Annotated in this window: 47 protein-coding genes (1 of these 47 only partly in view); 32 read left to right on the forward strand and 15 right to left on the reverse strand. The window is 70.4% G+C overall.

Annotated elements, in window-relative coordinates:
- The 7 genes from TMZ1T_RS00220 to TMZ1T_RS00250 all read left to right on the forward strand — a co-directional run.
- Positions 1–1,217: the 3' portion of a DUF3322 domain-containing protein gene (locus tag TMZ1T_RS00220; RefSeq protein ID WP_012584208.1), read on the forward strand. Its footprint begins 109 nt before the window's first position; 1,217 of the gene's 1,326 nt are visible here — the last part of the coding sequence; the start codon falls outside the window, past its left edge; its stop codon occupies positions 1,215–1,217.
- A gap of 369 nt (positions 1,218–1,586) precedes the next feature.
- Positions 1,587–2,780, forward strand: coding sequence for an AAA family ATPase (locus TMZ1T_RS00225; protein WP_012584209.1), 1,194 nt, complete (start codon positions 1,587–1,589; stop codon positions 2,778–2,780).
- The gene (locus TMZ1T_RS20370; RefSeq protein ID WP_012584210.1) at positions 2,777–3,358 is read left to right on the forward strand and encodes a DUF4276 family protein; all 582 of its coding nucleotides are present in this window, start codon (positions 2,777–2,779) and stop codon (positions 3,356–3,358) included. Before TMZ1T_RS00225 ends, TMZ1T_RS20370 begins: the two co-directional genes overlap by 4 nt.
- Before the next feature lie 329 nt (positions 3,359–3,687).
- Positions 3,688–5,034: an NYN domain-containing protein gene (locus TMZ1T_RS00235; RefSeq protein ID WP_012584211.1), complete on the forward strand. Its 1,347-nt coding sequence runs from the start codon at positions 3,688–3,690 to the stop codon at positions 5,032–5,034.
- A gap of 91 nt (positions 5,035–5,125) precedes the next feature.
- Entirely contained in the window at positions 5,126–5,680 is a 555-nt protein-coding gene (locus tag TMZ1T_RS00240) for a DUF2760 domain-containing protein (RefSeq protein WP_012584212.1), read from the forward strand.
- Entirely contained in the window at positions 5,677–7,524 is a 1,848-nt protein-coding gene (locus TMZ1T_RS00245) for an Hsp70 family protein (protein ID WP_012584213.1), read from the forward strand. The genes TMZ1T_RS00240 and TMZ1T_RS00245 overlap by 4 nt, the downstream gene beginning before the upstream one ends.
- A gap of 10 nt (positions 7,525–7,534) precedes the next feature.
- On the forward strand, positions 7,535–10,363 hold the full coding sequence (locus tag TMZ1T_RS00250; protein ID WP_012584214.1) for an Hsp70 family protein: 2,829 nt from the start codon (positions 7,535–7,537) through the stop codon (positions 10,361–10,363).
- A 63-nt stretch (positions 10,364–10,426) separates the two neighbouring features.
- Here TMZ1T_RS00250 and TMZ1T_RS00255 read toward each other — a convergent pair whose 3' ends face one another.
- Positions 10,427–10,741 (reverse strand): monooxygenase, encoded by a 315-nt coding sequence (locus TMZ1T_RS00255; RefSeq protein WP_012584215.1) that lies wholly within the window; start codon positions 10,739–10,741, stop codon positions 10,427–10,429.
- A 309-nt stretch (positions 10,742–11,050) separates the two neighbouring features.
- Between TMZ1T_RS00255 and TMZ1T_RS00260 the strand changes: the two genes are divergently transcribed.
- Complete coding sequence (locus TMZ1T_RS00260) at positions 11,051–11,929, forward strand: methylated-DNA--[protein]-cysteine S-methyltransferase (RefSeq protein ID WP_012584216.1); 879 nt, start codon at positions 11,051–11,053, stop codon at positions 11,927–11,929.
- Positions 11,926–12,447, forward strand: a complete 522-nt coding sequence (locus TMZ1T_RS00265; protein WP_012584217.1) for a M48 metallopeptidase family protein — start codon at positions 11,926–11,928, stop codon at positions 12,445–12,447. Before TMZ1T_RS00260 ends, TMZ1T_RS00265 begins: the two co-directional genes overlap by 4 nt.
- Positions 12,448–12,777: 330 nt before the next feature.
- Here the strand turns inward: TMZ1T_RS00265 and katG are convergent, their stop codons facing one another.
- Entirely contained in the window at positions 12,778–14,952 is a 2,175-nt protein-coding gene (katG, locus tag TMZ1T_RS00270; RefSeq protein ID WP_012584218.1) for a catalase/peroxidase HPI, read from the reverse strand.
- Between the two features lie 527 nt (positions 14,953–15,479).
- On the opposite strand from katG, the gene TMZ1T_RS00275 reads away from it, so the two are divergent.
- On the forward strand, positions 15,480–16,736 hold the full coding sequence (locus TMZ1T_RS00275; protein WP_012584219.1) for an OprD family porin: 1,257 nt from the start codon (positions 15,480–15,482) through the stop codon (positions 16,734–16,736).
- A gap of 106 nt (positions 16,737–16,842) precedes the next feature.
- Here the strand turns inward: TMZ1T_RS00275 and TMZ1T_RS00280 are convergent, their stop codons facing one another.
- Positions 16,843–17,640: a PEP-CTERM sorting domain-containing protein gene (locus TMZ1T_RS00280; protein WP_012584220.1), complete on the reverse strand. Its 798-nt coding sequence runs from the start codon at positions 17,638–17,640 to the stop codon at positions 16,843–16,845.
- Between the two features lie 226 nt (positions 17,641–17,866).
- Here TMZ1T_RS00280 and TMZ1T_RS00285 point away from each other — a divergent pair, with 226 nt between their 5' ends.
- From TMZ1T_RS00285 to TMZ1T_RS00295, 3 genes are all read left to right on the forward strand, one after another.
- Positions 17,867–18,520 carry an RluA family pseudouridine synthase gene (locus TMZ1T_RS00285; protein ID WP_004312771.1) on the forward strand — a complete coding sequence of 218 codons (654 nt, stop codon included), beginning with the start codon at positions 17,867–17,869 and terminating at the stop codon, positions 18,518–18,520.
- A gap of 62 nt (positions 18,521–18,582) precedes the next feature.
- Positions 18,583–19,677: an FUSC family protein gene (locus tag TMZ1T_RS00290; protein ID WP_012584221.1), complete on the forward strand. Its 1,095-nt coding sequence runs from the start codon at positions 18,583–18,585 to the stop codon at positions 19,675–19,677.
- Between the two features lie 34 nt (positions 19,678–19,711).
- Complete coding sequence (locus tag TMZ1T_RS00295; RefSeq protein ID WP_012584222.1) at positions 19,712–20,668, forward strand: LysR family transcriptional regulator; 957 nt, start codon at positions 19,712–19,714, stop codon at positions 20,666–20,668.
- Positions 20,669–20,790: 122 nt separating this feature from the next.
- On the opposite strand, the gene TMZ1T_RS00300 is transcribed toward TMZ1T_RS00295, so the two are convergent.
- A complete protein-coding gene (locus tag TMZ1T_RS00300; RefSeq protein ID WP_004312777.1) occupies positions 20,791–21,060 on the reverse strand; it encodes a hypothetical protein in 270 nt (89 codons plus the stop codon).
- A 242-nt stretch (positions 21,061–21,302) separates the two neighbouring features.
- Here TMZ1T_RS00300 and TMZ1T_RS00305 point away from each other — a divergent pair, with 242 nt between their 5' ends.
- The 4 genes from TMZ1T_RS00305 to TMZ1T_RS00320 all read left to right on the forward strand — a co-directional run bounded on the left by TMZ1T_RS00305 (position 21,303) and on the right by TMZ1T_RS00320 (position 25,029).
- Positions 21,303–22,319: a class I SAM-dependent rRNA methyltransferase gene (locus TMZ1T_RS00305; RefSeq protein WP_012584223.1), complete on the forward strand. Its 1,017-nt coding sequence runs from the start codon at positions 21,303–21,305 to the stop codon at positions 22,317–22,319.
- A 56-nt stretch (positions 22,320–22,375) separates the two neighbouring features.
- The gene (locus tag TMZ1T_RS00310; RefSeq protein WP_004312780.1) at positions 22,376–22,720 is read left to right on the forward strand and encodes a hypothetical protein; all 345 of its coding nucleotides are present in this window, start codon (positions 22,376–22,378) and stop codon (positions 22,718–22,720) included.
- Positions 22,721–22,901: 181 nt separating this feature from the next.
- Complete coding sequence (gpmI, locus tag TMZ1T_RS00315) at positions 22,902–24,554, forward strand: 2,3-bisphosphoglycerate-independent phosphoglycerate mutase (protein ID WP_012584224.1); 1,653 nt, start codon at positions 22,902–22,904, stop codon at positions 24,552–24,554.
- Positions 24,555–24,633: 79 nt separating this feature from the next.
- On the forward strand, positions 24,634–25,029 hold the full coding sequence (locus tag TMZ1T_RS00320; protein WP_004312784.1) for a hypothetical protein: 396 nt from the start codon (positions 24,634–24,636) through the stop codon (positions 25,027–25,029).
- A 381-nt stretch (positions 25,030–25,410) separates the two neighbouring features.
- Here TMZ1T_RS00320 and TMZ1T_RS00325 read toward each other — a convergent pair whose 3' ends face one another.
- On the reverse strand, positions 25,411–26,187 hold the full coding sequence (locus tag TMZ1T_RS00325; RefSeq protein ID WP_004312786.1) for a polyprenyl synthetase family protein: 777 nt from the start codon (positions 26,185–26,187) through the stop codon (positions 25,411–25,413).
- 202 nt (positions 26,188–26,389) lie between these two features.
- Between TMZ1T_RS00325 and TMZ1T_RS00330 the strand changes: the two genes are divergently transcribed.
- From TMZ1T_RS00330 to TMZ1T_RS00340, 3 genes are all read left to right on the forward strand, one after another.
- A complete protein-coding gene (locus tag TMZ1T_RS00330) occupies positions 26,390–27,730 on the forward strand; it encodes a ferredoxin reductase family protein (RefSeq protein WP_012584226.1) in 1,341 nt (446 codons plus the stop codon).
- Positions 27,731–27,937: 207 nt separating this feature from the next.
- Positions 27,938–28,771, forward strand: coding sequence for a DUF3025 domain-containing protein (locus TMZ1T_RS00335; RefSeq protein WP_012584227.1), 834 nt, complete (start codon positions 27,938–27,940; stop codon positions 28,769–28,771).
- A gap of 199 nt (positions 28,772–28,970) precedes the next feature.
- Positions 28,971–29,867 (forward strand): DNA ligase, encoded by an 897-nt coding sequence (locus tag TMZ1T_RS00340; protein WP_012584228.1) that lies wholly within the window; start codon positions 28,971–28,973, stop codon positions 29,865–29,867.
- A gap of 260 nt (positions 29,868–30,127) precedes the next feature.
- Here the strand turns inward: TMZ1T_RS00340 and TMZ1T_RS00345 are convergent, their stop codons facing one another.
- The gene (locus TMZ1T_RS00345) at positions 30,128–32,059 is read right to left on the reverse strand and encodes an ABC transporter transmembrane domain-containing protein (RefSeq protein ID WP_012584229.1); all 1,932 of its coding nucleotides are present in this window, start codon (positions 32,057–32,059) and stop codon (positions 30,128–30,130) included.
- A 207-nt stretch (positions 32,060–32,266) separates the two neighbouring features.
- On the opposite strand from TMZ1T_RS00345, the gene TMZ1T_RS00350 reads away from it, so the two are divergent.
- Positions 32,267–32,875, forward strand: a complete 609-nt coding sequence (locus TMZ1T_RS00350; RefSeq protein ID WP_004302857.1) for a DUF924 family protein — start codon at positions 32,267–32,269, stop codon at positions 32,873–32,875.
- Positions 32,876–32,913: 38 nt separating this feature from the next.
- Positions 32,914–33,618: a type 1 glutamine amidotransferase gene (locus TMZ1T_RS00355; protein WP_004302859.1), complete on the forward strand. Its 705-nt coding sequence runs from the start codon at positions 32,914–32,916 to the stop codon at positions 33,616–33,618.
- 7 nt (positions 33,619–33,625) lie between these two features.
- On the opposite strand, the gene TMZ1T_RS00360 is transcribed toward TMZ1T_RS00355, so the two are convergent.
- The 5 genes from TMZ1T_RS00360 to TMZ1T_RS00380 are packed head-to-tail and all read right to left on the reverse strand — an operon-like array spanning position 33,626 to position 39,634.
- Positions 33,626–34,588 carry a DUF4332 domain-containing protein gene (locus TMZ1T_RS00360; RefSeq protein ID WP_012584230.1) on the reverse strand — a complete coding sequence of 321 codons (963 nt, stop codon included), beginning with the start codon at positions 34,586–34,588 and terminating at the stop codon, positions 33,626–33,628.
- Positions 34,589–34,626: 38 nt separating this feature from the next.
- Positions 34,627–35,019: a hypothetical protein gene (locus TMZ1T_RS00365; RefSeq protein ID WP_012584231.1), complete on the reverse strand. Its 393-nt coding sequence runs from the start codon at positions 35,017–35,019 to the stop codon at positions 34,627–34,629.
- A gap of 52 nt (positions 35,020–35,071) precedes the next feature.
- Positions 35,072–35,965 carry a hypothetical protein gene (locus tag TMZ1T_RS00370; RefSeq protein ID WP_012584232.1) on the reverse strand — a complete coding sequence of 298 codons (894 nt, stop codon included), beginning with the start codon at positions 35,963–35,965 and terminating at the stop codon, positions 35,072–35,074.
- Between the two features lie 27 nt (positions 35,966–35,992).
- On the reverse strand, positions 35,993–37,012 hold the full coding sequence (locus tag TMZ1T_RS00375) for a hypothetical protein (protein WP_012584233.1): 1,020 nt from the start codon (positions 37,010–37,012) through the stop codon (positions 35,993–35,995).
- A 21-nt stretch (positions 37,013–37,033) separates the two neighbouring features.
- A complete protein-coding gene (locus TMZ1T_RS00380; protein ID WP_012584234.1) occupies positions 37,034–39,634 on the reverse strand; it encodes a S8 family serine peptidase in 2,601 nt (866 codons plus the stop codon).
- A gap of 246 nt (positions 39,635–39,880) precedes the next feature.
- Between TMZ1T_RS00380 and TMZ1T_RS00385 the strand changes: the two genes are divergently transcribed.
- From TMZ1T_RS00385 to TMZ1T_RS00405, 5 genes are all read left to right on the forward strand, one after another.
- Entirely contained in the window at positions 39,881–40,381 is a 501-nt protein-coding gene (locus TMZ1T_RS00385; protein WP_004302870.1) for an LEA type 2 family protein, read from the forward strand.
- Between the two features lie 86 nt (positions 40,382–40,467).
- Positions 40,468–41,259: an enoyl-CoA hydratase-related protein gene (locus TMZ1T_RS00390; protein ID WP_004302873.1), complete on the forward strand. Its 792-nt coding sequence runs from the start codon at positions 40,468–40,470 to the stop codon at positions 41,257–41,259.
- Positions 41,260–41,279: 20 nt separating this feature from the next.
- Positions 41,280–42,779, forward strand: coding sequence for an AMP nucleosidase (locus TMZ1T_RS00395; protein ID WP_012584235.1), 1,500 nt, complete (start codon positions 41,280–41,282; stop codon positions 42,777–42,779).
- A 41-nt stretch (positions 42,780–42,820) separates the two neighbouring features.
- On the forward strand, positions 42,821–44,752 hold the full coding sequence (locus TMZ1T_RS00400; RefSeq protein ID WP_012584236.1) for a B12-binding domain-containing radical SAM protein: 1,932 nt from the start codon (positions 42,821–42,823) through the stop codon (positions 44,750–44,752).
- A gap of 126 nt (positions 44,753–44,878) precedes the next feature.
- On the forward strand, positions 44,879–46,576 hold the full coding sequence (locus TMZ1T_RS00405) for a DUF342 domain-containing protein (RefSeq protein WP_004302878.1): 1,698 nt from the start codon (positions 44,879–44,881) through the stop codon (positions 46,574–46,576).
- Positions 46,577–46,619: 43 nt separating this feature from the next.
- On the opposite strand, the gene tpx is transcribed toward TMZ1T_RS00405, so the two are convergent.
- A complete protein-coding gene (gene tpx / locus TMZ1T_RS00410) occupies positions 46,620–47,120 on the reverse strand; it encodes a thiol peroxidase (protein ID WP_012584237.1) in 501 nt (166 codons plus the stop codon).
- A 242-nt stretch (positions 47,121–47,362) separates the two neighbouring features.
- Between tpx and TMZ1T_RS00415 the strand changes: the two genes are divergently transcribed.
- The gene (locus TMZ1T_RS00415) at positions 47,363–48,514 is read left to right on the forward strand and encodes a TIR domain-containing protein (protein ID WP_004302882.1); all 1,152 of its coding nucleotides are present in this window, start codon (positions 47,363–47,365) and stop codon (positions 48,512–48,514) included.
- A gap of 14 nt (positions 48,515–48,528) precedes the next feature.
- On the opposite strand, the gene htpX is transcribed toward TMZ1T_RS00415, so the two are convergent.
- From htpX to def, 3 genes are all read right to left on the reverse strand, one after another.
- Positions 48,529–49,368 carry a zinc metalloprotease HtpX gene (gene htpX, locus TMZ1T_RS00420; RefSeq protein WP_004302884.1) on the reverse strand — a complete coding sequence of 280 codons (840 nt, stop codon included), beginning with the start codon at positions 49,366–49,368 and terminating at the stop codon, positions 48,529–48,531.
- Positions 49,369–49,458: 90 nt separating this feature from the next.
- Entirely contained in the window at positions 49,459–50,421 is a 963-nt protein-coding gene (gene fmt, locus TMZ1T_RS00425; protein WP_012584238.1) for a methionyl-tRNA formyltransferase, read from the reverse strand.
- Entirely contained in the window at positions 50,421–50,924 is a 504-nt protein-coding gene (gene def, locus TMZ1T_RS00430) for a peptide deformylase (RefSeq protein WP_004302887.1), read from the reverse strand. Before def ends, fmt begins: the two co-directional genes overlap by 1 nt.
- 192 nt (positions 50,925–51,116) lie before the next feature.
- Here def and TMZ1T_RS00435 point away from each other — a divergent pair, with 192 nt between their 5' ends.
- From TMZ1T_RS00435 to TMZ1T_RS00450, 4 genes are all read left to right on the forward strand, one after another.
- Positions 51,117–52,157: a LysM peptidoglycan-binding domain-containing protein gene (locus tag TMZ1T_RS00435; RefSeq protein ID WP_041589585.1), complete on the forward strand. Its 1,041-nt coding sequence runs from the start codon at positions 51,117–51,119 to the stop codon at positions 52,155–52,157.
- Positions 52,158–52,188: 31 nt separating this feature from the next.
- A complete protein-coding gene (dprA, locus tag TMZ1T_RS00440) occupies positions 52,189–53,352 on the forward strand; it encodes a DNA-processing protein DprA (protein ID WP_004302891.1) in 1,164 nt (387 codons plus the stop codon).
- Positions 53,353–53,435: 83 nt separating this feature from the next.
- The gene (locus TMZ1T_RS00445; protein WP_012584240.1) at positions 53,436–53,906 is read left to right on the forward strand and encodes a DUF494 domain-containing protein; all 471 of its coding nucleotides are present in this window, start codon (positions 53,436–53,438) and stop codon (positions 53,904–53,906) included.
- A 103-nt stretch (positions 53,907–54,009) separates the two neighbouring features.
- A complete protein-coding gene (locus TMZ1T_RS00450) occupies positions 54,010–56,574 on the forward strand; it encodes a DNA topoisomerase III (RefSeq protein ID WP_012584241.1) in 2,565 nt (854 codons plus the stop codon).
- Positions 56,575–56,825 lie beyond the last annotated feature (251 nt).

Raw genomic sequence — 56,825 nt, forward strand, 5'->3', positions numbered from 1 at the left:
CGTGCTTGCCGGAGGAGGAGAGCGAGGGCTCTGGCGCTCAGCCTTGCGAGCTACCGGCCGATGCCGCGGCGTACACGGCCGTGGGACCACCTGCAGGCCACAGCCGCTTCCCGCTGCGACTCACCCTGAAGACCCCAACCTCGGACGACATCACCCGCCACTTCGATGCCGTGCGCGCCTGGGTTGCGGCGATCTCGGCCACGCCCCATGTGCGCCTCGAATGGCAGGAGACCCGCCACCGCGTGCAGGGCAGCCAGCGCCTGCCCGCGAGCGCCTGGGTCGACCGCCTCGACGACGCCCTGGCCTGGATCGGCAAGCGCGCCGAGGACGCGCGCTTTCGTGCGCTGCACGCCGAGACTGCCGCACGCCAGCCCCTGCTGCTGCCCTGGCTGCACAAGCGCCCGCTGCGCGCGCTCGAACTCGCCGCCGAGTGGTCGCGCCTGCTCGACGTGGTGGCCTGGCTGCAGGCCCACCCGCGCCCGGGCATGTATCTGCGCCAGGTCGACCTGCCCGGCATCCACACCAAGTTCATCGAATCCCAGCGCGGCGTGCTCGCCGAGCTGCTCGACCTCGCCCTGCCCGCGGCGGCGATCGACCCGAGCCGCACCGGCGCGCAGCAGTTCGCCGCCCGCTACGGCTTCCTGGACAAGCCCGTGCTGCTGCGCTTGCGCATCCTCGACCCGGCGCTCGGCCTGCTGCCTGGCGCGCCCTGCCCCGACCTCGCCCTCGACGCCGACAGCTTCGCCCGCCTGCGACTCGACGTGGCGCGCGTCTTCATCACCGAGAACGAGACCAACTTCCTCGCCTTCCCCCGCGTCGACAAGGCCATCGTGATCTTCGGCGCCGGCTACGGCTGGGAGGCCCTCGCGCGCGCCGAGTGGCTGCAGCGCTGCCCGATCCACTACTGGGGCGACATCGACACCAACGGCTTCGCCATCCTCGCCCAGCTGCGCGCCCGCTTCGCCCATGTCGAGTCCCTGCTGATGGACCGCGCCACCCTGCTCGCACATGAGGCGCTGTGGGGCCGGGAAGACAGCCCGCGCCCGGCCGACGTCTCGCGCCTCAGCGCCGAGGAACGCGGCCTGTACGAAGACCTGCGCAACCACCACATCCGCCCGTCCCTGCGCCTGGAGCAGGAACACATCGGCTTCGGCTGGCTGGAGAAGGCGCTGAGAATCGTCCACGCGGTGGATGATTTTCAGCCATCTGATGGTTGATTTTCATCCAAGGCGTCCCGGGAAACGGCTGGTCAGAACGACCATCGCCCTTCCTGCCCATCTTGGGCCTGCGCCATCTCCAAGACACCGAACCCGAACGCATCCAGCACGGCAGCGCCTGGGTACCGGACGGCTTCGTGTCAGCAGTGGGGAAAGCGCAGGCGTTCGCGTTAAAGTCCGATCTGTCTGTCCTTCTACCCCACCGCTTATGACGCCCGAAGGCCACGCCCGGAGCTGCATCGACGCCCGTCTGCAACAGGCAGGCGAACCGGCCAGCGTGCTGCCCAAACGCATCCGAAACCAAGCTGCAGCCACGAGTTCTGCCAGAAAGGCTGACGATAACCGTCACTGCCCGTCCAAGGTCCGTTCATGAAAATCGAATCCATCCGTCTCAAGAACTTCAAGGCCTTCCGCAATGTGCACCTGAAGGACATACCTTCCTTTCTGGTGGTCGTCGGCGCAAACGGGTCGGGGAAATCGACGTTGTTCGATGTCTTCGGCTTCCTGCACGACTGCCTGAAAGGCAATGTCCGGCAAGCGCTCGACAAGCGCGGCCGCTTCGGCGAAGTGCTGAGCCGGGGTTGCGATCCGAAGAAGGACACGATCCTCATCGAGTTGCAGTACCGCATGGAGATCACTGACGTCGAGCGGCTGGTGACGTACTCGTTGGAAATCGGTGAGCGGCAAGGGCTGCCGGTGGTCTGCAAGGAGCTGCTGCGATACAAGCGCGGCCGCTACGGAAGTCCCTACCACTTCCTCAGCTTTGCCGAGGGCGAAGGCTACGCGATCACCAACGAGGAAGACTTCAACAAGACCGACGAGGAACTCGACCGCGAAACCCAGCGGGTCGCGCCGGACACCCTTGCGATCAAAGGTCTTGGGCAATTCGAGCGTTTCAAAGCCGCCAATGCCTTCCGCAGCCTGATCGAGAACTGGCACGTGTCCGATTTCCACATCAGCGCCGCGCGAGGGCGCAAGGACGCATCGGGCGAAATGGAGCACCTGTCGGAGACCGGCGAGAATCTACCCTTGGTCGCTCGTTACCTGCATGAGCAGCATGCCGAGATCTTCAGCAGAATCCTTGCGACGATGACCAAACGGGTACCCGGCGTGACTTCGGTCGAACCCAAGCTGATGGATGATGGCTACCTCACGCTGCGTTTTCAGGATGGCTCGTTCAAGACGCCTTTCCTCGACCGCTACGTGTCCGACGGCACCATCAAGATGTTCGCCTATCTGGTGCTGCTGCACGATCCGAAGCCGCACCCCTTGCTGTGCGTGGAAGAGCCGGAGAACCAGCTTTATCCGCAGTTGATGCCTGAACTCGCGGAGGAATTCCGTAGCTACGCCAATCGTGGCGGACAGGTTTTCGTATCCACGCATTCACCGGATTTCCTGAACGCCATCGAACTCGACGAGGTGTATTGGCTGGTCAAGCAACAGGGCTACTCCGAGATTCATCGCGCGCGCGACCATGCACAAATTGCCGCTTACGTCGCTGAAGGTGATCAACTCGGCTACCTGTGGAAGCAGGGCTTCTTCGACGGGGTCGATCCGCGATGAGGGAACTCGTGTTTCTACTGGAAGAGCCGTCGGCCAAAGCCATGCTGGAATCCCTGCTCCCCCGGATGCTGAAGGAAGACACCCGTTTCCGCTGCATCCCGTTCGAAGGCAAGCAGGATCTGGAAAAACAACTGACTCGCCGGATTCGTGCGTACCAGAACGAACGCGCTCGCTTCATCGTACTGCGCGATCAGGACAGTCACCCCGACTGCACCGCGGTGAAGCAAGGTTTGCTCGATCTGTGCGATAAGTCCGGCAAGTTTGCGCGATGCCTGGTTCGCATTGCGTGCCGAGAGCTCGAGGCTTTCTATCTGGCCGATCTGCAGGCTGTCGAACGAGCCCTCGAGATCGACGGATTGACTCGGCATCAGAACAGCAGGAAGTTCCGGTCCCCGGACGGACTCGGCAGCCCCAGCCGAGAGTTGAAAACCTTGACACGCAATCGCTACGAAAAGGTCGCGGGGTCTCGGGCAATCGGCAAACACCTGCAACTCGACAATGCCCGCTCCGCGAGCTTTCGTAATCTCATCGCAGCCATCCGGCGTTGCGAAGACGAACTCCTGCGGGAAGCAGTGTGAGTCCGCTTCTTGGTGCGTTTTAACCGATATTCATAATCCGCGGCCATCGCCAAGACGGAAACCCTTGTGAGCTCGCTGCTCGTCAGAATCACCCCGCCAAGGGGAAGGCGGCGGGCAGAGAGTTTCGCATGAGTCCCAAGTGCGGACCGTACTTCCTGTGGCCGGAGAATCTCCTCCCGTGACTGAGCGCTTCCCGTCCGCAGGTTCGACAGTTCAGCACGCAAGTGCTTGTTTCAACTGAATCACACTTCCAGAAATGCCACCACACCACGCCCGCCCCCACGGCCCGGCCACGAGCCCTACCTGACCCCCCATCCCCGCGAGACATCTTGAAAAGCGCCCTCTTCGTCGACTTCGATAACGTCTATTCCGGCCTGCGCAAGCTCGACCCGGCCATCGCCGACCGCTTCGCCCGCCAGCCCCTGGAGTGGGTGAACTGGGTGATCGGCGAGCTCGAGCTGCCCGACCACGCCCCCGCCGGCGCGCGCCGCCGGCTGCTGGTGCGACGCTGCTATCTCAACCCGCAGGCCTATCAGCGCTTCCGGCCGTCCTTCAACCTCGCCGGCTTCGAGATCATCGACTGCCCCGCGCTGACGAGCGAGGGCAAGACCAGCACCGACATCCACATGGTGCTCGACATCATCGACCTGCTGCAGCACGAGGCCCGTTACGACGAGTTCATCGTGTTCTCGGCCGACGCCGACTTCACCCCGGTGCTGCGCAAGCTGCGGCGCTGGGATCGGCGCACCACGGTGCTGGCGATCGGCTTTCCGTCCGCGGCCTATCGCGCCTCGGCCGACCTGCTGATCGACCCCGACGAGTTCGTCCGCAACGCCCTCGGCTTCAAGGACGAGGACGATGCGCCCGGCGCCGGCGCGCCCCCTGCCGACGTCGCCCCGGAAAGCCTGTCGCTCGCAGCGAGCGCACGTTTCGCGCAGGCGTCGCCGGAAGCGGCCCGGAGCGTTCCCCCGGCCTCGTTCTCCAGCGGCGCCGACGCCCTCGACCACGACCTCGCCGAGATCGTCGAGACCATGCGCGCCGAGGTTGCGCGCTCGGCCGCGCCCGTCCCCTGCAGCCGCCTGGCGAGCCTGATCACCACGCGCCACCCCGCCCTCGCCGCCGACTGGAACGGCAAGGGCAGCTTCCGCAGGTTCGTCGACAGCCTCGAGCTCGCGCCGCTGCGTTTCGACTGGAGCAACAGCGGCGGCTTCGTCTTCGATCCCGCCCGCTCCGGCGCCGGCATGCAGGACGGCAGCGTCACGCCCGACTGGGGCGAGGATCAGGACATCCTGCCGCTCGCCATGCAGATCCACGAGGTCTCCGGCGTCCCCCTGCTCGGCCCGGCCGAATACCGCGCGCTGTTCTCGATCATCGCGGACGACGTCGGCCGCCATCCCTTCGACCTCAAGGAAACCGGCAAGCGCGTGCGCGACCGCCTGCGCGAAGCCGGTCTCGGCGGCAGCCGGCTCGACGTCAACTGGATCCTGCGCGGACTGCTGATGCGCGGCCACGCCTTCGGCGAGGGGCAGGACCGCGCCGCGACGCTCGCCACCAAGACGGCGAACAACGTGCGCTCGCTCTGCCTGCGCGAGCAGATGATCCTCGACCGCGCGGCCGAGACGGCGATCGCGCGCTGGTTCGGCACCCATCCGGCTCCCACCCGCAGCGGGCAGTGAGCCGATGCGGGTGCCGCGGCCCTCGACTCCGCCTCCCACACGCTTCTGAGCTATATTGCGTCGCAACAGATCCAGCACGAGGACCACCCCCATGGCCAGTCGCAACCCCTCCTTCTTCCGCCGCATCGGCCTCGCCTTCTCCGTCCTCTTCGGCGCCGAGCTCGCCGGCCGCCTCGTCCGCCTGCGCGAGGAAGGCGCAGACACCGAGGCCGCTGCCGGCACCGAGGACGCCGCCGCAGCCGCCCAGCCCGCCATCGTGCGCGAGACCACCCCCGAGGCCGCGCTGCAGCTGCTCGGCCTGCTCCAGCGCGACGCACGCTTCATCGATTTCGTCCAGGAAAACATCGCCGCCTATTCGGATGCCGACATCGGCGCCGCCGCGCGCGTAGTGCACGAGGGCTGCCGCAAGGTGCTCGACGAGCACTTCGCCATCACGCCGGTGCGCGACGAGGCCGAAGGCAGCCGCCTCACCCTGCCCGAAGGCTTCGACGCCGCGGCCGTACGCCTCACGGGCAAGGTGGTGGGCAAGCCGCCCTTCACCGGCACCCTCGGCCATCGCGGCTGGCGCGTGACCGACACCCGCCTGCCGGCGCTGGCCGAAGGCCACGACGCCAGCGTGATCGCCCAGGCGGAGGTGGAGCTGTGAGCGCCCCCGCCCGCTACACCCTCGGCATCGACCTCGGCACCACCCACTGCGCGCTCTCCTATGTCGACCTCGAAGCCAGCGACGGCGACCAGGCCGCGCAGCAGGTGCTGGAGATTCCCCAGCTCACCGGCCCGGGCAGCATCGAGGCGCGCCCGCTGCTGCCCTCCTTCCTCTATCTGCCGCACGCCGACGAGCTCGCCCCCGGCGACCTGAGCCTGCCCTGGGGGGCGACGCAGGATCACGCGGTGGGCGAGTTCGCCCGCAGCCGCGGGGCGGCCACGCCGATCCGCCTGGTGGCCAGCGCCAAGAGCTGGCTGTGCCACCCCGGCGTCGACCGCCGCGCCGACATCCTGCCCGCCGAGGCGCCGCCCGAGGTGGCGCGCATCTCGCCGCTGACCGCCTCGGTGCGCTACCTGTCGCACCTGCGCGCGGCCTGGAACGCCGCCCATCCCGAGGCGCCCTTCGACGCCCAGGACGTCACCGTCACCATCCCGGCCTCCTTCGACCCCGCGGCGCGCGAGCTCACCGCCGAGGCCGCGCAGGCCGCCGGCTACCCGCCGATCACCCTGCTCGAGGAGCCGCAGGCGGCGCTCTACAGCTGGATCCAGCGCAGCGCCGGGCAGTGGCGCAAGGAAGTGAAGACCGGCGACCTGATCCTGGTGGTCGACGTCGGCGGCGGCACCACCGACCTGTCGCTGATCGCGGTGCTCGAGCGCGAGGGCAACCTCGAGCTGCACCGCGTGGCGGTGGGCGAGCACATCCTGCTCGGCGGCGACAACATGGACCTGGCGCTGGCCTACACGGTCACGCGCAAGCTCGCCGAGCAGGGCACCCGGCTCGACCCCTGGCAGACGCGCGCGCTCGCCCATGCCTGCCGCGGCGCCAAGGAGGCGCTGCTGAGCGACTCCGACCTCGACAGCGTGCCGGTGGTGGTGCCGAGTCGCGGCTCGAAGCTGATCGGCGGCTCGATCCGCACCGAGGTGCGGCGCGAGGAGCTGGTCGCCACCCTGGTCGAGGGCTTCTTCCCCCGCGTCGCGGTCACCGAGATGCCCATCACGCGGGCGCGCGCCGCGCTCACCCAGCTCGGCCTGCCCTATGCGCAGGACGCGGCGGTCACCCGCCACCTCGCCGCCTTCCTCACCCGCCAGCTCGGCGCCACCGCCGATCTCGAAGGCTTCGCCGCGCAGCCCGAGGAGAGCGTCTTCCTGCACCCCACCGCGGTGCTGTTCAACGGCGGCGTGCTCAAGTCCGGGCTGATCGCCGGGCGCGTGCTCGACACCCTGAACGACTGGCTCGCCGCCGACGGCGCCGCGCCGGCGCGGCTCCTCGGCGGCGCCGACCTCGACCTCGCGGTGGCGCGCGGCGCGGCCTACTACGGCTACGTGCGCCGCGGACGCGGGGTGCGCATCCGCGGCGGCACCGCGCGCGCCTACTACGTCGGCATCGAGTCCTCGATGCCCGCCATCCCGGGCATGGAGCCGCCGCTCGAAGCCCTCTGCGTCGCCCCCTTCGGCATGGAGGAGGGCAGCGAGGCCGCCCTGCCCGCGCAGGAGTTCGGCCTGGTGGTCGGCGAGCCGGTGCGCTTCCGCTTCTTCGGCTCCTCGGTGCGCCGCCAGGACGAGGTCGGCACCCTGCTCGACTTCTGGCAGCCCGACGAGCTGCAGGAGCTCGAGGAGATCGAGGCCACCCTCCCGGCCGAAGGCCGCCGCCCCGGCGAGGTCGTGCGCGTGAAGCTGCACGCCCGCGTCACCGAGACCGGCACGCTCGAGCTCGAGGCCCTGCCGGTGGACGGCAGCGCACGCTGGAAGGTGCAGTTCGACGTGCGCGGCACCGCCGAGGCCTGAGGTCGCTCGCGTGGCGACGCGCTACACCGTTGGCATCGACCTCGGCACCAGCAACACCGTGGTCGCCTTCGCCGCAGAAGGCGAGGACCGCATTCAGGTGCTGGAGATCGAGCAGCTCGTCGGCCGCGGCGAGCTCGCCGCGCGCACGCTGCTGCCCTCGGTGCGCTACCACCCCGCCGCGGGCGAGCTCGACCCCGCCACGCTGCGCCTGGTCGCGAGCGCCGGCGAGGGGCAGGGCGCACCGCCGGCGGTGCTCGGCGAGGCGGTGGTCGGTCAATACGCCCGCGAGCTCGGCGCCCAGGTGCCCGGGCGCGCGGTGGCCAGCGCCAAGAGCTGGCTCTCGCACGCCGGCGTCGACCGCAACGCCGCGATCCTGCCCTGGGGCGCGGCCGAGGACGTGCCGCGGGTGTCGCCGGTGGTGGCGAGCGCGAGCTACCTCGCCCACGTGCGCGCGGCGTGGAACCGTCAGCATCCCGGGGCCGCGCTCGAAAATCAGGACATCGTGCTCACGGTGCCCGCCTCCTTCGACGAGGGTGCGCGCGCCCTCACTCTGGAGGCGGCGCGGCTAGCCGGCCTGCCGCGCCTGCGCCTGCTCGAGGAGCCCCAGGCCGCCTTCCACGACTGGCTGTTCCGCCACCGCGAACAACTCGCCGCGGAGCTCGCGCAGTCCCGCCTGCTGCTGGTGTGCGACGTCGGCGGCGGCACCACCGACCTCACCCTGATCCAGGTCGAGCCCGCCGCGGACGGTCTCTCGCCGCCGCGCCTGACCCGCATCGGCGTCGGCGACCACCTGATGCTGGGCGGCGACAACATGGACCTGGCGCTCGCCCACCTGGTGGAGAAGCGCCTGCTCGCCGGCGGCGAGCGCCTGTCCGCCGCACAGCTCGCACAACTTGTGCAGCGCTGCCGCGCGGCGAAGGAGCAGCTGCTCGCCGCGGACGCGCCGGAAGAACTCAAGGTCACCCTGCTCGGCGCCGGCTCGCGCCTGATCGGTGCGGCGCGCTCGACCGCGCTACGCCGCGACGAGGTCCTGCGCCTGGTGGTGGACGGCTTCCTGCCTCTGGTCGGAGCCGACGAGGCACCCGCGCGCCGGCGCGCCGCGATCGTCGAGTTCGGCCTGCCCTATCCCGCCGACCCTGCGATCAGCCGCCACCTCGCCGCCTTCCTGCGCCGCCACGGCCAGGTTTCGCGCGCGGCGCTCGGGATGCCCGGTCCGGGCGCGGGCAGAGATGCCGACGGAGATGCGGACGAAGCCGCAGCCCCGCTCGCGATCCCCGACACCCTGCTGCTCAACGGCGGCGTGTTCCGCGCCGACGCGATCTCCGCCCGCCTGGAAGGATTGCTCGCACACTGGCGCGGCGCGCCCCCGCGCGTGCTGCACAACGACGCCCCCGACCTCGCCGTCGCCCGCGGCGCGGTGGCCTTCGCGCTCGTGCGCGCGGCCCGCAGCGGCCTCGGCATCGGCGGCGGCTCGGCACGCAGCTACTTCCTGGTGCTGGAGGCGGGTGGCGAGGCCGCGCGCGCGATCTGCGTGCTGCCGCGCGGCACCGAATCCGGCACCGAGGTCGCGCTCCCCGAGCGTCGCTTCGCGCTGCGCCTCGGCCAGCCGGTGCGCTTCCACCTCGTGTCCTCGACCGGCGACCGCGCCTGGCAGGCGGGCGAGCTGGTCGAGCTCGACGCCGACGATTTCATCCACCTGCCCCCGCTCGCCGCCCGCCTGCCCGCCACCGCCGCCGGACGTCGCGAGAACGTCGCCGTGCGCCTGGTCGCCTGCCTGACCGAGGTCGGCACGCTGGAGATGCAGTGCGTGGCGATCGACGACGACACGCAACGCTGGCAGCTCGCCTTCCAGGTGCGCGCCGAGGCCGACACGCCCGCCACCGAGGCCGCGGCCGGCGCCCATCCTCGCCTCGCCCAGGCCATCGCCCTCATCGACGAGGTCTTCGGCGGGCAGGCGCGCGAACTCGACGCCAAGGCGGTACGCCAGCTGCGCGCCCGCCTCGAGCGTGTGCTCGGCCGCCGCGACGACTGGGACATGGCGCTGCTGCGCGCGCTCTTCGACGCCCTGCTCGAGCGCGCGCGCCGGCGCCGGCGCTCCGCCGAGCACGAGCGCGTGTGGCTCAACCTCGCCGGCTACTGCCTGCGTCCCGGCCTCGGCGCGGCGCTCGACGACTGGCGCATCGACCAGCTGTGGGCGCTGTTCGGCCAGGGCCTGCAGTACGTGCGCGAGGGCAACAACTGGAGCGAGTGGTGGACGCTGTGGCGGCGCTGCGCCGGCGGCCTCGACGAGGCACGCCAGCTGCAGGTCCTGGAGGTGCTGGCCGAGCACCTCGAAGACACCGACGCCGCCCGCCGCCGCGGCGACCCGGTGCAGGGCAGCTACGACGACATGGTGCGCCTGGCCGCTGCCCTCGAACGCGTGCCGGCGATGCACCGCATCGAGGTCGGCAAGTGGCTGCTCGAGCGCCTCGCCCGCCCCGCCGAAAAGGCCCACACCTGGTGGGCGCTCGGCCGCGTCGGCGCACGCGAGTCGCTCTACGGCAGCGCACACACCGTGGTGCCGCCGGAGACCGCCGCCGAGTGGCTGCAGGCCGTGCTCGCGCTCGACTGGAAGGTCGTCGAGCCCGCCGCCTTCGCCGCCGCCCAGCTCGCCCGCCTCACCGGCGACCGCGCGCGCGACCTCGCGCCCGAACTGCGCGACGAGGTCGCGCGCCGCCTCGCCGCCCTCCGCGCCCCGCAGAGCTGGATCACCATGGTGCGCGAGGTCGTCAGCCTCGACGACGCCGACCGCCGCCGCAGCTTCGGCGAAGCGCTGCCGCCGGGCTTGCGGCTGCTGTAGCGCTGCGCGGTGGAGGGAGGAGGGCGCGCCGTCGCCGGCTCGATGCCGACGGCGCCCATCCGGTCACTGCAGGCCGGCGAGCGGCGCGCGGTCGATCGCAGACAGCGGCGCGTTGACCTCGAACAGCTTCGCATGCACCTCGGGCACGCCGAAGCCGAGCAGGCGCGCGCGGTGCATCGCCAGGTAGCGCTCGGCGTCGGCGCGGTCGGTAAACAGGTAGATCCCGCCCGCCTCGCCGCTGTCGCGGTTCTCGGTCCAGATCTTCCACAGCAGGCCGGGCTCCTGCGCGATGGACTCCGCCAGGCCCCGCATGGCCTGCGCCATGTCCTCGCCCCAGGGGCCGGCATAGGGAAAATCGACTTGAAGAAGGATGGGCACGCGCGATCTCCTGTGCGTCGGGGTCGGAACGGAAGGCAAGCCGGGTCGCGCCGGGAGGGTGGACCGCGGCGTTCGCACGGTTCGGGACGGCTCCGGACTCATCGACCATTCTACCGTCGCGGCGCCAAACGAACCGACGCATCGCGACTTGCGTCTCCTATGGAAAACCGGGCAGGTTTCCGGAGCGCCCGCAGGAGCGACGCAAGTCGCGATAGCAGCGCGTCCTGCACAAGCCTCGCCGGCCAGGCCGGCTACCATTGTCGACCGCAAGGCCACCCCACCTTGTCACCCATCACACCCGCACCCGCCATGTCCACCGACTCCGCTGCCCTGCACTACGACACCATCGCCCGCGCGATCGCCTTCGTGCGCGCCCGCCCCCGCCACACGCCACCGTCCGGAGCGGTCGCGGAGGCGCTTGGCCTCGATCTCGGGCAGTGGCAGCAGGTGCTCGCGGAATGGGCGGGGATCACGCCCGAGCGCTTCCTGCACTGCCTGGGGCGGGCGTATGCACGCGAGCGCCTGTCGCCGACGCCGGAGCGGCTCCCGGAGCGCGACGCCGGCGATCCCGCACCGTCGGACCTGGCCCGCGCCGTGCCGCTCACCTGGGAGCCGATGCCCCCCGCCTCAGGGCGCACCGTCGCACTCGGCCACGGCCTTGCAGCCACGCCCTTCGGCGACGCGCTGCTGGCGTGGACCACCCGCGGCGTGTGCCATCTCGCCTTTCGCTGTCGTGACGAGGCGGCCCTGCTCGTCGAGCTACGCAGCCTCTGGTCCGCCGCCGCGCCGGTGCGCGACGATGCGCACGCACACCGCCTGGCGCAGCGGATCTTCCCGTCGCGCGCGCCTTCCACCCCGGTGGCTGCAGCCACCGGGGCTTCCGGGCCCGCCGAAGCGGCGAACCCCGCCCCAGGCGGCGTTCACCTGATCCTGCGCGGCACGCCCTTCCAGGTCCGCGTCTGGTCCGCCCTCATGCGCATCCCGCCCGGTCGCCTGATGTCCTACCGCCAGCTCGCCACCCTGCTCGGCATGCCGGCTGCGCCGCGCAGCGTCGGCAGCGCGATCGCGGCCAACACGCTCGGCTACCTCGTCCCCTGCCATCGCCTGATCCGCGCGGACGGCGACGCGGGCGAGTTCCGCTGGGGCCGCGAGCGCAAGCTGGCGATGCTGGCCTGGGAGGCCACTTGAACACGCGGCGCAGCCCCGACTACCTGGCCGGCTACCCACCGGCGCTGGTGCATCAGGTGAGAACGCTGATCGAGCAGGGCGGACTGGCCGACGCGCTGCGCCGACGCTACCCGCAGGGGCACGCGGTGCGTTCGGACAGCGCGCTCCACGACTACGTGCAGGCGCTCAAGGCCGCCCATCTGCGCAGCGCGCCGCCACTCACCAAGGTGCGCTTCGACAACACCCTGCATGTGATCCGCAACGCGCTCGGCACCCACACCGCGATCTCGCGCGTGCAGGGTTCGCGCCTCCAGGCCAAGCGCGAGATCCGCATCGCCACGCTGTTCCGCGCCGCGCCGGAGGCCTTCCTGCGCATGATCGTGGTGCACGAACTCGCCCACCTGCGCGTGCGCGAGCACGACAAGGCCTTCTACCAGCTCTGCCTGCACATGGAGCCGGATTATCACCAGTACGAGTTCGACCTGCGCACCTACCTGAGCTACCGCGACGCGGGCGGCGAGGCGCTGTGGGGGGCGTAGGGATGCCGGAGTCCAGATACGCAGCGCGCGTCGCGGCCGCACCGCACGATCGCGACTTGCGTCGCTCCCACCGGGCACGGCGGAAGCACGGCGGCTATCCGTAGGAGCGACGCAAGTCGCGATCGGCCGGCGCGGCGGTTTTCCGTAGGAGCGACGCAAGTCGCGATCGGCCTGCACGGCGGTTTTCCGTGGGAGCGACGCGAGTCGCGATCGGCCGGCACGGCTCGACACGACGTGGCGAAGGGCACATCCCGGCCGTCCCCGAACGAAACCGCCCACACCGCGCGGCTGCACGGTGTGGGCGGGAGGGTGCTGCAGGCGGGAACCGCGTCAGCGCAGGTCGAAACGATCCGCGTTCATGACCTTGGTCCACGCGGCGACGAAGTCGCGCACGAACTTCTCCTGATTGTCGTCCTGGGCATACACCTCGGCGTAGGCGCGCAGGATGGAATTGGAGCCGAACACCAGATCGACGCGGGTCGCAGTCCACTTCTTCGCGCCGCTCTTGCGCTCGACGATGTCGTAGCTGTTGCGCCCGGTGGGCTTCCAGCTGTAGGACATGTCGGTCAGATTGACGAAGAAGTCGTTGGTCAGCGCGCCGACGCGGTCGGTGAACACGCCGTGCCCGCTGCCGCCGTGGTTGGTGCCGAGCACGCGCAGGCCGCCGACCAGCACGGTCATCTCGGGCGCGGTCAGGCCGAGCAGTTGGGCGCGGTCGAGCAGCATTTCCTCGGGCTGGACCACATAGTCCTTCTTCTGCCAGTTGCGGAAGCCGTCATGCACAGGCTCCAGCACCTCGAAGGACTCGACGTCCGTCTGCGCCTGGCTGGCGTCGCCTCGACCCGGGGCGAAGGGCACCTCGACATTGAAGCCGACGGCCTTGATCGCCTGCTCCAGGCCGACGTTGCCGCCGAGCACGATCACGTCCGCGATGCTGGCGCCGGTCTCGGCGGCGATCTTCTCGTAGGCCGCCAGCACCCTGGCCAGCCGCGCCGGTTCGTTGCCTTCCCAGTCCTTTTGCGGGGCGAGGCGGATGCGGGCGCCATTGGCGCCGCCGCGGTAATCCGAGCCGCGGAAGGTGCGTGCGCTGTCCCAGGCGGTGGCGACCATGTCGCCGACCGACAGGCCGGCGGCGGCGATCCTCGCCTTCACCGCGGCGACGTCGTAGGTCTTGTTGCCGGCGGGCACCGGGTCCTGCCAGATCAGGTCTTCGGCAGGCACGTCGGGACCGAGGTAGCGCGCCTTCGGGCCCATGTCGCGGTGGGTGAGCTTGAACCAGGCGCGCGCGAAGACGTCCTCGAAGTAGGCCTGGTCGTTGCGGAAGCGCTCTGCGATCTTGCGGTACGCCGGGTCGAATCGCAGCGCCATGTCGGCGTCGGTCATCATCGGCTTGCGGCGGATCGACGGGTCTTCCACGTCCACCGGCATGTCTTCCTCGGCGATGTTCACCGGCTCCCATTGCCAGGCACCGGCGGGCGACTTCTGCAGCCACCAGTCGTGCTTGAAGAGCATGTCGAAGTAGCCGTTGTCCCACTTGGTCGGATGCGAGGTCCACGCGCCCTCGATGCCGCTGGTCACGGTGTCACGACCGATGCCGCGGGTGGTGTGGTTCATCCAGCCGAAGCCCTGCTCCTCGAGATCCGCAGCTTCGGGCGCGGGGCCGAGGACGGCGGCGCTACCGTTGCCGTGCGCCTTGCCGACGGTGTGGCCGCCGGCGGTGAGCGCCACGGTTTCCTCGTCGTTCATCGCCATGCGGGCGAAGGTCACGCGCATGTCGTGGGCGGTCTTGATCGGGTCGGGCTTGCCGTCGACGCCCTCCGGGTTCACATAGATCAGGCCCATCATCACCGCGGCGAGCGGATTCTCGAGGTCGCGTTGGCCGGAGTAGCGCGAGCCCTCGCTGCCGCTGGGGGCGAGCCATTCCTTCTCGGAGCCCCAGTAGATGTCCTTCTCGGGATGCCAGATGTCTTCGCGACCGAAGGCGAAGCCGAAAGTCTTGAAGCCCATCGACTCGTAGGCCATGTTGCCGGCGAGGATGATGAGGTCGGCCCAGCTGATCTTGTTGCCATACTTCTTCTTGATCGGCCACAGCAGGCGGCGCGCCTTGTCGAGGTTGCCGTTGTCGGGCCAGGAGTTCAGCGGCGCGAAACGCTGGTTGCCGGTGCCGCCGCCGCCACGACCGTCGGCGATGCGGTAGGTGCCGGCGGCGTGCCAGGCCATGCGGATCATCAGGCCGCCGTAGTGGCCCCAGTCGGCCGGCCACCATTCCTGGCTGTCGGTCATCAGCGCCTTGAGGTCGTTCTTGAGCGCGTCGACGTCGAGCTTCTTCAGCTCTTCGCGATAGTCGAAGCCCGGGCCGAGCGGGTTGGTCTTGCGGTCGTGCTGATGGAGGATGTCCAGGTTCAGCGCCTTGGGCCACCACGCCATCACCGCATCCTTGGCGGCGGTATTGCCGCCATGCATCACCGGGCACTTGCCGGCGGTGTTCGTGCTGTTCTCGCTCATCTGATTCTCCCTCTGTGACTGCTACGCAGACTGATTGCGAGGGGCGGTCGCGCCTCGCAGAAAACCGCTTCCGAAGCTCGCTCCACGATCGCGGAACAAGGCCGGAAACGGCCGAAAACCGCTGCTGACAGGCTCAGACTAGCAAAGATCGGGCGCTTTGGAAGCAATGGAGAGAATTGACGGAGGCTATCTTCCGACGTTGCGGTGCACAATAAAATTTATCCGGCTGGCCTGCGGAACGCGTTCCGCTCATGCGGCTCCACATCGTCCAGCAGAGGTGCGAACGCCCTGCCGGTCGCGCGCACGAAACCCAGCCTGGCTACCCAGTTCGAGCAGTTTTCTCCATAGCCGGGTGTAAGAAAACCCGACACTCCGGGGTCGCCAACCTTGTTCGGCCAGGGACTGTCATTTTCCTGCAACCCGCCGCACCGCTTCGCGCCGGAAATGCGAGAATCGCGCCCCCTCTCCCGCGGGCACGACCCGCCGGCAGGCTGGAAAAGACAACGGACACCATCGAGGAAAGCAACATGTCGAAGAAGTTGGCAGGTTTGATCGTTCTTGGGCTCGCGAGCGCGACGCCCGCATTCGCCGCCGGGCAGGCCGAGGCGAAGGGTCTCGTGGAGGACAGCTCGCTGAACGTGCTGCTGCGTAACGCGTTCATCAATCGTGATTACAAGGGCGGCCGCCACGACAGTGGCGAATGGGGCCAGGGTGCGATCGCGAACTTCGAGTCGGGCTTCACACAGGGCACGGTCGGATTCGGTGTGGACGCATTTGCCGCCTATGCGGTTCGCCTCGATGGCTCCCGCGACCGCGCAGGCAACTGGGGGATCGACTTCTTCAAGCAGGACAGCACCGGCATGCCGGAGAAGGATGTGGCAAAGGGTGGCGCCTCCCTCAAGCTGCGCTTCTCGAACACCGTGCTCGCTTACGGCGACCTGCGCCCCAACCTGCCGGTGCTGAGCCACGACAACTCCCGCCTGCTGCCCGAGAGCTATACCGGCACCATGCTGACCTCGACCGAGATCGAAGGCCTGGAATTCAATGCCGGCACCTTCCACGCCCAGTCGCGCAAGAGCGACGAGGGTCGTGACAGCGGTGGCCTGAAGGGCATTGACGTGATCGGCGCGAGCTACAAGTTCAACGACGCCTTCAGCGGCGCGTTCTACGTCTCGGACGTCGAGGACGTGCTCAAGCGCCAGTACCTCAACCTGAACTATGTGCTGCCGATCGCCAGCAACTCGCTGACCTTCGACTTCAACGGCTACCGCACCAAGCAGGACGCCGACTTCCAGCCCGGCAAGAGCCGCATCTGGAGCCTGGCCTCGACCTACGCGACCGGCCCGCATGCCTTCACGCTGGCCTACCAGCGCAACAATGGCGACATCGACTACAACTACGGCTTCTACCAGAGCGAGGGATGGATCGGTGACGGCGGCGGCTCGATCTGGCTGGCCAACTCCTACTGGTCCGACTTCAACGCTGCGGACGAGCAGTCCTGGCAGGTGGCTTACTCGGTCGACTTCGCCGAGTACGGCATCCCCGGCCTGAGCTACCGCATCGCCTACGTCCGCGGCCACGACATCGACGTCGGCACGACCACGGATGGCAAGGAGCACGAGCTCTTCAACCAGCTGTCGTACAAGGTGCAGAGCGGCGCCGCCAAGGATCTGAACGTCCGCCTGCGCGCCTCGACGCTGCGCGTCTCGGAGAGCGCCCGCGCCTACAACAGCAGCGGCAACGAAGTCCGCATCTTCCTCGACTACCCCTTCAGCGTGTTCTGATCCACGCGATGCGCACCGGTCCGGGCATCCCCCGATCCGGTGCGCACAAGAACAAACGGGAGCCATCGGCTCCCGTTCCTTTTTTGCGGGGATCGCGCCCCCCGCCTCAAGCCCTGCGCCTGCGCGCTACACCAAGCCCGGCGAGCCCCAGGCCGAGCAGCGCGAGCGAGGCGGGCTCCGGTACGCCGTTCGGCGTGCAGCCGGGTGCCGTCGGGTTCGCGTCGCAAAACTCGACCGCGGTCCCCTGCACGCCCACCGTGAAGCCGTTCCAGTTTTCGTCGCTGAGGCTGCGCCAGTTCACGGTGTCGAACGTGCCCTTGAACTGCAGCGTGCCGTGCGGTTCGCCCGTGCCCAGCAACTGGTACTCGGTCTTGCCGTTGACCGTCACCATCTGCTTGTACGAGGTTCCGCATCCCCAGTAGCCGCAGGCGTTGCCGTCACTGGAATCGCCGAAGCTGAGGATGTCGAAGTCCTGGTCGAAGCCGTAGCCGTTGCCGTTGAGGCTCACATAGGCGAACACCGGATTCGCGATCGCCTGCGAGAAGCTCAGCGTCTGCAGGCCTGCGCGGTTCAGTGCAACGATGTCGGTCGTGGCCGGCCGGTTGTCGACCGCAGTACTCGTGAACGGCGAGGTGCCGGTCGGGCCATCCGTGCCGTTGCTGTAATAGTAGGTGCCCCCGCCCGTCTCGTAGAAGCTGATCCCCTGCGGGTTCGTGTAGGTCACGGAGACCGTCGAATTCGACGTCGTGATCGTGCCCACGCCCTTGAAGCCGACACCCGGATCCAGGTCGCTTCCGGTCCAGTCCGTCCAGTAGATCTGCGCCGCCGAGGCGCCGCCGGCGCTCAGCGCCAGAGCCAGCGCCAGCACGCCGGCCTTGCAACTCGTCCGTGTCCTTGTTTTCATGTCCGTCTCTCAATCAATCTCGGCGACGCCGAGCCGTCTCGACCGAAGCGAGATCCGTGCCAGCCTTGCAAAAATGCCGAATTTGCCCTTGATAACAGAAACTTGCGGGCTTGTCGGAAAAGTCGGACGCGTATCGGGCCCACAGGCGTGTAAAGATTGCCGACACCGCCCATCCCGGGCAAAGGAAGCGCGGCCCCGTCAGCACACCTCGCCTGAAAACATCCCCATGCGGCCCGAAATCCATCCCTCGATCCCCGCCCTCCACGTCGACGAGTGCCTCCTCGTCGTCGACAAGCCTGCCGGCCTGCTCTCCGTCCCCGCGGGCGGGGAAGGCCGGCAGGATTGTCTGGCGGCGCGGATCCAGGCGCGCTGGGCCGACGCCCGCATCGTGCATCGGCTCGACGCCGCCACCTCCGGCCTGGTGCTGTTCGCGCGCGGCGCGGAGATGCTGCGGCGCATGAGCCTCGCCTTCGAGCAGCGCATCGTCGGCAAGCAGTACGTGGCCGTGGTGCACGGCCATCTCGCCCAGGACGACGGCGAGATCGACCTGCCGCTGGCCGAGGATGCGGACAACCGGCCCCGCCAGATCGTCGATGCGCTGCGCGGCCGGCGCGCGCTCACGCGCTATCGCGTGCTCGATCGCCAAGGGGCGGGCGCCGACGCCTGCAGCCGCCTGGAGCTCAAGCCGGTCACCGGGCGCGCGCACCAGCTGCGCGTGCATCTGCTCTGCCTCGGCCACCCCATCTTCGGCGATCCGCTCTATGCTCCGCCCGAGTCCGCCGCCCGCTTCGGCCGCATGCACCTGCACGCCGCCCGCATCGCCTTCATGCATCCACACACGCGCGTGCCGATGGTGTTCGACAGCCCGGCGCCGTTCTGAAGCCCATGGTGCAGGCCGCCCCCACGCGAGCACTGCATCGAGCCCTCGACCGTGAGAACCGCATGACGACCCGCTCCCCCCTGCAACGCGTCGCAGACCTGCTGCGCGCCGAGTGGCACCACCTCACCGCGTTCACCCCCAGCACCCGGCGCTGGCAACTGGCCTTCGCCGCCGCGTTGGCCTCCGGCCTGCCGCTGATGGTGGGGGCATGGTTCGGCCATCTCGAATACGGACTGATCTCTTCGATCGGCGGGCTCGCGCTCCTCTACCTCCCCAACACGCCGATGTCGCACCGCATGGTGTGGCTGATGGCCTGCGCCTTCGGCATGGCGGCGAGCTATGCGCTCGGGCTGATGACGCATTTCCTGCCGCTGGCCAAGGTGGGCGTGCTGGCGTTGATCGCGATGCTGGTGACCATGGTGTGCCGCTTCTATCGCGTCGGCCCCCCGGGCAGCCTGTTCTTCGTCATGGCGGCGGCGATCGGCGCCTACACGCCCGGCACGGTGGAGGAGATCCCGCTGCGCGTGGGCCTGTTCACCATGGGCGCCCTGCTCGCGAGCCTGATCGCCTTCGTCTACAGCCTCCAGGTCCTGCGCCTGCAGCCGGCCGATGCGGTGCCGCCGCTGCAGCCGCCGACCTTCGACTTCGTCGTCTTCGATTCGGTGGTGATCGGCGCCTTCGTCGGCCTGGCGCTGGCGATCGCCCAGGCGCTGCAGCTCGACCGCCCCTACTGGGTGCCGGTGAGCTGCCTGGCGGTGATCCAGGGCGTGTCGCTGCGCGCGGTGTGGAACCGCCAGCTCCAGCGCGTGCTCGGCACCGCCATCGGCATGCTCTTCGCCTGGTGGCTGCTGAGCCTGCCGCTCGACGCGTGGCGGATCGCGCTGCTGGTGATCCTGCTCGTCTTCGTGATCGAGAGCCTGGTGGTGCGCCACTACGGCCTCGCGGTGATCTTCATCACCCCGCTCACCATCCTGCTCGCCGAGGCCGCCACCCTGGGCCACGCGCCGCTCGCCGAGCTGATCGCGTCGCGCTTCACCGACACCCTGCTCGGCTGCGTCGTCGGTCTGGTGGGCGGCATCTGCCTGCACAGCGCGCGCTTCCGCACGCTCTTCGGCAACCCGATGCGCCGGCTGATCCCACGCCAGCCGCCATCCTGACCGGCTTCAGCCCGTAGCCGGACCGCCAGCACCGATGAAAATCAACCAGTTGCGCTATTTCCTCGCCGTGGCCGACAAGGGCAGCGTGCGCGCGGCCGCAACGGCACTCGGGGTCTCGGCTGCCGCCGTCAGCCAGGCCCTGCGCGAACTCGAGACGGCGATGGGGACGCCGCTGTTCACGCGCGAGTCGCACGGCGCGGTGCTGAGCTACGCCGGACGACAGTTCCTCATCCACGCCCGCCTGATCCTTGGCCAGGTCAGCCGCGCCGAAGCCGAGATCGCACAGATCCGCGGCGCAACCGGTGGCTCGCTGACGATCGGGGTCACGCCCTGGGTCGCGCAGTCCATCCTGCCCCACGCCCTGGCCCGCTTCCACGCCCTGCGCCCGGACGTGCACCTGGACGTCACCGAGGCGGTGGGCACGGTCCATCCGCTGCTGCGCGACGGCACCCTCGACCTGGTGATCGCGATCCCGCCACCACGCCAGGAGGCGTCGATCTTCTACACGCGCGAGCTGTTCCGCTGCGATCTGGCTGTCGTCGGCCGCCTCGGCCATCCCTTTGCCAGCGCCACTTCGCTCGAGGAGCTCGTCGACCAGGACTGGGTGCTGACGATGCTCGGCGCCGGCCAGGACGAGCCGCTGGTCAACCTGCTCGCCCCCCACGGCATCGCGCCGCCGCCGCACCGTGTGCATTACGCGCGCTCGGCGCTGGTCGCCATCAGCATGCTCGAGGTCGGCAACATGCTCACCATCTGCCCCTGGCCCCTGCTCGAGACCCCGCTGCTGCGCGGGCGCGTGCAGGCCCTGCCGATCCGCAACCCGCTGCCCGAAATGCACACCGCCATCATCGTCCGCCGCAACGACACGCTGAGCGCGGCGGGGCAGTTGTTCATCGACTGCTTCGAGGACGCCACCCGGACCTGCGTGGCCACCGACGATCCCGCGCTCAAGCGCATCATGAACTCGGTCGAGCGGGCGCCCGACGCATGATCCGCCGGGAAGAAACCAAAAAAATGCCCGCAAGCTGCGGGCATGAACCACATTGAAGTGGAGGAGGGAGACCAGAAAGGATTTGCAGGCGGTCGCGTGGCACCACGCCACGCGCTTGCAGCTCAGGCGGCGCAGCGTTGCGCGACCGCGCCCGGCGGCCACCGCCGGGTCACGCTGGGCGCCGGGCGCGCGGCGCGTGCCGACAGGACGGAAGCGCGGGCATGGGCGAGGGCGACGAAGCGATCGACCGCAACGCGATCGAAGGTCGCGCCGCTGCGCACGCCGACGTACGCGGCCGCATCGACCAAGGCGCGTCGCCAGGCATCGAGGGCATCACCTTCACTGATGCCGGCCTTGCGGGCAACCCAGGGCAGAATTTTGGGGGCTTGCATGGTGAGAACTCCTGTGAATTTCGTCGAAGGCCGCGCGCCGGTGAGCCTGGTTGCACGCCTCTTGCAGTGCACAAATCTTATGGGACGATGGACCGTCCGAATAGAAAGGCATTTCCGTGGGTGTAAGGTTTTTGTTTACGCGTGACGACGCCCGCTGGTCGCACTGCCCGCGGGGCAGGACAGGCGCCAGCCCGGGCCGGCGCGCTTCGGGCATACTGGCGCGCCCCGCGCAGGAACCCGCCATGTCCTCCACCCTCACCGACCTGCTCGCGGCCGCGCTTGCCGCCCGAGCCCCGCTGATCGCCCAGCTGGCTGCCGAAGACACCGACGCCTGGCGCCTCTTCCACGGCACCGTCGAGGGCGCGCCCGGCCTCACGGTCGACCGCTACGGCAGCGTGCTGCTGGCGCAGACCTTCCATCGCCCGCTCAGCGCCGAGCAGCTGGCCGAGCTCGAGGCCTTCTACGCCGCCGCCCTGCCCGGCCTGGCGCTGGTGTGGAACGACCGCAGCGGCAAGAACTCGCGCGTCGCCAATCCCCTTCCGCCCGAACAACAGGCCCTCGCCGAGCAGCCTTCGGAGTTTTCCGAACTCGGCGTGCGCTACCGCTTCCAGGCCCGCCATGGCGGGCAGGACCCCTGGCTGTTCCTCGACCTGCGCGCCGCGCGCCGCCGCGTCATGCAGGAGGCCGCGGGCAAGTCCCTGCTCAACGTGTTCGCGTACACCTGCGGCGTCGGCATCGCCGCGGCCAAGGCCGGCGCGCGCCACGTGGTGAATGTGGACTTCGCCGAGTCCGCCCTCGCGGTCGGCAAGGACAACGCACGCCTCAACGAGCTGCCGATCCGGGTGCGCTTCATCAAGTCCGACGCCTTCGCCGCGCTGCGCCAGTACGCCGGCATCGGTCAGCCGAAGATGGTGCGCGGCAAGCACCTGCCGCCCTTCCCCGAGCTCGCGCCGCACCGCTTCGACCTCGTCTTCCTCGATCCCCCGCGCTACGCCAAGAGCCCCTTCGGCGTGGTCGACCTGGTGCACGACTACGCCGCGCTGTTCAAGCCCGCGCTGCTCGCCACGGAAGAGGGCGGCACCCTGATCTGCTGCAATAACGTCGCCCGCGTGGATCGCGAGGACTGGCTCGAGCAGCTCGAGCGCAGCGCCCGCAAGGCGGGCCGTGCGGTGCGTGAGGCCGAATGGATCAGCCCCGAGGCGGACTTTCCCAGCCGCGACGACAACCCGCCGCTGAAGGTGGTGCTGCTGCGCGTTTGAGCAAGGCGCCGGCACGCCGCCACCGCCCATCCACCGGACACGCCCCAGGAGAGGTCATGGCAGGATTCGAGAACTATCAGGAAGCCACCCGCAAGATCGAGGACGAGATCGAGCACATGGGCGTCGCGCTCGGCATCGACTGGTCCGACGAGGCCCAGGTGAGGGCGCTCGCGCGCGAGGCGCTGGACCACTCCCAGGACAGGATCCGCGAGGCCGCGGCCAGCCCGGACGACCACGAGCTGGGGGCGAAGGTGACGCTCTTCGGCCTCGCCAGCCTGATGCTGCGCACGATGGAAGAGAGCGCCGGCGTCGGCATCGAGAGCCATGGCGGACCGGTCTGGAAGGCCTTCGGCCGCGCGCTGTGGCTCGAGGCCGAGCAGCGCCGCCAGCCCGAAGCCTGAGCCTTGCGGATCCCGATCGCGCCGCATGCGGTCTCGGCGCGGGAGGTGCGCGGAAAGAAGTCATTGGGCCGATAAACAACGCGCATGAAAATCCGCTGCGGATTTGACGGAAAATATGGTTTTGGCCGGTCCGCAGCCCCGCTGCCCCGCCGGCCCCGGATTTCTCCTTCAGGAAGCGACCATGCTGCAGAAATTCCCCGCCTTCGCCGGCGTCCAGGGCCCTGTCGTCGTCATCGTGATGGACGGCTACGGCATTCCCAGGCACGAGGTCGGCAGCGCCATCGACGCCGCGCGCAAGCCCACGCTCGACCGCCTGTTCGCCCAGTACCCCAACATCGTGCTGCGCGCCCACGGCACCGCGGTGGGCATGCCGTCGGACGACGACATGGGCAACTCCGAGGTCGGCCACAACGCCATCGGCGCCGGCCAGGTGTATGCGCAGGGCGCGGCACTGGTCGCCAACGCGATCGCCGAAGGCGCGATCTGGCAGGGCGAGGCCTGGCAGCAGATCGTCGCCGGCGCCAAGACGGGAGCCAACGGAAAAGCAGGGGTGCTCCACTTCATCGGCCTGTTCTCCGACGGCAACGTGCACAGCCACATCGACCATCTCAAGGCGATGGTGCTGCGCGCGAAGGAGGAGGGCGTGCCCACGGTACGCATCCACGCCCTGCTCGACGGCCGCGACGTGCCCGAGACCAGCGCGCTCGACTACGTCGTGCCCTTCGAGGCCTTCCTGAAGGACATCAGCACTGCCGGCTTCGACGCCCGCATCGCCTCCGGCGGCGGCCGCCAGACCATCACCATGGACCGCTACGACGCCAACTGGCCGATGGTGGCACGCGGCTGGCGCACCCACGTGCTGGGCGAAGGCCCGCAGTTCGCCAGCGCCACCGACGCGGTGCACGGCCTGCGCGAGAAGCACCCCGGCACCATCGACCAGGACCTGCCCGAGTTCATCGTTGCCGAGGATGGCAGGCCGATCGGCACCATCGAGGACGGCGATGCGGTCGTGTTCTACAACTTCCGTGGCGACCGCGCGATCGAGATCACGCGCGCCTTCGTCGAAGAGCACTTCACCGCATTCGACCGCGTGCGCCATCCGCGCACGACCTACGCCGGCATGCTGCAGTACGACGGCGACCTGCAACTGCCCAAGCGTTTCCTGGTTGCCCCGCCGGCGATCAAGGACACCTCCAGCGAGTGGTTCAGCAAGTCCGGCCTCGCCCAGTTCGCCTGCTCCGAGACGCAGAAGTTCGGCCACGTCACCTACTTCTGGAACGGCAACCGCTCGAACAAGTTCGACGGCGAAACCTGGCAGGAAGTCCCCAGCGACGTCGTGCCCTTCGAGCAGCGCCCGTGGATGAAGGCAGCCGAGATCACCGACGCGATGATCGCCGCGCTGCAGTCCGGCCGGTTCAAGGTGCTGCGCTGCAACTACGCCAACGGGGACATGGTCGGCCACACCGGCAACTTCCGCGCCGCGACCATGGCGATCGAGGCGGTGGACCTGGCGCTCGCGCGCCTGCTGCCGGCGATCGACGCCGCCGGCGGGGTGGCGCTGATCACCGCCGACCACGGCAATGCCGACGAGATGTTCGAGCTCGACAAGAAGACCAGGCAGCCGGCGCAGAACAAGGACGGCAGCTACAAGGCCAAGACCGCGCACACGCTCAACCCGGTGCCGCTGATCCTCTACGACAACGTCAGCGGCGGCAAACTCGGCCTGAAGCCGCTCGAGACCGCCGGCCTGTCGAACATCGCCGCCACGGTGGCCAACCTGCTCGGCCTGCACAAGCACGACAAGTGGGACGACAGCCTGCTGGAGGTGAAGTGATGGCTACGGCCACCGGGCGCCGCCCCTTCCCCGGCTTCGTGGTCGGAGTCTTTCCTTTGGAGCCGGTTCGATGCGAAGCATGAAGAAGCCCGTGCGTGCGGCCTCGGGCGCACTCCTCTTCGTCGCCGCCCTCGCGACGGGCGCATGCGGCCTGCTCCCGCAGAAAACCGAGGTCGCCCCGGGCGTGACCCAGCAGACCGGCCAGTTCGAGTTCGCCCTCCCCAGCGGCGAATACCGCTGCGAGCGCGGCGAACGCCTGCAGATCCGCCGCGAGCTCGCCAACGCGGTGAACAACCGTATCCAGCTCGGCTGGAACGGCAGCCAGTACCAGCTCGAGCGCGACCTGTCGTATTCCGGCCTGCCACGCTTCGAGGACGGCGCCAGCGGCCTGGTCTGGATCGACCTGCCGTGGAAGGGCCTGCTGCTCGACGGCCGCACGCACAAGCCGCTGGCCAACGAGTGCCGGGCGGCCTGATGGCACGGTGACGACAGCCGGAGTCCGAGCCTACCCGCCACAATCGCGACTTGCGTCGCTCCTACAAACGCTCGAGAGACCGTGCTGGTCCGTGTAGGAGCGACGCAAGTCGCGATCCGGACGATGCGGTGGCGACGGGCGTCGTCGAATCGCGACTGCCGTAATCGCGACTTACGTCGCGCCTGCGAAAGCTCGAGAGACCGCGCTGGTCCGTGTAGGAGCGACGCAAGTCGCGATCCGGACGATGTGGTGGCGACGGGCGTCGTCGAATCGCGACCGCCGTAATCGCGACTTGCGTCGCTCCCGCAGACAGCCCGCGACAAGCCATCCGCAGGCGATCGAACCCATGTCAACGCGAGGCCTTGGGCAGGGATCCCGCGCTCAACCCTCGACCACCACGCCCAACGCGGCGGCGTTCGCCAGCGCCAGCCCGTCGGCGACCGCCCGCGCCGCCTCGATCTCCGCCTGCGCACGCGCCTGCGCGTCGGCGACGCCGAAGCGCGCCGCGTCCTCCGCCTCGCTGCGCAGCGCATGCGCGCTGCCCACATGCAGGCCGAAGCGCGCCAGCGCCGAACGCGCGGCCGGATCGGCGCCGTGCACGATCGCCATGCACTCCGCGCCCGCCTCGAAGAGCTTTGCGCGCCGCCGGCGCGCGATGTCCAGCCAGGCCTCCGGCGTACGGGACGCCGGCGCGGCGAGCAACTCGCGGTACGCCACCTCACCCTCGGCGATCACGTTGGTCGCATCGGACAGCACCCGCATCACCTCCATGTCGCCGAGGTCCACGATCATGCGGAAGGCGCTGGTGTAGAGCAGGTCGCCGAGCAGGATGTTGCCGGCGTTGCCGAACAGCGCTCCCTCGCGCTCGCCGTCGGCCGCGCCGCCGCTCGCCTCGGTGACGTCGTCGTGCAGCGCGAGCGAGATGTGGATCAGCTCCACCGCCGCCGCCAGCGCGTGCGGGCGCTCGCCGCCGTGACCGAGGGCGCGCGCGCTCGCCAGAACCAGCGCCGGCCGCCGGCGCTCGGCACCGTGCAGGATGAACTCGACGACCTGGCGGATCAGCGCCACGTCGTTGTTCATGTGCGCGCGGATGATCGCGTCGACCCGCTCCATGTCGTGCTGGAGCCAGGCGGGGGAGGGGGCGGAGTGCTGGAACATGTTCGGGGTGCCGTGCGGTGGCCGCAAACGGCGGCCGGTCGAGGTTCGCCCGCGAGTCTATAGGCGCGCCGCCACGCTGACCAGCCGCAGGCGCCCGCGCGGGCTACAAGCCGGTACAAGGCGGACACATGCTGTGGCGCACAATTTCCCGCATGGGATCCGCTGCCTCATGGCGGCCGCATTCCGCTCGAAGGGAGCCATCATGAAGAACATCAAACTCGCACTCCTCCTCGTCCTCGCCACCCTCAGCCTGCTGTGGTGGTGGGCCGATCCACTGCTGGTCCAGGGCGACACCTACTTCGCGCTGCGCACGCTCGCGGTCAACTACACCGGCGTGCTCGCCATGGGCGCGATGAGCATCGCGATGATCCTCGCCCTGCGCCCGGCCGCGCTCGAGCCGCTGCTCGGCGGCATGGACAAGGCCTACCGGCTGCACAAGTGGCTGGGCATCGCCGGCCTGTCGGTCGGCGTGGTGCACTGGCTGTGGGCCAAGGGCACCAAGTGGGCGGTCGGCTGGGGCTGGCTGCAGAAACCCGCGCGCGGCCCGCGCCCCGAGCAGACCGTCGAGCTCTTCCGCTTCTTCCAGGAGCAGCGCGGCCTCGCCGAGACCATCGGCGAGTGGGCCTTCTACCTCTTCGCCGTGCTCGCCGCGATCGCGCTGATCAAGCGCTTCCCCTACCGCCGCTTCGTACAGACCCACCGCGTGATGGCGGCGGTGTACCTCGCACTGGTCGTGCATGGCGTGGTGCTGCTGCCCTTCGCCTACTGGACGCAGCCGCTCGGCATGGTCATGGGCATGCTGATGGCCGCCGGCAGCTGGGCCGCGCTGCGCTCGCTCGCCGGCCGCATCGGCCGCGGGCGCCGTGCGCACGGCCGCATCGAGCGCGTGGTGCGGCACCCCGCCAACCAGGTGCTCGAGGTCGGCCTGCGCCTCGACACGCCTTGGCCGGGACACCAGGCCGGACAGTTCGCCTTCGTCACCTTCGACGAGCGCGAGGGTCCGCACCCCTTCACGATCTCCTCCGCCTGGGGCGGCGACGGCCGCATGGATTTCATGATCAAGCCGCTCGGCGACTACACCCGCAGCCTGCCGGCGACGCTGAAGCTGGGTGACCCGGTGCGCGTCGAAGGCCCCTACGGCCGCTTCGACTTCGGCGGCGCCCAAGCTCGGCAGATCTGGGTCGCCGGCGGCATCGGCATCACCCCCTTCGTCGCCCGCATGCAGGCGCGTGCGCAGGAAGACAGGCCGGGTGGGCGTGCGGCGGCGATCGACCTCTTCTACAGCACCAGCGCCCCCGACGAAGGCTTCATCGCCCGCCTGCGCGAACTCGCCGCGCGGGCGCGGGTGCAGCTGCACGTGCTGGTCTCGCCACGTGACGGCCGCCTCGACGCCGACGGCATCTGTCGCAGCGTGCCCGACTGGAAGCAGGCCGGCGTGTGGTTCTGCGGCCCGGCCGGCTTCGGCGCGATGCTGCGCGACACCCTCGCCGCCCGCGGCCTGCCCGCCGAGCGCTTCCACCAGGAGCTGTTCGAGATGCGCTGAGGCGGATGATCCGGAGTCCCGGGCGACTTCCAAGGGTTTGGCACAGGAGCGACACAAGTCGCGATTTGAGCGCTCACGCGACGCGACACGTCGTCTCCTGCGAATGGCGCGGCAATCGCGACCTGCCTCGCCCCTGCCAAAGGCTCGAAACCCCGACCGCGGCACGCACCCTGGCTGCACCGCCCGCGAGCCGGCACAATTCCACAGATGAACGACGCCCTCGCCATCCCCGCCGCCTTCGCCGAGCGCCGGCTGTTCGAGCCGATCGCGCCGTGGCTGGCCCGCTTCACCACACCCGGGCTGCCCTCGCGCGCCGCGCTCGACGCCCTGCTCGCCGAGGCCGCGCCCGCGGCGCGCAGCGGTGGCGGCGCGCCGATCCGCTTCGCCGCGCCGGGCGACGACGAGGCCGGCTACGAGGCGCGCATCTTCGCCACCGGCGAGGTCCCCACCCGCGAGGCCGACTGGCACGACTTCTTCAACGCGCTCGCCTGGTGCGCCTGGCCGCGCACCAAGGCCTGCTGCAACCGCCTCCACCTCGACGAGCTGCGCGCACGCGATGCCGCCGGCCTCGCCGGACGCGGGCCGCGGCGCGACGCGCTGACCCAGTTCGACGAGTGCGGCATCGTCGTGGTGTCCGCCGACCCGCAGGTCCCCGCCCTGCTCGCCGCGCACGCGTGGGAAGAGGTGTTCTGGAACCGGCGCGAGGCCCTGCAGCACAGCACCCGCTTCCTCGTCTTCGGCCACGGCAGCTGGGACCAGCTGCGCGCGCCCTTCCCCGGCCTGTGCGCCAAGGCCATCCACCGCGTGGTCGATCCGGCCTGGCTCGCACTGCCCGCGGCCGCGGCGCGCGCCGAGACCGATGCCTGGCTCGCTGCCCGGCTCGCCGCCACGATCGGCGACTTCAGCCCGCGCAGCCTCGGCCCGCTGCCACTGCTGGGCATCCCCGGCGTGACGCCGGCCAGCGAGTCCGCCGGCTACTACCGCGACACCCGCCAGTTCCGCCCGCAGCGCATGCCTGCGGGCACCGCCGCCGGCGCTTGAACTTCCGCCTGGCGGCGCCCACGCACCGTAGCTATAATCCCTTTGTCATTTTCCGGCCTCGCATGCCGACGATGCTCGAGGCGAGCATCGAGGGCACAGGCCGCCGCCCCGCGAGGGGCTTGCCCGCAAGCCTTGTCCGCGTTGGCGCGGCACGGGCGAAGAGGCGCCCACACCCGTGCTCGGACTGGAGGGTTCGCCCGTGAGACCGCCCACCCGCATTCCCGCACCGGCCCTGCGCAGGCCGGGCAGGTGCATCCGCAGCCTGATCCTGGCCCTCGCCCTGCTGCCGGCCGGCGCGGTCGCACAGACCGCGGAGCCCGCAGACGCGCCCGCAGCCATGCTCGCCCTGCGCTACGACCCCGCGATCGACCCCGCGGGCTGGTGGGTGAGCGAGAAGCTCGACGGCGTGCGCGCGTCGTGGGACGGCAGCGTGCTGCGTTTCCGCAGCGGGCGCGCGTTGCCGGCGCCGGCCTGGTTCCTCGCCGCGCTGCCGCCGGTCGCCCTCGACGGCGAGCTCTGGCTCGGCCGCCGCCGCTTCGACGAGCTCTCCGGCCTGCTGCGCCGCGAGGATCCCGCAGACCCGCTGTGGCGCGAGGTGCGCTACATGCTCTTCGAATTGCCCGGCGCCGCCGGCGACTTCGACACCCGGCTGGCGCGTCTGCGCAGCCTGGCCGAGGCCGCCGATGCGCCCTGGGTGCAGGCGATCCCGCAGCAGCGCGTACCCGACCGTGCCGCCTTGCAGCGCCTGCTCGGCGAGGTCCTCGCAAGTGGCGGCGAAGGCCTCATGCTGCATCGCGCCGACGCCCTCTGGCAGCCCGGCCGCAGCGAGGCCCTGCGCAAGCTCACCCCCTGGCTCGACGCCGAGGCGCGCGTGGTGGGCTACCTGCCGGGCAAAGGCAGGCTGCAGGGCAGGGTGGGTGCGCTGCAGGTCGAGCGCGCGGACGGGCGGCGCTTCCGCATCGGCAGCGGCCTCAGCGACGCGCTGCGCGCCAACCCGCCCGCGCTCGGCGCCCTCGTCACCTACCGCTACCGCGAGCTCACCCCCGCCGGCCTGCCGCGCTTTCCGCGCTACCTGCGCGAACGCACGCTGCCGTGAAGCGCCGGCGCCATCCGGGAGCGTCAGCGCGTGCGTGCCCGCCGCAGGGCGCAACGGATCCGCGCCTGCGCCACAGGGCCGCCCGATCGCGACTCGCGTCGCTCCTACGGGGCTCCCCGGAGCGAAGCGGTATTCCGCTGCCCGATCGCGACTTGCGTCGCTCCCACAAGGCTCCCCGAAGCGCGGCGGTTTTCCGTGGGAGCGACGCGAGTCGCGATTGCAGCGCACCGGGTCCGCGCCTGCGCTGCGGGAGGCTCCGGTCAGCCCTCCAGCTGCAGCGCCGCCAACCGCGCATACAGCCCGCCCTGGCGGCGCAGGTCGGCCGGGGTGCCGGTCTCGACGATGCGCCCCGCGTCCATCACCACGATGCGATCCACCTTCTGCACCGTCGCGAGGCGGTGGGCGATGATCAGCGTGGTGCGGCCCTGCATCGCGGCGGCCAGGCCTTGCTGCACGAGGACCTCGGCTTCGGCGTCGAGCGCGCTGGTGGCCTCGTCGAGCAGCAGGATGGGGGCGCCCTTGAGGATCGCGCGCGCAATCGCGATGCGCTGGCGCTGGCCGCCCGACAGCCGCGTGCCGCGCTCACCGAGGAAAGTGGCGTAGCCCTCGGGCAGGCGGGCGATGAACTCGTCGGCGGCCGCGGCGCGCGCGGCGGCGATCACCTCGGCGTCGCCTGCGTCGGGGCGACCGTAGCGGATGTTGTCGAGCGCGCTCGCGGAGAAGATCACCGGGTCCTGGGGCACGATGGCAATGCGCGCACGCAGGCTGCGCAGCGGCAGCGCGCGGATGTCGTGGCCGTCGATGCGGATGCAGCCCTCGCCGGCCTCGTAGAAGCGCAGCAGGAGCTGGAACAGGCTGGTCTTGCCGGCGCCCGAGGGGCCGACCAGCGCCACTTTTTCCCCCGCTGCGATGCGCAGGTCGATGCCGTCGAGCGCCGCTACGGCGGGGCGGGCAGGGTAGCGGAAGACGACGTCGGCGAGTTCGATCGCGGGGTGGGTGGCAGGGGCCTTGGTGGGGGAATCGGGTGCGGGGTTCGCGGCGGGCGCCGCGCCCGCAGGGCGCGTGCTGCGCGGGTTCTCATGCAGGCGCGGCGCCCGTCGCGAACCGCCACCTCCGGCCGCCTCCGCTACGCCCTCCGCCGCCTCTGCATCCCGGATCACCGGCTCTGCCTGCAGCAGCTCCAGCAGCCGCCCGCTCGCTCCCGCGGCGCGCATCACGTCGCCCCACACCTCGGCAAGCGTGCCGGCGCCGCCCGCGACCAGCGCGGCGTAGATCACGAAGGCGCCGAGATCGCCCACCGACAGCGCGCCGGCCTGCACCTGGCGCGCGCCGATCCACAGCACGAAGATGATCGTGCCCATCACCGCGGCGATGATCAGCCCGGTGAGCGCCGCGCGCACCCGGGTGCGCCGCACCGCGGCGGCGAAGCTGGTCTCGGCGCGGGCGGCGAAACGCGCGGCCTCGTTGTCCTCCTGCCCGAAGGCCTGCACCGTGGGCATGGCCGCGAGGATCTCGCCGGCGAGCGCCGAGGCGTCGGCGATGCGGTCCTGCGCCTCGCGCGAGAGGCTGCGCACGCGCCGGCCGATCAGCGTGATGGGCAGCGCGAGCAGGGCCATGAGCCCGAAGATGAGCCCGAAGAGCTGCACGCTGGTCACCGCCAGCATCAACATGCCGCCGACGAACTGGAAGAGGCTGCGCAGCCCCAGCGAGATCGAGCTGCCCACCACCGTCTGCACCAGCGTCGTGTCGCCGGTGAGCCGCGACAGCACCTCGCCGGTCTGCAGGGTCTCGAAGTACTGCGGCGACTGGCGCAGCACGCGCGCATACACCGCGCTGCGCAGGTCGGCGGTGACGCGCTCGCCGATCCACGACACCGTGTAGTAGCGCGCGGCCACCGCCGCCGCCCAGAACACTGCGAGGCCGAACAGCGCGACGAAACGTCCGTCCAGCCCCTGCGCGCCAAACAGCCCGCCGCCGTCCGCCGCCCCGCCCGTCGCGGCACCACCGCCGGACACGCCGCCGAAGCCCGCGTCGATCAGGTCGCGAAAGGCCAGCGGCACCACCAGGATGGCCGCCGAGCCCAGGCACAAGAACACGAAGGCGAGCACCACCCGTGCGCGGTAGGGGCGCAGGAAGGGGAGCAGGCCACGCAGGGCGGAGAGCGGGGCGGGGGAGGCGGTGTCGCTGGGCATGGCGGCATTATTGCGCCACCCGCGCGGACGGGGTGCGAACCAGGCGTCTGGAGCAGGGCGATTGCATGAAGGCGCTGCAGGCGCTCATCGCCTGCCACGTGGGAGCGGACCATTCCGTTGGAGCGATCGCCCTCGCGCCCGACGCTCCCGCATCGCAGCGGGCTGGGCTATGCTTGCCCCACCCCGATCGGCCGCCCGGAGCCCCGCATGGACACGCCCGCCACGATCCACGCCTTCTGGTTCGGCCCCGCGGCCGATGCGGACGCAGAGGCCGCCATCATCGAGCGCCAGTCGGCGCTATGGTGGAGGAAACAGCCCGCGGTCGACGCGGAGATCCGCGCACGCTTCGCCCCGCTGGTGGGCCGCGCCGCGGGCGGGGAGCTCGACACCTGGCTGGGCGGGCTGCGCGGGCGCCTGGCGCTGGTGCTGCTGACCGACCAGTTCCCGCGCAACATCTGGCGCGGCGAAGCCGCGGCCTTCGCCTTCGACGTGCTCGCGCTGCGCTGGGCGAAGGAGGCGCTCGCGCGCGGCCTCGACGCCGGGCTGCGCCCGATCGAGCGCGTCTTCCTGTACCTGCCGCTGGAGCACTCCGAAAACCTCGCCGACCAGCGCGAGGCGGTGCGTCGGTTCGATACGCTCGCCATCGCGGTCGAGCCCGCGCTGCGCACGGCCTTCGCCGGCTACCTCGACTACGCCCGCCGCCACCTCGAGATCATCGAGCGCTTCGGCCGCTTCCCGCACCGCAACGCCGCGCTCGGGCGCGAGACAAGCCCGGAGGAGGCCGAATTCCTGCGCCAGCCCGGCTCGCGCTTCTAGAATAGGCCACCCGTTCCATCTCGCCACCCCAGGACGCCATGAAAGCCCACATCCTGCAGCACGTTCCCTTCGAAGGCCCCGGTCACATCGGCGACTGGCTCGCCGCGCGCGGTGCGGACATCGGCTCGACCCGCTTCTGGGAATCGCCGGTGCTGCCCGACCCGGCCGCGATCGATCTGCTGGTGGTGATGGGCGGGCCGATGAGCGTCAATGACGAGGCGGAATTGCCCTGGCTGGTCGCCGAGAAGCGCTTCATCGCGGAAGTGGTCGCGCTCGGCCGGCCGGTGCTCGGCATCTGCCTCGGCGCGCAGCTGATCGCCAGCGCGCACGGCGCCCGCGTCTATCGCAACGCGGACAAGGAGATCGGCTGGTTCGAGGTCGCCGCCAGCGGAGCGGAACCCGACGCTGCAGACACCGCATCGCGCTTCCCCTTCCCCGCGCGCACCACCGTGCTGCACTGGCACGGCGAGACCTTCGATCTGCCCGCGGGCGCGCGCCTGCTCGCGTCGAGCCCGGCGTGCCGCCACCAGGCCTTCCAGCTCGGCGGGCGTACGATCGGCCTGCAGTTCCACCTCGAGATGACCGCATCCAGCCTGCGCGCGATCGTCGACAACTGCCGCGGCGAGCTGGTGCCGGGACGCTGGATCCAGGACGAGGCGACGATCCTCGGCCACGCCGACGGGCACTTCGCCGCGACCCACGCGCTGATGGACGGCCTGCTCGACTGGCTCGTACGCGCCTGAGGCAGCTTCAGCCGCCCTCGCGCGGCCGGCCGTGGTACTTCTTCGCGGCCTCGATCCAGGAGGCGGCCTGCGCCGCGTTGATCGGGGCGAGGCTCTTGTGTGCGCGGCGGGCGACCTCGGCGTTGTATTTCTCGACGACCTCCACCGCCGCCGCGCCGGCGAGCGTCTCCAGCGAGCGGATGCCGACCGTCCACAGCACGTCGGCCGCGCGCGGCTCGATCGTGCGCACCGAGAGCAGCTCCGCATGACCCATCCACTCGGCCAGGCGCTGCCGATCCACCCCCACCAGCGCGGCCAGTTCGGCGCTCGACTTGAGCCGCGACCCGGCCACCAGCAGGTCGGCGATGGTGAAGATCTGCTGGCGGTTGAGCGCGCCGCGCCAGGTCTCGCCGACCCCGACGATGTCTTCCACGCCCGCCCACGGGCTGAACTCCGGGCTGGCGCTCAGGCCCGCGTCCTCGCGCGGCAGGGGCACGAGGTCGAGCCGGATGCGCGACAGCTTGGACGGATCGATGTCGTCCTCGGGGCGCACGAAGCGGTACTCGAGGGTGCCCAGCGGCGACACGTCCACCGTCACCTGGGCGTCGATCGCCACCTCGCGCACCGCGAAGCGGCTCACCGGGTTGGTGGTCTGCGTCAGCTTGTGCTGCAGGGTGTCCAGGGTGTGGGCGACCGCGCTGGCGAAGTCGTCCGGGCTGCGCTTGCGCGCCGCCTCGACCTCGGCGAGCTGGCGGCGCAGCGCGGCGTTCTCGCTCTCGAGGCGGACGAGCTCCTTGCGCAGCGCCGCGATCACCGCCTCGGTGTTGTCGGCGCCGCTGCCGTCCTCCGCCACCGGGGTGAAGACGCCCAGCCTGCCCTCCAGATTCACCAGGCTGGACGTGCCGACGGGCTTCAGGTTCATCGTGTCCACGAGCCGGGGGTCGAGCAGCGAGCCGGCAGCGGTGCGGAGGTCCTTGGGATCGATGGGCATGGCGGGGCGACGAGTTCGTGAGGGGAAGGGCGGGCGATTCAGGCGGGTGGCGGCGAGACGTCGGGCATGCCCTGGCGCGGCGCCAGCCGCAGCCGCACCATCAGGCTGCTCGCGGCCTGGTAGCCGTACAGGCTGACCTGGCGCGGATCCACCGGGCGCGACATGAGGCGCGGCGGGACGCTCCCGCTGGCGCGCTCGACCGATGCGGAGAGCGCCACCTCGAGCGTCACCTCGGTGAAGGTGTACCACAGCGGCGGCACCCGGGGGGCGTCCTCGTCGCCGCGCTCGATCGCGTCGAGGCGATCGGTGGCGTGGCGGTCGAGCGCCTCCTGCGCCGCGGCGACCGAGACTACGGTGCGCGCGAGCAGTTCGCCCAGCTCGACGGCCTGCTGGCCGGCCAGTTCGCCGGCACTGACGTTCGCCTTGTCCATGCGTTCTCCCGCCGGCGCGGAGGCGGGCCTTCCCGCCCCCACGCCGGACCGTTCAGAAGGTGACGGTGACCGAGTTGCTCACCAGGCCGATGCGCGCGGTGATCACGAAGCTGGCCGGCGCCGTGTCGGCGTCCTCGTCGAGGAAGTCACGCCTCAGCTCGATCTGGAGCTGCCCCGCGGCATCGGTGACGCCGCTGCCGAGATGCCGCCAGGGCACGCCGGAGCTCTCGACCGACAGCGCCTTGCCGGCGATCGGCGCGCCATTGCGGCGACTGTACTGCAGCAGCACGCTCATGGTGCGTCCGACCAGATCGCCGCCATCCATGACGTCGGCGATCTCGCCCTGGATGAGCGCGAGGCGCGGCCCGCGGATCACCTGGTTGGGCTTGGGGATGCCGACGTCGTCGCGCGGCTCGAGCAGCGCACTGGCGCGGATGCGGCCGAGCGAGACGTCGGTGGACACGTCGGTCGTGGTGGTGCTCGACCCGGATCCGCTCCCGCTGGTGACCATGCCGGGGCCGAAGAACATCGACACGCCGCTGCCGAAGAGCCCGAAATTCGAGCCCGAGTACGCGCTCGTGGTCTCCGAGGACGCGGCGAACTCGCGCGCGTAGAACTCGCCCTGCAGGCGCACGCTGGTCCATTGGTAGAACACCGGATCGATGAAGCTGATCAGCGGCAGCGGGCGCACGTGGTTGGTGACATGGTCGAGCGTGCCGTCGTCGCGGAACACCTGCTCGCGCACCGCGATCACGTTGACCAGCGTGGCGGCCAGCGCCGAGGCCGTCGCCGCGCTCGAGGTGTCGAGCTGCAGCTGGGTCGCGGCCACGGCCGCGCCGGTGCGTTCGACCAGCGTGCCGAAGGCGATGCCGGCACCGCGCAGTTCGTCGGAGACGTTGGCGTCCTCGGCCAGCGCTCGGGCAAGGGGAGGAAGTAGATCAGGCATGATGGTTTCTCCTGTGGCGGGCGGCGCTCAGAGCGACACCGTCGTGCTGCGTTCGATCTGGCCCAGCGTGGCGGTCACCGTGCCGCGCACGCGGCGCTGGAAGAGCGGGCTGGGGATGTTGCGCGACAGCGTGATCCGGCACTGCCCGGCCGCGTTCGTGGTGTTGCCGGTGAAGCCGTCGGCGGTCGCGAAGGACAGGTCGAAGGGGCCGGGATCGACGTCGATCGTCACGGTCGGATTCACCGCGCCATTGGCCTTGCGCACCGTGATCACGATGTCGGTGGAGCGCGCGGTGACGACGCCCGAGTTCAGCGTCTCCTGCACGCTGCCCAGCGCCATGAAGATCTGCGGTCCGATGGAGACCTCGGCCGGCGGGTCGAATCCGTCGACGTTGCGCGGCTGCAGCAGGGCGTCCATCAGCACGCGCCCCTCCGCCCAGTTCGATTCGAAGTCCGACTCCTCGGAACGGAAGGTCGATTTCTCCTTGAACGACGACACGCCGATGCCCAGGAAGCCGAAGAAGAGGCCGACATTGGTCGCCCGCGCGCTCTTGGTCTTGCTGTTGACGCTGATGCCGCGCTCGTTGTCGACCGCACCGACGGTCATGTCCATGCGCAGCGCGACGTGGCTCCACTGATGCGCGGTGGGACGGACGAAGTTGATCAGCGACACGTTCTGGGTCACGAGCTGGGTCGCGCTGGGGACCGGGAGGCCGTCGTCGTTCAACTCCTGCACGACGTCGGTGACCACCGTGATGTTGGACTGCGACAGGGTGGTCGCGGTGTCGACCAGGCCACGATCGAGGGCGGTCTGCGAATCGGCGACCCCGCGGCCGATCGAGGCCAGGATATCGCCGAAGCTGGGCGCGAGCTCGGCGAGTTCGCCGGAGACGTCGGCCCCGAGGGCGAGCGCGCCGCCAACCGCACCGGGCATCAGCGCACCCGCCGAGAGGATGCTGCCCTCGGGCAGCGCGGTAGCCGGCGACGTCGCGCCGGCCTGGGTCCGGGTCGGCTTGCCCTTGCCCGGTTTTTCGGTGTTGTCAGCCATGATGCACTCCTTGTGAGTGGTTCATCGGAACAAGCGCTCGCCGCGGACCTCGCGGGCGACGTTGCGGTCGAGCGCTTCGAGCAAGGGAGAGAGCGCGGCGGCCAGGGCCTGCCATGCGACGGTGGAGACGGTCTCGGGCGCGCCGGAGAGCAGGGCGTGGAGCGGATGCGCCAGCGCGAGCCGCGCCGCGGCGGGTGGCGGCGCACCGAGGAAGGCAGCCAGGCTGCGGATCTGCGCGCGCAAGGCCGCGGGCAGGAAGGCCAGCGCATCCTCGTCCGGGACACCGGCGCATAGTGCGGCGAGCCCGCCGGGCAGCGTGCGCTCGAGTTCGATCGCGCGTCTGGCCCCCACGCCGCGCACCGCCGTCCACGGCAGGTCGACCCGCCAACGCGGCGCGGGCAGCGGATCCGCGGGCACCGTCGGCGTCCCCGGCGCCGCGGGGGTGGCCCGCACGACGACGCCGGGACTCGTCGCCAGCGCCCACGGCTGCGGCCCGAGCGGCACATTCACGCCGCGCACCTCCAGCATCCACTCGCCCTCGCCGAGCGCCACGTCGATGCATTCGACGGTGTTGCGCCGGTCCGGACTGCCGACCGCGCCGGCCGGGTGGTTGCCCCAGGCAAGCACGCTGCCGCCGGCATCGCGCAGCACCAGGTCGAGGTCGTTGATCAGGGCCTCGCCCGGCGCGTCGTACCAGCACAGCACCGCGCGCAGCCGTCCCGGCCCCGTGCAGTCGATGCGGCGGCGCTCGCCGGTCACCACACCGACGCGGTCCTCGATCAGCACCGGCCCGTCGGGACCGGGCAGGCTGCCGACCAGCCACAGGCGACCGAAGCCCGCGCGCTGGCGGTCCTCCTCGCCCTGTCCGTCGCGCCGATGCACCGCCCGTGCGCCGTGGATCAGCAGCGCCTTGAGCGCGGCGCCGCCCGGCGCCTCGCCGAGCACCTGCCGCCAGCGCTGGCGCAGCACCGCCGCCGCACCCGCGACCACCCCGGTCGACATCGAGGTGCCGCCGAGGTACTGGTACCAGGGCAGCGGATTGGCCAGGCCCCAGCCCCGTGCCGAACTCGCCGTGCTGCGCGCGGCGGCGAGGTTGGTGCCGGGCGCACACAGGTCGGGCTTGATGCGGCCGTCCAGCGTGGGACCGCAGCTCGACAGCAGCGCGAGCCGCTCGGCGTCGCCCGAGACGGACGCGCCGCGCTGTGCCGGATCGGGAAAGCGCGTGCCAGCGGGATCGAGCGCCGCCCACCCGCCGCGCAGGCCGATGCCGGCATCCGGTCCCTCGGTGGCACCGACGGCAAGAACGCTTTTCGCGCTTGCCGGCGCGTACAGCGTGCCGGCATCGACGGCCCCGTCGCGGTTGCGGTCGCGGCCGGCGTTGCCGGCGGCGACGATCACCAGCATCTCGGCATGGGCGTGAAGGAAATGGTCGCACTCCCAACTGTCGTCGGTATAGGCGCCCGCAGCCTCCACGCCCCAGGCGTCGACGTGGATCGCCGCACCGGCGGCGCGCGCCTGTTCGAGCAGCTCGCGCAGGTCGAGCGGCCGCCCGGCGAGGTAGAAGCCGGGCTGCAGCCGGCTGCGCCATTCCGGCAGCGGGTCGACGTACTGCTCGATCGCCTGCATGAGGATGCGCGCACCCGGCGCCACGCCCACCAGCCTGCCGGCGCTCAAGCCGCCGTCGCCCGCAGCCAGCCCCGCCACATGGGTGCCATGGCCGCTGCCACGATCGGCGCCACCGTCGTCCGCGCCCGGAGCGCGCACGAAGGCCGACCATCCGGGCGCGAGCGGCCAGCTATGGATCGCCTGCACCCGCCCGGCGAAATCGGGATGCGGCGCATCGGTCGCACCGGTTCCCAGGCCGGTATCGGCGAACGCGATCAATTCGCCCTCGCCGCCCTGCGCGCCAGTCGCGCCGCCCGCGCTCTCCGGCAGGGCGGTCGCACCGATCGCGAGCCGCAAGGACAGCGAGGCCGTGCGCGGCAGGGTGCCCGGATCGGCAATCTTCACCCCGACCGCGTCGCGCAGCCGGCCGACCGCACCCGCATCGCCGCTCACCCGCAGCTTGTAGGGGCTGCTCGCGACCACCTGCAGGCCGGCGGCGGTGAGCTCGCCTTCGAGGCGGACGCGGTCTTCCACGCTGAAGGCCACCGCATCGACGGTGTCCGGCAAGGCCGCCACCCCGCCCGCGCCCGCGCGCGCGCAGTCCTCCGCCGCGTAGGGAGCGATCGCGCGCAAGGCAGGAAGCGCGGCACGCAGGGCGACAAGATCGCCACCGACGTCCGCACACAGGCCGCTGGGCGGACAGTCGAAGCGTGGCGTCCAGCCCAGCGTGGCGAGCGTCTCGCGCCAGGCTGGCAATACCGGGCCGGCGAAGCGCAGGATGCAGCGCGGCCCCGCTCCCGGTTCGAAGCATCCGGACGGAAGAATGCGGGGCACGCCATGGACCCGGATCGGATCGAGATCCGTCCAGCTCGCCCAGGCCGTGACCGGCACACGTTCGACCTCGACGAGCGCCAGCTCGCCATAGCGAGCCAACACCGCGCCTGCTGTCGCCGCGGCCGGCACGAGGGCGAAACACGCGGGCGCGACGCCAGGATGCGCGCGCGGGGCGGGAACCATGCTCGACTCCAGGGAAGAAGGCTGCGCGGACAACCGGGGGGACGAGCACCGGCGCACAACCGACCGGCACCGCAGTCACCACCGATGCTTTCACCATAGCCCCAATGCGGGTCGAATTCAAAAGGCGGAGACGCTTTGTCCCACGCCGATCGACTGCGCCAGCTTCCTTGCACGGCGCGGTTAGAATGAATGCCACACTCGCCCACCGTGGCCGCAGAGCGCGCGCCCTTGCCCGGAGTCGGCACCATGTCCCTTGCTGTCCGCCCGTCTGCCTCGTCCTTCACCCGCAGCCTGCTCGCCGTGCTCGCATCGGTGCTGCTCGCCGGCTGCGCCAGCCTGATCCAGCGCGAGCCGGTACGCATCAACGTCGTGGGGCTCGAACCCCTGCCGGGCGCGGGCATGGAGATGCGCTTCGCAGTGAAGCTGCGCGTGCAGAACCCCAACGAGGCGGCGATCGATTTCGACGGCCTCGCCCTCGAACTCGACCTCGACGGCAAGCCCTTCGCCACCGGCGTCAGCGACCGCAAGGGCAGCGTGCCGCGCTTCGGCGAGGCGCTCGTCGAGATCCCGGTGTCGGTCTCGGCGATCGCGGTGGTGCGCCAGGCGCTCGGCGTCATCGAAGGCGAACCGAAGACCGAGGTGCCCTACACCCTGCGCGGGCGGCTCGCCGGCGGGCTGCTCGGCGGCACCCGCTTCAGCGATGCGGGCATGCTGAAATTGCCCGAGCCGCTCCGTAACCCGCGCTGAACGCAGCGCCCGAACCAGTCCCAGGCCCTGCCCCAGGCCGCGCACCGCGGCCCCCAACTGTCCGCCGCCCACAAGGAGACCGCACGATGACCCTGCCCACCGTCCACGACGCCCGCCTCCAACTCGACAAGCGCGTCGCCACCCTCACGCTGGCGCGCGACGACGTGCGCAACGCGCTCACCGGCACCGCGCTGATCGACGACATCGTCGGCGTGGCCGAATGGGTGAACCGCTGCGAGGAGGTCTCCGTCCTCGTCATCACCGGCGAAGGCGCGGCCTTCTCCGCGGGCGGCAACGTCAAGGACATGGCGGCGCGCGGCGGCGACTTCGCCGGCGACGTGGCCGAGGTCGCCACCCGCTACCGCCAGGGCATCCAGCGCATCCCGCTGGCGCTGCAGGCGGTCGAGGTGCCGGTCATCGCCGCGGTCAACGGCCCGGCGATCGGCGCCGGCTTCGACCTCGCCAACATGGCCGACATCCGCATCGCATCGACCAAGGCGAAGTTCGGCGAGACCTTCCTCAACCTCGGCATCATCCCCGGCGACGGCGGCGCCTGGTTCATGCAGCGCCTGATCGGCTACCAGCAGGCCTTCGAGCTCACGCTCTCGGGCCGCATCGTCGGCGCCGCGGAGGCGAAGACGCTCGGCATCGTGCTCGAGGTGGTCGAGCCCGAGCAGTTGCTGCCCCGCGCGCACGAGCTGGCCGCACGCTTCGCCGCCCAGCCTCCCAAGGCCCTGCGCCTCACCAAGCGCCTGATGAAGATGGCGCAGCGCATGGAACTGAAGGACTTCCTCGACCTTTCCGCCGCCTTCCAGGGCATGTGCCACAACGAGCCCGAGCACCTCGAGGCGGTCCAGCGCCTGCTCGCGCGCACCTGAACCACGAGCACCCGCAAACGATGAACGGCCACGCCCCCCACTTCGACGTCGAGGACTTCGCCGATCCGGCCGCGGCGCTGGCCCGGGTGCACGAGATCTACGACCTCGCGGTCGACCACCTGCGCCGCGGCCTGCAGCACTACGTCGACGGCGCCGACATCGGCCGCCACGTGCGCGCCTGCTACCCGCTGCTGCGCGTGCGCACCGACACCGTGGCGCGCGCCGATTCGCGGCTGTCCTACGGCTTCGTCGCCGGGCCGGGCGTGTTCGAGACCACGCTGACCCGGCCCGACCTGTTCGCGGACTACTACCTGGAGCAATTCCGCCTGCTGGTGCAGAACCACGGCGTAGCCTTGCAGGTGGGCAGCAGCACGCAGCCCATCCCGGTGCATTTCGCCCTGCCCGAGCACGACTACCTGGAAGGCCACCTCGGCCCCGAGCGCCGCCGCCTGCTGCGCGATCACTTCGACCTGCCCGACTTGGGCGCCATGGACGACGGCATCGCCAACGGCACCTTCGAGCCCGGCCCCGGCGAACCGCATCCGCTCGCGCTGTTCACCGCGCCGCGGGTGGATTACTCGCTGCACCGGCTGCGCCACTACACCGGCACGCGGCCGGCCTTCTTCCAGAACTTCGTGCTGTTCACCAACTACCAGTTCTACATCGACGAGTTCATCCGCCTCGGCCACGAGCTCATGGCCGACACCGCCTCCGGCCACGGCTACGAGGCCTTCGTCGAGCCGGGCAACGTGCTCACCCGCCGCGCCGACCTTCCGCCGCAGGCCGAGGACGCCGATGGCACCCCGCCGCCGCGCCTGCCGCAGATGCCGGCCTACCACCTGGTGCGCGGCGACCACGCCGGCATCACGATGGTGAATATCGGCGTCGGCCCGGCCAACGCCAAGACCATCACCGACCACATCGCGGTGCTGCGCCCGCACGCCTGGATCATGCTCGGCCACTGCGCCGGGCTGCGCAACAGCCAGCATCTGGGCGACTACGTGCTCGCCCACGGCTACGTGCGCGAGGACCACGTGCTCGACGAGGAGCTCCCGCCCTGGGTGCCGATCCCGCCGCTGGCCGAGGTGCAGGTCGCGCTCGAGGCCGCCGTGGCCGAGGTCACGCAGCTGTCCGGCTACGAGCTCAAGCGCCTGATGCGCACCGGCACCGTCGCCAGCACCGACAACCGCAACTGGGAGCTGCTGCCCTCGCACGGCATGTCGAGCAGCCCGGAGCGCCGCTTCAGCCAGAGCCGCGCGGTGGCGCTCGACATGGAATCCGCCACCATCGCCGCCAACGGCTTCCGCTTCCGCGTGCCCTACGGCACCCTGCTGTGCGTCAGCGACAAGCCGCTGCACGGCGAGATCAAGCTGCCCGGCATGGCCGACAAGTTCTACCGCGAGCGGGTGGACCAGCACCTGCGCATCGGCATCCGCGCGCTCGAGCAGTTGCGCGAACAAGGCGTCGACCGCCTGCACAGCCGCAAGCTGCGCAGCTTCGCCGAGGTGGCGTTCCAGTAGCGGCTGCGGCATCCTCGCGCCCTTCGCCCGCAACATCCGCCATGTCCGCCGCGCCGCCCTCCGCCCACCCGATCCGCGTGCTCTCCGTCATCCCGCCGATGACGCAGCTCAACACGCCCTACCCGTCCACCGCCTACCTCACCGGCTTCCTGCGCTCGCGCGGGGTGGATGCGGTGCAGGAAGACCTGGCGCTGAAGCTGGTGCTGCGCCTGCTCTCGCCCGCCGGGCTGGACGACATCCGCGCCCGCGCCGAGGCGCTGCCGAAGAAGCGGCGCACGCCGCTGGTACAGGGCTTTCTCGACCACTTCGCGCGCTACCGCTACACCGTCGACCCCACCATCGCCTTCCTGCAGGGTCGCGACCCGACCATCGCGCACCGCATCGCCAGCCGGACCTTCCTGCCCGAGGGGCCGCGCTTCGATGCGGTGGACGCCTACGTCGACCCGGACGACCCCGAGGGCGGCGACCCGCTCGCCTGGGCCTTCGGCGCCCTCGGCCTCGCCGACCGCGCGCGCCACCTGGCGACGCTGTACCTCAACGAGCTCGCCGACATCCTGCGCGACGCGGTGGATGCGCGCTTCGAGTTCGTGCGCTACGCCGAGACGCTGGCGATGAGCCAGCCCACCTTCGAGCCGCTCGCCGCCGCGCTTGCCGCCGCACCGACGCTGGTCGACGCGTATTTGAAAGACCTGACCCTCGAAGCCCTCTCCCGCCACTCGCCGCAGGTGGTGCTGGTCTCCACCCCCTTCCCGGGCTCGGTGTACGGCGCCTTCCGCATCGCGCAGGCGATCAAGGCCGCGCATCCGGAGATCGTCACCGTGCTCGGCGGCGGCTTCGTCAATACCGAGCTGCGCGAGCTCGCCGAGCCACGGGTGTTCGACCATTTCGACTACGTCACGCTCGACGACGGCGAGCGCCCGCTGCTCGCGCTGCTCGAGCACCTGCAGGGCCGGCGCGGCAGATCCCGGCTGGTGCGGACCTTCGTGCGCGATGCGGATACGGGCCAGGTGCGCTACATCAACCTCGCCGAGCCCGACGTGCCCTTCGCCGAGGTCGGCACCCCGACCTGGGACGGCCTGCCGCTGGACGGCTACCTGTCGGTGCTCGACATGCTCAACCCGATGCACCGCCTGTGGTCGGACGGGCGCTGGAACAAGCTCACCGTGGCCCACGGCTGCTACTGGAAGAAGTGCAGCTTCTGCGACGTCAGCCTCGACTACATCGGCCGCTACGACGGCGCCGCCGCCGGCCTGCTGGTCGACCGCATCGAGGCGATCATCGCCGAGACCGGCCAGACCGGCTTCCACTTCGTCGACGAGGCCGCGCCGCCCAAGGCCTTGCGTGCGCTCGCCGAGGAGCTGCTGCGGCGCGGCTTGGCGATCTCGTGGTGGGGCAACATCCGCTTCGAGAAATCCTTCAGCCCCGAGCTCTGCCAGCTGCTCGCCGACAGCGGCTGCATCGCGGTCTCGGGCGGGCTGGAGGTGGCCTCCGACCGCCTGCTGCAGCTGATGAAGAAGGGCGTTTCGGTCGAGCAGGTCGCGCGCGTCACCCACGCCTTCACCGCGGCCGGGGTGCTGGTGCACGCCTACCTGATGTACGGCTTCCCCACCCAGACGGTGCACGACACCGTCGACGCGCTCGAATACGTGCGCCAGCTCTTCGAAGCCGGCTGCATCCAGTCGGGCTTCTTCCATCGTTTCGCATGCACCGTGCATTCTCCGGTGGGCAGGAACCCGGAGGAGTTCGGCGTCACCCTGGTGGCGCTGCCCGAGATCACGTTCGCGAAGAACGACGTCGGCTTCATCGACCCCACCGGGGTGGACCACGACCGCCTCGGCAAGGCGCTCAACAAGGCGCTATACAACTACATGCACGGCATCGGCCTGGACACCGACGTGCGCGCCTGGTTCGAGGACAAGGTGCCGCGCCCGCGCGTGGCCAGGCACTTCATCGCCCGCGCACTGGGCGCCTGAGCATTGCACGGGCGACACGGCCGCGGGCGTCGAATCAGGTTCGCCCCATTGGCACCAACAATATGCGCGCGGCTACAATCCCCCGACCGCGCACGCGGACCTTGCTGATCGGATCGCACTGGAAACATGGACAAGCAGCCCACGGAAGGCCCGGAACTGGAGGTGTCGTTCGACGAACTCACGCGCGTCCTGAGCGTGAGCATCGCCCATGACCCGCATTTTCCGCGCATCGACGCCTTGTGGCTGCGCCGACGGCTCGAAGCCGCGGGCTACGCCGACCTGCAGATCCGCCCCGACCCGATCCGCCGCCTGATCGCCCAGTACAACGCCGGCGAGGCGGTGGCGCCGGTCGAGATCGCGCAGTGCGTGGATGCGTCGATGCAGATCGGAGTCTCGCTGGACGGACTGGTCGCACGCCTGAGCATCGTGCCGGCCAAGGGTGGCAAGCCGGCGAGCAAGACCGAACTGCTCGCCCTGATCGAATCGCGCGGCATCGTCGAGGGCCTGCTGCTGGAGGAGATGAACCGCGCCATCGCCGACGGTCAGGCCGACGACCTCGCCATCGCGCGCGGCCGGGAACCGGAACCGGGCAAGGACGGCTGGCTCGAGTACCTGCTGCCGGAGACGCGCGAGCGCGTACCCAGCGTGCGCCCCTGCGGCCGCACCGACTACCGCGACCTCGGCGAGATCCTCGTCGTCCACGCCGGCGATGCGCTGATGCGCCGCCATCCCCCGCAGCCCGGAGTCGACGGCGTCAATGTGTACGGCCGGCCGATCGTGGCGCGGCGCGGTCGCGAGCAGCGCTTCGCCCCCGGCCTGCGCGGCACCGCGATCTCGCCCGAGGACCCCGAGCTGCTCGTGGCTGCCTGCGACGGCCAGCCGGTGCGGGTGCGCAACGGCGCGATGGTGGAGCCGATCTTCACCGTGGATGCGGTCAACCTCGCCACCGGCAACATCGACTTCGACGGCAGCGTGCGCATCCGCAACGATGTGCAGGCCGGGATGACGGTGCGCGCCAGCGGCGACATCGAGGTCGGCGGCGTGGTCGAGCCGGCCACGCTGGAGGCCGGCGGCAGCATCGTGGTCAAGGGCGGCGTGCTCGGCGGGCTGGGCGGCAAGACCGCCGGCAAGGATTACAGCGCGCACGCGATCCGCTGCGAGGGCAGCTTCTGCGCCACCTACGCGCAGCAGGCGCGCATCAGCGCGGGCGACTCGATCTTCATCGACGACGTCGCCATGCAGTGCCAGCTCGAGGCACGCAACCACATCCGCGTAGGCAAGCGCCTGCGCGGCCAGATCGTCGGCGGCCATTGCCGCGCCAGCCTGTCCATCCACGCGCGCACGATCGGCGCGAACAGCCGCATCCGCACCGAGCTCGAGATCGGCATGGACAACGGGCTGGAACACGCCATCCAGGAGAAGGCCGAGGCGCGCGACGCACTCGAGAACCGCTTGCTCGAGATCGGCAAGATGCTCACCTTCGCCGACCGCCATCCCGATCGCGTGACACCCGAGATGCTGGGACGTGCCGAGCAGACGGCGAGCGCGCTGTCGGGCGAGATCGAGAGCTTGCGCAGCGAGGAGGAGGATCTGCAGCACCGCCTCGCGCTCACCCGCGAGGCACGGGTGAATGCGGAGCGCGAGATGTTCGAGGGCTGCATCGTGCGCATGGGCGAGCAGCTGTTCAAGCTGTCGCAGGACCGCGGGCCGACCACGGTGCGACTGGCCACCCAGGGGCTGGGCGTGTTCCCGCTCGAGGACGACAGCCGCTTCGACGAGCCGCAGCGCCCGGCGGCGGCCAGCCAGGGCTCGTCCCGGCGCTGAGCGTCGCCACCGCGCCCGGCGGCGACGCCCGCGGCACGGCGGCTTACTTCAGCGCGGCGAGCGCGGCGGCGTAGTCGGGCTCTTCCTTGATCTCGGGCACGAGCTGCGAATACACCACCTTGTCGTTGCCATCGACGACCACGACCGCGCGCGCGGTGACGCCGGCGAGCGGGCCGGAGGTGATCGCGACGCCGTAGTCCTGCGCGAACTTCGGGTTGCGGAAGGTCGACAGCGTATGCACGTTCTTCAGGCCTTCGGTCTCGCAGAAGCGCTTGGCGGCGAAGGGCAGGTCGGCGGACACGACCAGCACCACGGTATCCGCGAGGCCGGCGGCCTCGGCGTTGAACTTGCGGGTCGAGGTGGCGCACACCGGGGTGTCCAGGCTGGGGACGATGTTCAGCACCTTGCGCTTGCCGGCGAAGGCCTCGAGGCCCACGTCGGCGAGATCGGCGCCGGTGAGCCTGAAGACGGGCGCCGCCTCGCCGGCCTGCGGGAAACGGCCCGCCACGTCGATCGGGTTGCCGCCAAGGGTGACTTTGCTCATGTCGATCTCCTTCAGGTGAGGGTTGCGCCGGCACGTGCCTGCGTCGCCGGCTGGTGGGACCGCTAGCCTACACCAAGCCGATGCATGCAGGCGTTCTGGTCCGCGCGCGGAGGCTCCGCACCGAAGTGCGCCGTGGAAGCGGGCCGGGAAGGGCTCGGGCGAGGCGGGGGTCCCGACACCACGCAGACGGAGCCGGCCTGATCTATGGTGAAGATCAGGCGGCAACCCGATGGAGCATCGTGATGGAACCGGTGGATCTCTTCTACAGCTACGCGCACGAGGACGAAAAGCTGCGCGACGAGCTCGACGGCCACCTCGCGCTGCTGCGGCGCAAGGGCGTGATCCGTCCCTGGCACGATCGCGGCATCGTCCCCGGGCAGGAGTGGGACAAGGCGATCGACGAGCAGCTCGCCATGGCAGACCTGATCCTGCTGCTGGTGAGCATGGACTTCCTCAACTCCGACTATATCTGGGGCAAGGAGCTCGCCACCGCGATCGAACGCGCCCGGCGCGGCGACGCCAGCGTGATCCCGGTGCTGCTGCGCGCGGTCGATCTCGAGGACGCGCCCTTCGCCCACCTGCAGGGCTTGCCCACCGACCTGCGCCCGGTGACCTCGTGGCCCAACCGCGACGAGGCCTGGACCGACGTCGCCAAGGGCATCCGGCGCGCGGTCGAGGCCATCCGCCAGCGCTGGGCGAGCGCACCGCCCCCGGCAGCCCCGCCGGCAGCCCCGCCGGAGGCGCCGTCCGTACCGCGCGCGAGCGGTTTCGGTACGGCGGTCGCAAGCGTGCCGCTTCCGGAAGAGCCTGTCCGCACGCTCGAAATGGCGCGTCCGGCGCCCAGGATGGCCGCGACCCGGGACGCCCGCACCGACGCCCTGCTCGAGCGCACCATCGCCGCGTTCGCAAACGAGCTCGCCCTCGCGGCGCGCATCAAGGGCGTGCAGGGCATCGGCAGCGGCGAGGCGGAGGGCCTGGCCGAGGCGCTGATCGACATGCCCGCGCAGAAGCGCGTGCTCTGGGTGGACGACCGCCCGGAAAACAACCGCCATGAGCTGGCCGCGCTGGCGAAACTGCAGGTCGAGGTGGTGAACGTGCGCAGCACCGGGGAAGCGATCGCCTGCCTCGACGCGGACGAGGAAGGTTTCGACCTGATACTGTCGGATTGGGACCGAGCCGAACCGGCCGCCACCGCATCGAGCGCCGGACTCGAGCTGCTACGCATGCTCGCCGCACGCCCGCGGCGACCGCCGGTCATCTTCTATCACGCCGAGTTCGATCCCTCGCGTCGCGCGGCGCGGCGCGAATGCCTGCTGCGCGCCGGTGCCTTCGGCGAGGCGGTGCGGCCGGGCGAGCTGCTCGCCCTGATCCGCAGCGCCTTCGCGTCGGACTGAGCGTCGGGCAGGCCTCAGCGCATGGTCTGCAGGCGCGCGATGCGCTCCTGGGTGGAGGGGTGCGTCGAGAACAGCCCGCGCAGGCCGCCGCCGGAGAGCGGGTTCATGATCATCATCTGCGCGGTCTCCGGGTGGCGCTCGGCTGTGTGCATCGGGATGCCGCGCGCGTAGGCGTCGATCTTGGCGAGCGCGGCGGCGAGCGCGGCGGGATCGCCGGAGATCTCCGCGCCACCGCGGTCGGCGCCGAACTCGCGGGTGCGGCTGATCGCCATCTGGATCAGCATGCCGGCGAGCGGGGCGAGGATCATCATCGCGATCGAGACGATGGGGTTGGGACGCTCCTCGCCCTCGCGGCCGCCGAAGAACATGCCGAAGTTGGCCAGCATCGAGATCGCGCCCGCGATGGTGGCCGAGATGGTCGAGATCAGGATGTCGCGGTTCTTCACGTGTGCCAGTTCGTGCGCCATCACCCCGCGCAGCTCGCGCTCGGAGAGCATGCGGATGATGCCGGTAGTCGCCGCCACCGCGGCGTTGTCGGGGTTGCGGCCGGTGGCGAAGGCATTGGGCTGGGCCTCGTCGATGATGTACACCTTCGGCATCGGCAGCTCGGCACGGCGGGCGAGCTCCGCCACCATGTTGTACAGGTAGGGCGAGGAGGCGGCATCGACCTCGCGCGCCTTGTACATCTTCAGCACCATCTTGTCCGAGAACCAGTAGGCCCAGACGTTCATCGCGCCACCCATCACGAGCGCGATCAGCATGCCCTGCTGGCCGCCGATGGCCGCGCCCATCGCCCCGAACAGGGCGACGATGCCGGCCATCAGGATGGAGGTCTTGATCCAGTTTCCGAACATTGCGGGATCCTTCCTGCGAGAGATTGATTCGTCAGTGTAGCTTGGGGCGTCCGCGACCGCCTTCAAGGCCGCCACGGACGCGCCGCGCGCTCACGTCGCAGACGCGAAGCGTTCGCCCACAGAGACCGGGAAACCGCGCAGGAATTCCCCCGCGGGCAGGCGCTTGCTGCCCGGGCGCTGTAACACCGTGCAACGCAGCGCGTCGCGCCCGCAGGCCACGACGATGCCGTCCGCATCGACCGCGAGCACCCGGCCCGGCTCGCCCTCGCCGGCCACGACCCGTGCCTTCCAGCACTTGACCGCGGTGTCGCGCAGGCTGGACACGGCCCCCGGGAAGGGGTCGAAGGCACGCATGGCGCGCTCGATCTCCGCCGCCGGCCGGCTCCAGTCGATGTCGGCCTCGGCGCGGCCGATCTTGGCTGCGTAGGTGACGCCCTCCGCCGGCTGCGGCGTCGCGACCAGCGCGCCGGCGGCGAGCGCGGCGAGCGCCTCGACGATGCATGCGCCGCCGAGCGCGGCGAGGCGGTCGTGCAGGCTGGCGGTGGTGTCGTCCGCGGCGATCGGCAGCGCGCGCCGCAGCAGCATCGGGCCGGTGTCCAGGCCCTCGTCCATCTGCATGATGGTGATGCCGGTCTCGGCGTCGCCGGCCTCGATCGCACGATGGATGGGCGCCGCACCACGCCAGCGCGGCAGCAGCGAGGCGTGGATGTTGATGCAGCCCAGGCGCGGCAGCGCCAGCACCGCGGGCGGCAGGATGAGGCCGTAGGCGGCGACCACCAGCACGTCGGGCGCGCAGGCGACGAGGCGGGCACGCTGCTCTTCGGTGCGCAGCTTCTCGGGCTGGTCGACCTCGATGCCGTGGGCGAGCGCGAGCTGCTTGACCGCGCTCGGGCTGAGCTTCATGCCGCGACCGGCGGGGCGGTCGGGCTGGGTCAACACGAGCGGGACCGCGTAAGCGGCCTTCAGGATGGCGTCGAGCGCCTGCGCGGCGAATTCGGGGGTACCGGCGAAGGCGACGCGCAGGCCGCCGGCCCCGGATGCGGTGGCGGCCATCACGCGGTGATGCGGGCCTTCTTGGCCAGCTTGGACTTGATGCGGCCGAGCTTGAGCTGCGACAGGTATTCGACGAAGACCTTGCCGTCGAGGTGGTCGATCTCGTGCTGCACGCATACCGCGAGCAGGCCGTCGGCCTCGAACTCGAAGGATTCACCCTTTTCGTTCAAGGCGCGAACTTTCACACGCTCGGCGCGCGACACCTTCTCGTAGATTCCGGGTACGGACAGGCAACCTTCCTCGCACACCTGTTCGCCCGAACGCTCCAGGATCTCGGGGTTGATCAGCGCCATCAGGCCGGACTTGTCCTCGGACACGTCGATGACGACGATGCGCTTGTGCACATCGACCTGGGTGGCGGCCAGCCCGATGCCGGGCGCTTCGTACATGGTCTCGGCCATGTCTGCGATCAGCCTGCGGATTTCGTCGTCGACCCGGCCGACCGGCGCGGCGACCGTGTGGAGGCGGGGATCGGGGTAGCGGAGAATGGGTAGGAGAGCCATGAATACCTTGCTGGGTTAAGCCTTTGAGTGCAGAATTTCAAGCGTTTTCACACGCTTCGGCATGTATTTAGCCGGAATATCCGCGACCGGTATGCAGCACGCGCGCACTGCGCGGTTCGTTGCTTCGACCCCGGCGCATAGCCAGCGTTCCGGGTCGAACCCGGCACGCGAGGTCCCGATCGGATGCGTCCAATGATGCGAATTATATTCCCTCTGCTCGTCGCCTTCGCGAGCCTGCTGGGCCCTGCCGCGCACGCGCAGTCGAACGTGCGCCTCGCCCCCGACGCCCCCGACAGCTACACCGTGGTGCGCGGCGACACCTTGTGGGGCATCTCCGGGCGCTTCCTGCAGGAGCCTTGGCGCTGGCCCGAGGTCTGGCGCCTGAACCGCGACGAAATCCGCAACCCGCATCTCATCTATCCTGGCCAGGTCGTCCTGCTCGACCGCAGCGGGCCATGGCTCAGCGTGGGCCGGCGCGTCGGCGATGGCGGCACCCGCGACGGCCGCCTGCAGCCGAAGGTCCATAGCGAGCCGATCGCCGAGGCCCTGCCGAGCATTCCGCTGCAGATCATCGAGCCCTTCCTGAACCGTCCGCTGGTGGTCGACCAGCCCCGCCTCGACGGCTCGGCCACCATCGTCGCCACCGAGACCAGCCGCGTGCTGACCGGCACCGGCGACACCGTCTTCGCCAAAAATATCGGCGACGACGCGGACATCTGGCACATCTATCGCCCCGCGCGCGCGCTCGAAGACCCGCAGACGCGCGAGGCGATCGCCTGGGAAGCCGCCTATCTCGGCACCGCCCGCGTCACCGAGCGCGGCGAACCGACGACGCTGGAGATCGTCTCCGCGGTCGAGGAGATCGGCACCGGCGACCTGATGATGCCGAGCGAGCCGCCGAGCGTGTTTTCCTACGCCCCGCATGCACCGGACTTCGAGGTCGAGGGCAGGATCCTCTCCATCTATCGTGGGGTCAGCGAGACCGGCCGCCTCAACGTGGTCGCGCTCAACGTCGGCGAGCAGGACGGCCTCGAACGCGGCCACGTGCTCGCGCTCCATCGCAACCGCGGTGTCGCCGAGTACCGCGGCGAGGACGGCAAGGAAAGCTTCCGCCTGCCGGAAAAGCGCTACGGCGTGGCCTTCGTGTTCCGCGTCTTCGAGCGCGTCTCGTACGCGCTGGTGATGGAGTCCGACGGTCCGGTCACCATCGGCGACACCCTCCGCAAGCCCTGATCCGGCACCGGCAAGCCGCAGCCGCCCGATCGTGACCGCGCCTGCCGACGACCTCGCCGACTGGCTGCGCCTCGCCTGCATCCCGGGCGTCGGCACGCAGGGCCAGCGCGCCCTGCTCGCCGCCTTCGGCCTGCCCGGCCACATCTTCGCCGCCGGACGCGGCGCGCTCGCCGCGGTGGTGGGCGGTCAGGCGGCGGACGCCGTGCTCGCCGTGCCGGCACACGAAGACATCGAGCGCACGCTCGCATGGGCGAGCGAGGCCGGCAACCGCGTCCTGACCCTGGCCGACGCCGACTACCCGCGCCAACTCTTCGACATCGCCGATCCCCCGGTGCTGCTCTACGTCAAGGGCGAACCCGCGCTGCTATCGCGCCCGGGCATCGCGCTGGTCGGCGCACGCTCGGCGACCGCGGCCGGCGAAGCCAACGCCGAGGCCTTCGCGCGCACGCTCGCCCAGCAAGGCCTCGTCGTCGTCAGCGGACTGGCGCTCGGCATCGACGCCGCGGCACACCGCGGCGCGCTCGCCGCCGGCAGCACAGGGGCCGGAACGGTGGCGGTGATCGGCACCGGCATCGACCGCATCTACCCGGCGCGCAACGCCGCGCTCGCGCGCGAGATCGCCGCTGCCGGCGCGGTGGTCAGCGAGTTTCCCCTCGGCACGCCGCCTCTGCAGCACAACTTCCCGCGCCGCAACCGCCTGATCGCCGGACTGGCCGAGGGCGTACTGGTGGTCGAGGCGGCGCTCGGCAGCGGCTCGCTGATCACTGCGCGCCTCGCCACCGAGACCGGCCGCGAGGTGTTCGCGATCCCCGGCTCGATCCACTCGCCGCTGTCGCGCGGCTGCCATCGCCTGATCCGCGACGGCGCGAAGCTGGTCGAGACGGCGGAGGACGTCGTCGAGGAACTGCGCGGCCGCCTCGGCTGGCCAGCGCCGGTCGCCGCATCGGTAAAGGACCGCCGGAGTCGCGGCGCGGTACCCGCCGTCCCGGCCGCACCCCCTCGCCAGGCCGCGCTCGCGCTCGATGGCGAGCGCACACGCGTGCTCGAGGCGATCGGCCACGATCCGGTGGACCTCGACACGATCGCCGCACGCTGCGGCTTGACGGTCGATGCCCTCTACGCCATCCTGCTGCCACTCGAACTGGAAGGGCGCCTTGCCAAGCTGCCCGGCGGACGCTTCCAGCGCATCACCTGAAAGAGCGGCCGCGAGCCGCCGTCCCCATGCCCCAGCGGGGGCCCGGCCCTTCCGTCTCACCTGCCGATCCACGAGAGGCCGCCTTGTTCGACATCCTCGTATACCTCTTCGAGAGCTACATCCACGCCGACGCCTGCCCGGAAGGGGAGCTGCTCAACCGCAAGCTGTCCGCGGCGGGCTTCGAGCAGGACGACATCTCCGAAGCGCTGGAGTGGCTCGCCGGCCTGCGCCGCGTCGCCCGCGACATCCACCCCGGCACCGCACCGCAGGCCGGGTCGGTGCGCATCTATACCGAGGAAGAGCAGGCCCTGCTCGACGGTCGCTGCCGCGGCTTCCTGAGCCTGCTCGAGAGCGCCGGCGTGCTCGGCACCGCCCACCGCGAGCTGATCATCGAACGCGCGATGGCGCTGGCGGACTTCAACATCACGCTCAACCGGCTCAAGGTCATCGTGCTGATGGTGCTGTGGCAGCAGGAAGAGCCGATCGACACCCTGATGGTGGACGAGTTGCTGACCGAGGAAGACGACTGGGCCTACGAACCCACGGTGCACTGACCGGTCCACCCGCTCGGCTTGCCTGTTCCGGCGGGCCGTCCTTATCATCCGCCGCTTCCGAACCCACGCGCCCTCGCGGCGCGACCCTCGTTGACCGTCGAGCATGAGCAAGCAACTGATCATCGCGGAAAAGCCTTCCGTCGCGCAGGACATCGCCCGTGCGCTGGGCGGCTTCACCAAGGAGAAGGACTACTTCGAGTCCGACGAATATGTATTGTCGTCGGCCGTCGGCCACCTGCTCGAGCTCACCCTGCCTGAGGAATTCGAGGTCAAGCGCGGCAAATGGACCTTCGCCCATCTGCCGGTGATCCCGCCCCACTTCGCGGTCAAGCCGATCGAGAAGACAGAGGACCGCCTCAAGCTGCTCACCCGACTCATCAAGCGCAAGGACGTCACCGGCCTCATCAACGCCTGCGACGCGGGCCGCGAAGGCGAGCTGATCTTCAACTTCATCGCCCAGCACGCCGGCACGAAGAAGCCGATGCAGCGCCTGTGGCTGCAGTCGATGACGGCGCAGGCGATCCGCGACGGCTTCGCCCACCTGCGCGCCGCGCAGGACGTCGAAGGCCTGCGCAACGCCGCGATCTGCCGCGCCGAATCCGACTGGCTGATCGGCATCAACGGCACGCGCGCGATGACCGCGTTCAACTCCAAGACCGGCGGCTTCCACCTCACCACCGTGGGCCGCGTGCAGACGCCGACGCTGGCGATGGTGGTCGAGCGCGAGGACCGCATCCGCAAGTTCAAATCGCGCGACTATTGGGAACTCGAGGCGCGCTTCGGCTGTGCCGCCGGCGAATACCCCGGGCGCTGGTTCGACGAGAAGTTCAAGCGCCCGGAAGGCGACGAGCACGCCACCGCCTTCCGCCTGTGGGACAAGGCCCAGGCCGAGGCCATCCGCGCCAAGTGCGCGGGCAAGCCGGGCGTGGTCAGCGAGGAGGCCAAGCCCTCCACCCAGCTGTCGCCGCTGCTCTTCGACCTCACCAGCCTGCAGCGCGAGGCCAACGGCCGCTTCGGCTTCTCCGCCCGCGTGACCCTGCAACTGGCGCAGGCGCTGTACGAAAAGCACAAGGTGCTGACCTACCCGCGTACCGACGCGCGCGCGCTGCCCGAGGACTATCTCGCCACCGTGGGCGAGGTCATGCGCACGCTGCCCGACCAGTACGCGCCCTTCGCCAACGAGATCACCAGGCAGGGCTGGGTGCGGCCGAACAAGCGCATCTTCAACAACGCCAAGATCTCCGACCACTTCGCCATCATCCCCACCGGGGCGCTGCCGAAGAGCCTGTCGGACGCCGAGCACAAGATCTACGACCTGGTCACCAAGCGCTTCCTGGCGGTGTTCTACCCCGCGGCCGAGTACCAGATCACCACCCGCATCACCCGCGTCGAGGGCGAGGCCTTCAAGACCGAGGGCAAGGTGCTGGTCAATCCGGGCTGGCTGACCGTGTATGGCAAGGAAGCCGCCAACGACGAGAAGGACGCCAAGGACGGCGGCGCCCCGCAGCTGGTGGCGGTGAAGCAGGGCGAGACGGTGTCCACCGAGGACATCGTGGTCAAGTCGCTGCAGACCAAGCCGCCGGCGCGCTTCAACGAAGCCACGCTGCTCTCCGCCATGGAAGGCGCGGGCAAGATGGTCGACGACGAGGAGCTGCGCGCGGCGATGGCCGAGCGCGGCCTCGGCACCCCGGCCACGCGCGCGCAGATCATCGAGGGCCTGATCAGCGAGCAGTACATCCACCGCGACGGCCGCGAGCTGATCCCGAGCGCCAAGGCCTTCTCGCTGATCACGCTGCTGAAGGGCCTCGGCGTCACCGCGCTGACCTCGCCCGAGCTCACCGGCGGCTGGGAATACAAGCTCGCGCAGATGGAGCACGGCAAGCTCAGCCGCGAAGCCTTCATGAACGAGATCGCCGAGATGACGCGCGAGGTGGTCGAGCGCGCCAAGCGCTACGAGTCCGACACCGTGCCCGGCGAATTCGTCACCCTGCAGACACCATGTCCGAAATGCGGCGGGGTGGTGAAGGAGAACTACAAGAAGTTCGCCTGCCAGGCCTGCGACTGGAGCACCTGGAAGATCGTCGCCGGCCGCCAGTTCGAGTACGACGAGATCGAGACCCTGCTGCGCGCAGGCAAGGTCGGCCCGCTGCTCGGCTTCCGCAACAAGATGGGGCGGCTGTTCAACGCCGACATCGTGTTGAACGAGGACAAGCAGCCCACCTTCGACTTCGGCCAGCCCAAGGAAGGCGAGGAAGCGGAGGAGGTGGATTTCTCCGATCAGCAGCCGGTCGGCGCCTGCCCGAAATGCGCCAGCCGCGTCTTCGAGCACGGCATGGCCTATGTATGCGAGAAGTCGGTCGGACCGGGCAAGAGCTGCGACTTCCGCTCCGGCAAGGTCATCCTGCAGCAGCCGATCGAGCGCGAGCAGATGGCCAGGCTGCTGACCGAGGGCAAGACCGAGTTGCTCAAGGGCTTCGTATCGGCGCGCACCCGGCGCAAGTTCTCCGCCTTCCTGGTGCGCGGCAAGGACGGCAAGGTCGGCTTCGAGTTCGAGGCCAAGGCACCCAAGGCCGGCGCCAAGCCCGCCGCCGGCAAAGGCGACGAAGCCGCAGGCGAGGACGCCGAACCCGCCGCACCGCGCAAGCGCGCTGCGCGCAAGGCAAGCTGAAGCCCCGCACCGGCCGCCTGGCGCCGCATCGCGACTCGCGTCGCTCCCACAGGCCCTCCTGACACCGCGCCGGTTTTCCGCAGGAGCGACGCAAGTCACGATCGCAGCGCAGCGGATTTGCGCACGCGCGGTATCGCGACTTGCGTCGCTCCCACAGGCCCTCCTGTCACCGTGCCGGTTTTCCGTAGGAGCGACGCAAGTCGCGATCGCAGCGCATCGGGTTTGCGCGCGCCCGCGCAAGCGCGGCATCG

The sequence above is a fragment of the Thauera aminoaromatica genome, from assembly GCF_000021765.1.
GTDB classification, from domain to species: Bacteria; Pseudomonadota; Gammaproteobacteria; order Burkholderiales; family Rhodocyclaceae; genus Thauera; species Thauera aminoaromatica.

Excerpts from the sequence above, each read along its gene's own strand:
- TMZ1T_RS00380 (WP_012584234.1), bottom strand. The coding sequence starts at position 39,634 with ATGGTTCCCGCCCCGCGCGCGCATCCTGGCGTCGCGCCCGCGTGTTTC.
- TMZ1T_RS00335 (WP_012584227.1), top strand. The coding sequence starts at position 27,938 with ATGAACGACGCCCTCGCCATCCCCGCCGCCTTCGCCGAGCGCCGGCTG.
- TMZ1T_RS00310 (WP_004312780.1), top strand. The coding sequence starts at position 22,376 with ATGGCAGGATTCGAGAACTATCAGGAAGCCACCCGCAAGATCGAGGAC.
- TMZ1T_RS00390 (WP_004302873.1), top strand. The coding sequence starts at position 40,468 with ATGACCCTGCCCACCGTCCACGACGCCCGCCTCCAACTCGACAAGCGC.
- TMZ1T_RS00285 (WP_004312771.1), top strand. The coding sequence starts at position 17,867 with ATGCGGCCCGAAATCCATCCCTCGATCCCCGCCCTCCACGTCGACGAG.
- TMZ1T_RS00385 (WP_004302870.1), top strand. The coding sequence starts at position 39,881 with ATGTCCCTTGCTGTCCGCCCGTCTGCCTCGTCCTTCACCCGCAGCCTG.
- fmt (WP_012584238.1), bottom strand. The coding sequence starts at position 50,421 with ATGGCCGCCACCGCATCCGGGGCCGGCGGCCTGCGCGTCGCCTTCGCC.
- TMZ1T_RS00325 (WP_004312786.1), bottom strand. The coding sequence starts at position 26,187 with ATGTTCCAGCACTCCGCCCCCTCCCCCGCCTGGCTCCAGCACGACATG.
- TMZ1T_RS00320 (WP_004312784.1), top strand. The coding sequence starts at position 24,634 with ATGAAGAAGCCCGTGCGTGCGGCCTCGGGCGCACTCCTCTTCGTCGCC.
- TMZ1T_RS00225 (WP_012584209.1), top strand. The coding sequence starts at position 1,587 with ATGAAAATCGAATCCATCCGTCTCAAGAACTTCAAGGCCTTCCGCAAT.
- TMZ1T_RS00365 (WP_012584231.1), bottom strand. The coding sequence starts at position 35,019 with ATGGACAAGGCGAACGTCAGTGCCGGCGAACTGGCCGGCCAGCAGGCC.
- TMZ1T_RS00275 (WP_012584219.1), top strand. The coding sequence starts at position 15,480 with ATGTCGAAGAAGTTGGCAGGTTTGATCGTTCTTGGGCTCGCGAGCGCG.
- def (WP_004302887.1), bottom strand. The coding sequence starts at position 50,924 with ATGGCTCTCCTACCCATTCTCCGCTACCCCGATCCCCGCCTCCACACG.
- TMZ1T_RS00345 (WP_012584229.1), bottom strand. The coding sequence starts at position 32,059 with ATGCCCAGCGACACCGCCTCCCCCGCCCCGCTCTCCGCCCTGCGTGGC.
- TMZ1T_RS20370 (WP_012584210.1), top strand. The coding sequence starts at position 2,777 with ATGAGGGAACTCGTGTTTCTACTGGAAGAGCCGTCGGCCAAAGCCATG.
- htpX (WP_004302884.1), bottom strand. The coding sequence starts at position 49,368 with ATGTTCGGAAACTGGATCAAGACCTCCATCCTGATGGCCGGCATCGTC.
- TMZ1T_RS00350 (WP_004302857.1), top strand. The coding sequence starts at position 32,267 with ATGGACACGCCCGCCACGATCCACGCCTTCTGGTTCGGCCCCGCGGCC.
- tpx (WP_012584237.1), bottom strand. The coding sequence starts at position 47,120 with ATGAGCAAAGTCACCCTTGGCGGCAACCCGATCGACGTGGCGGGCCGT.
- TMZ1T_RS00415 (WP_004302882.1), top strand. The coding sequence starts at position 47,363 with ATGGAACCGGTGGATCTCTTCTACAGCTACGCGCACGAGGACGAAAAG.
- TMZ1T_RS00395 (WP_012584235.1), top strand. The coding sequence starts at position 41,280 with ATGAACGGCCACGCCCCCCACTTCGACGTCGAGGACTTCGCCGATCCG.
- TMZ1T_RS00450 (WP_012584241.1), top strand. The coding sequence starts at position 54,010 with ATGAGCAAGCAACTGATCATCGCGGAAAAGCCTTCCGTCGCGCAGGAC.
- TMZ1T_RS00360 (WP_012584230.1), bottom strand. The coding sequence starts at position 34,588 with ATGCCCATCGATCCCAAGGACCTCCGCACCGCTGCCGGCTCGCTGCTC.
- TMZ1T_RS00435 (WP_041589585.1), top strand. The coding sequence starts at position 51,117 with ATGATGCGAATTATATTCCCTCTGCTCGTCGCCTTCGCGAGCCTGCTG.
- TMZ1T_RS00330 (WP_012584226.1), top strand. The coding sequence starts at position 26,390 with ATGAAGAACATCAAACTCGCACTCCTCCTCGTCCTCGCCACCCTCAGC.
- TMZ1T_RS00370 (WP_012584232.1), bottom strand. The coding sequence starts at position 35,965 with ATGCCTGATCTACTTCCTCCCCTTGCCCGAGCGCTGGCCGAGGACGCC.
- TMZ1T_RS00290 (WP_012584221.1), top strand. The coding sequence starts at position 18,583 with ATGACGACCCGCTCCCCCCTGCAACGCGTCGCAGACCTGCTGCGCGCC.
- TMZ1T_RS00375 (WP_012584233.1), bottom strand. The coding sequence starts at position 37,012 with ATGGCTGACAACACCGAAAAACCGGGCAAGGGCAAGCCGACCCGGACC.
- TMZ1T_RS00240 (WP_012584212.1), top strand. The coding sequence starts at position 5,126 with ATGGCCAGTCGCAACCCCTCCTTCTTCCGCCGCATCGGCCTCGCCTTC.
- TMZ1T_RS00260 (WP_012584216.1), top strand. The coding sequence starts at position 11,051 with ATGTCCACCGACTCCGCTGCCCTGCACTACGACACCATCGCCCGCGCG.
- katG (WP_012584218.1), bottom strand. The coding sequence starts at position 14,952 with ATGAGCGAGAACAGCACGAACACCGCCGGCAAGTGCCCGGTGATGCAT.
- TMZ1T_RS00300 (WP_004312777.1), bottom strand. The coding sequence starts at position 21,060 with ATGCAAGCCCCCAAAATTCTGCCCTGGGTTGCCCGCAAGGCCGGCATC.
- TMZ1T_RS00295 (WP_012584222.1), top strand. The coding sequence starts at position 19,712 with ATGAAAATCAACCAGTTGCGCTATTTCCTCGCCGTGGCCGACAAGGGC.
- TMZ1T_RS00405 (WP_004302878.1), top strand. The coding sequence starts at position 44,879 with ATGGACAAGCAGCCCACGGAAGGCCCGGAACTGGAGGTGTCGTTCGAC.
- TMZ1T_RS00305 (WP_012584223.1), top strand. The coding sequence starts at position 21,303 with ATGTCCTCCACCCTCACCGACCTGCTCGCGGCCGCGCTTGCCGCCCGA.
- gpmI (WP_012584224.1), top strand. The coding sequence starts at position 22,902 with ATGCTGCAGAAATTCCCCGCCTTCGCCGGCGTCCAGGGCCCTGTCGTC.
- TMZ1T_RS00355 (WP_004302859.1), top strand. The coding sequence starts at position 32,914 with ATGAAAGCCCACATCCTGCAGCACGTTCCCTTCGAAGGCCCCGGTCAC.
- TMZ1T_RS00280 (WP_012584220.1), bottom strand. The coding sequence starts at position 17,640 with ATGAAAACAAGGACACGGACGAGTTGCAAGGCCGGCGTGCTGGCGCTG.
- TMZ1T_RS00400 (WP_012584236.1), top strand. The coding sequence starts at position 42,821 with ATGTCCGCCGCGCCGCCCTCCGCCCACCCGATCCGCGTGCTCTCCGTC.